Genomic DNA, 57,671 nt, shown 5'->3' on the forward strand with positions numbered 1-57,671 from the left:
CCTGACCCCATGCCGAACTCAGCAGTGAAACGCCGTAGCGCCGATGGTAGTGTGGGGTCTCCCCATGTGAGAGTAGGGAACTGCCAGGCATCAAACAAGTGGAAAGCCTCTGTCGTAAGACAGGGGCTTTTTGCTGTGTGCGCTTGGAGAAGATAAAGCCGTCAGGAAGACCAATTATGAATCTCTATATCCAAATCCGTAAGAATCAAATTACAGTACGCCATCTTGGCACGCAGCGTGAGGCTTCGACGCAGAGTGCATTCAGCAACAATAGGATCCTGGTTGCTGATTTTATCGCTGCTTCTAAGGTACTGCGAAGTGTTATCCGTCAGGTTACGCCCTTCGATTGGCGCAACTGGTTCAGTAGCACGACTCTACTGATTCACGCACTGGAAATGAATGAAGGGGGGCTTTCTCCTGTGGAGAAGCGCATACTTCAGGAGATCACAATGATGAGCTGTCGTAAACACAGAGTCATTGTTATTTCTGGTGCTGTTCCCCTGAGTGATTCTGACGCTCTTAAACGTATTCAGCAGAAGTAGTTCTTAAGGCGGATAATGAGCCTCGTGAAACATTTTCACCTTATACGCTGAATACTCGACATTTGTACTTAAACTCGCTATCTTCAGGCATCTGGATGTCTAAACGTTTAAACGTATGCTTTGAGGATAGAAGGTTATGCCAATTCGGGTTCCTGATGAGTTACCAGCCGTCAATTTTTTGCGTAATGAGAATGTCTTTGTAATGACGTCCTCGCGTGCGAAAACGCAGGAAATTCGCCCTCTGAAAGTGCTGGTTCTGAATCTGATGCCGAAAAAGATTGAGACTGAGAATCAGTTTCTGCGTCTGCTATCCAATTCCCCCTTACAGGTTGATATCCAGCTGTTACGCATCGATAGCCGTGAGTCAAAAAATACGCCAACCGAGCATTTGAATAATTTCTACTGTAATTTCGACGATATTCAGGATGAAAATTTTGATGGTTTAATCGTGACCGGTGCTCCACTGGGGTTAGTCGATTTTTGCGATGTGGTGTATTGGCCGCAGATTGCGCGCGTTATTGAGTGGGCAAAGGAGCATGTCACATCGACATTGTTTGTGTGTTGGGCGGTACAGGCTGCCCTCAACATCCTTTATGGTATCCCGAAGATGACCCGCAAGGAAAAGTTGTCCGGGGTCTATTCGCATCGGACGTTACAACCTTATGCTCTACTGACCCGCGGCTTTGACGAAACCTTTCTGGCGCCGCATTCACGCTATGCGGATTTTCCTGTTGATGCGATTCGACAATACACCGATCTGGATATCCTCTCGGAGTCGGATGAGGCAGGGGCGTATTTGTTTGCCAGCAAGGATAAGCGTTTGGCATTTGTGACTGGGCACCCTGAGTATGATGTACAGACATTAGCGGGAGAATACTTCCGTGATTGCGATGCCGGGTTGGAGCCTGCCCTGCCAGTTAATTACTTTCCAGATGACAATCCCGAAATGCGCCCGAAAGCGAGCTGGCGTAGTCATGGGCACCTGCTGTTTGCAAACTGGTTGAACTACTATGTCTACCAGATTACACCTTACGATTTGCGTCGAATGAATCCCACGTTGGACTAGTCGATTTCCACTGATTTCTCTCTCAGAGGCACCTTAACCGGTGCTTTTTTTGTGATACGCCTTCTCTTTCAATTTTCGATTGAAATGCATTTCCCTTATATATTGGTTTTAATCCCTAATATTATTAATGTGTTGCGTTGGTTTTATTTTTAAAATGGAAATTGTTTTTGATTTTTATTTTTGTTGTATTACGCTTAATTCTGTCGGCTAAGAAATAGACACGTGGGTTTGCCGGTTGGCGATTGTTGATGAATGAAGCGGTATCTGAAAAGGAACCATGAATAATGCAACAGACGATAAACAGAGAATTGTTGTTTAATCAATGTATTGGTGAATCTGAGAAGCAAATCCTTACGGAAGAGGCGATTGATTTCCTAACAGAGTTGGTCGCGCATTTTACGCCGGCACGTAATCAGCTGCTCGCCGAACGGCAAGCACAGCAGCGCGATATCGATCAGGGTAAGCTGCCGGACTTTCTTTCAGAAACTGCTTCCATTCGTGATAAATCGTGGACAATACGCGGTATTCCCGATGACCTTCAGGATCGCCGCGTTGAAATTACCGGCCCGGTCGAACGCAAGATGGTAATCAACGCGTTGAATGCCAATGTGAAGGTTTTCATGGCGGACTTTGAGGATTCGCTCGCGCCGAGTTGGGAAAAGGTGATCGATGGGCAAATCAACTTACGTGATGCCGTGCGCGGCACAATTTCCTACATCAATGAATCGGGAAAGATCTATCAGTTAAACCCCCATCCTGCCGTATTGGTTTGCCGTGTACGCGGTTTACATCTGCCCGAAAAGCACGTGTTCTGGCAGGGTGAAGCGATACCCGGCAGCCTGTTTGATTTCGCACTGTATTTTTTCCACAACTATCAGGCATTGCTGAAGAAAGGTAGCGGCCCGTATTTCTACCTGCCAAAGACACAGTCATGGCAGGAGGCGGCCTGGTGGAACGATGTCTTCTGTTATACGGAAGATCGTTTTGACCTGCCGCGCGGTACGATCAAAGCGACGGTGTTGATTGAAACGCTGCCCGCCGTTTTCCAGATGGATGAGATCCTCTATCACCTGCGCAATCATATCGTAGGACTGAACTGTGGCCGCTGGGACTATATCTTTAGCTATATCAAAACATTAAAGAACCATAGCGATCGCGTTCTGCCCGATCGCCAGTCGGTGACGATGGAAAAACCCTTTCTGAGCGCTTACTCGCGGCTGTTGATTAAAACCTGCCATCGTCGGGGGGCGTTCGCGATGGGCGGGATGGCGGCGTTTATCCCCAGTAAGGATGAGGAACGTAACAATTGGGTGTTGGATAAGGTCCGTAAAGACAAAGAGTTGGAAGCTCGCAACGGGCACGATGGCACCTGGGTGGCGCATCCGGGGCTGGCAGATGTTGTGATGGAGGTGTTCGATCGGGCGTTGGGTGAACGTAAAAATCAGCTTGATATCAGCCGTGAACACGATGCGCCGATTCGTGCCGAGGAATTGCTGGAACCTTGTCAAGGAGAACGCACGGAGGTAGGGATGCGCGCGAATATTCGTGTTGCGGTGCAGTACATCGAAGCATGGATATCCGGCAATGGCTGTGTCCCGATATATGGGTTGATGGAAGACGCGGCGACAGCAGAGATTTCCCGCACCTCAATTTGGCAATGGATTCGCCACGGCAAGACATTGAGCGACGGTCGGGTGATCACCAAGGCGCTGTTCCGCCAGATGCTGGCCGAGGAAATGTCGGTGATTCAGGAAGAGTTGGGTGATGCCCGCTTTAGCGGGGGACGCTTTGATGACGCCGCCCGACTGATGGAGAAAATCACCACGCAAGATGAGCTGATCGACTTCCTGACGTTACCTGGCTACGCACTGCTTGATTAATCCTGATCGATAATAAAAGGAACCTCTGCTATGACGACTTCTCGTACCCAACAAATCCAGCATATTGAAAAAGAGTGGAAAACCGCCCGTTGGGAAGGCATCACGCGCCCTTACCGTGCAGACGATGTGGTTGATCTGCGGGGCTCGGTGAACCCGGAATGCACGCTAGCGCAGTTAGGGGCAGCGAAGTTATGGAACCTGCTGCATGGCGACGCGCGCAAAGGCTATGTGAATTGTCTGGGGGCGCTGACGGGCGGACAGGCTTTGCAGCAGGCGAAAGCCGGTATTGAAGCCATTTATCTTTCAGGCTGGCAGGTGGCGGCGGATGCCAATTTGGCGTCCAGTATGTATCCCGATCAGTCGCTCTATCCGGCGAACTCAGTGCCTGCGGTGATCGAACGCATCAATAATACCTTTCGGCGTGCCGATCAGATTCAGTGGTCGAATCACATTGAACCGGAAGATAAACGCTATACCGACTACTTCCTGCCGATTGTGGCGGACGCGGAGGCGGGATTCGGCGGCGTGCTTAACGCATTTGAATTGATGAAATCGATGATTGAAGCGGGCGCGGCGGCCGTTCACTTTGAGGACCAACTGGCATCGGTAAAAAAATGCGGGCACATGGGCGGCAAGGTGCTGGTGCCCACGCAAGAGGCCATTCAAAAACTGGTCGCCGCACGTCTGGCGGCGGATGTCATGGGCGTACCGACCTTACTGGTTGCGCGTACCGATGCGGATGCGGCGGATCTGCTGACGTCCGACTGCGATGAGTATGACCGCGATTTCATTACCGGGGAGCGCACGGTGGAAGGTTTCTATCGCACGCGCGCGGGGATCGATCAGGCTATTAGCCGTGGTTTGGCCTACGCGCCTTATGCCGATCTGGTGTGGTGCGAAACCTCAACGCCGGATTTATCGTTGGCGCGTCGTTTTGCCGAGGCGATCCACGCGAAGTTTCCCGGTAAGCTGCTGGCGTACAACTGTTCACCTTCCTTTAACTGGAAGAAGAATCTGGATGACGGCACGATTGCGCGTTTTCAGGATGAGCTGTCGGCAATGGGTTACAAGTACCAATTCATTACGCTGGCTGGCATTCACAGCATGTGGTTCAACATGTTTGACCTGGCGCATGCTTATGCGCAGGGCGAAGGGATGAAGCACTATGTGGAAAAGGTGCAACAGCCTGAATTTGAAGCAATGAAAGACGGCTATACCTTCTCATCGCATCAGCAGGAAGTGGGTACCGGCTATTTCGATAAGGTGACGAATATCATTCAGGGAGGCGAGTCTTCCGTGACGGCGCTGACGGGCTCGACGGAAGAGCAGCAGTTCTGATCCTAATCCGGCCAGCGTCTCGCTGGCCGGGTTTCATCGGGAGAGCATGATGACGCGTGACCTGGAAAAGCTGGTGGCGCAGACGATCCTGCAAGGGTTTGATGCGCAGTATGGCCGTTTTCTCGAAGTGACCGCAGGCGCGCAGCAGCGGTTCGAACAGGCTGACTGGTCGGCTGTACAACAGGCGATGAAACAGCGTATTCACTTATACGATCATCATGTCGGTCTGGTGGTTGAGCAATTGCGCTGCATTACCGGTGCCCGCTGTGATGATGCGGATTTTCTGGCGCGGGTGAAACATATCTATACCCGTTTGCTGCCGGACTATCCGCGTTTTGAGATTGCCGAAAGCTTCTTTAATTCCGTTTACTGCCGGCTGTTCAACCATCGGGAACTGACGCCGGATAAACTGTTTGTGTTCAGCTCGCAGCCTGAGCAGCGCTTTCGTGAAATTCCCCGACCTATCGCCAGGACATTTTTGCCAACTGACGGCTGGCAGAACATGCTGGAGAAATTGCTGGGAGATGTGCCACTGCGTTTACCGTGGGAAGATTTACCGCGTGATATTGCCTATATCGTCACGTATTTGCAGCGAACCTTCTCTACAGAACAGCTTACGCAGGCAAGCTTACAGGTCGCCAATGAGCTGTTCTATCGCAACAAGGCGGCCTGGCTGGTGGGAAAGTTGTCTTTGCCTGAGGGCGTTTTTCCGTTTCTGCTGCCGATTCACCACAACGAACGCGGTGCGCTATTTATTGATACCTGCTTGACCCATCAGGAAGAGGCCAGCATTGTGTTCGGTTTTGCTCGGTCTTACTTCATGGTGTATGCACCTTTGCCGTCTGCACTGGTGGCCTGGCTGCGAGACATTCTGCCGGGGAAGACGACGGCGGAGCTTTATCTGGCTATTGGCTGCCAGAAGCACAGCAAAACGGAGTACTACCGCGAATATTTGCATTACATTGCTGAATCAACAGAGCAGTTTATTATCGCGCCCGGCGTGAAAGGGATGGTGATGCTGGTGTTTACGCTGCCTTCATTCGATCGCGTATTTAAGGTCATCAAAGATCGTTTTGCGCCGCAGAAAGAGGTGAGCGCGGAGCGGGTCATGGCGTGTTATCAACTGGTGAAAGAGCACGATCGCGTCGGGCGCATGGCGGATACGCAGGAGTATGAAAATTTCGTCATCGATAAGCATCGTATCAGTTCGGCGTTGCTTGAAGAGCTTTGGCGCGAGGTGCCGGAGAAGCTGGAAGATCTGGGTGATAAACTGCTGATAAAACATCTGTATATGGAACGCCGGATGACGCCGCTGAATCTCTATTTGGAACAGGCGAATCCCCTACAGCTGCGCGATGTAATTGAAGAGTATGGCAACGCGATTAAGCAACTGGCGGCAGCGAATATTTTCCCCGGCGATATGCTTTTCAAGAATTTCGGCGTTACGCGTCACGGACGGGTCGTATTTTATGACTACGACGAAATCTGTTACATGACTGAAGTTAACTTTCGTGATATTCCGCCGCCGCGCTACCCGGAAGATGAGCTGGCGGCAGAACCGTGGTACAGCGTCGCGCCAAACGATGTGTTTCCCGCAGAGTTTCCCCATTTCCTGTGTAGCGACCGCCACATTCGTATGCTATTTGAGGAGATGCACGGCGATCTGTTTTGCGCCGATTACTGGCGAGCGTTACAGCAGCGTATCAGGGAAGGGCACATTGAGGATGTGTATGCCTACCGACGCCGCAAGCGTTTTAGCCAGCGTGTTGAGCAGCTATACACTACTCCTGAGAATGATTCTGGCCTTTGCCGTTATCTGGCGTAAAAAATTATGCTGAGGAGATAGCAGGCTTAGGATGAGCCGCAGGACGCGGCGAAAGCTTGCGCCACGTATGGAACGCGTCACTGGCGGCTCGACTAGCGGTCAGGAACACCGATGGAACCGCGTCAGCGGCATAATTTAGCCGGAAAGCCTGGGTACACAGGGCGGCGGCGATTGAGCGCACTGTGTCGGGCGCGTGCTACGAGGTAGCATGAAAATAACGACATCATCGCGCACGAAACCTCCCAGAGTCTGCATAAACATGCACCTGAAAGGCCTGACGAGAAATACACTTTATTCATAGCCCGCTGTATTCCTGCATCACCTGTTTAGCGGCTTTGATCGCCAGCGCGCCGAGTTCTGTGACGCGATCGTCCGTGATGCGTGAAACAGGGCCGGAGATGGAAATGGCGGCGAAGGCTTCCTGATGTTCATCCAGAATGCAGGCCGCAATACAGCGTAGCCCCAGCGCGTGCTCTTCATCATCGAAGGAATAGCCTTGTTTACGAATCAGCGACAGGTTTTCCTTCAAGGCTTGCGGCGCGCTAAACGTGTGCGGCGTGTAGCCGTGCAGCCCTTTCTTGTGCAGCAGTTGCGTGACCTGCGCATCGGGCAAATGCGCCAGAAACGCTTTCCCTGCGCCGGAAGCATGCATCGGCAACTTGCCGCCGATGGGGGCGGACATCCGCATCAGCGCCGTACACTGCACCTGATCGATGATGATCGCCTGACTATCCGTCTGATCGAACACCGCCAGATTGACGGTTTCGCCTGAGTCTTCCATTAACTTACGGAGTATCGGATGCACAATCGCCAGCAGGTTGCGGCTTTGCAGAAAACTGCTGCCGACGATAAACGCGTGTGAACCAATCGTCCATAGTCCGAGATCGCCAACCTGACGGACAAAGCCCTGCTGTTGCATGGTGGTCAGCAGGCGGTGCGTGGTGGAATTCGGTAAACCGGCCTGCTGGGCGAGATCGGTCAGCGCCACGCTGCCATTTGCTTTGGCGATATATTCAAGCAACGTCAGGCCACGGGTCAGCGATTGAACCTGCCCGGTTGGCTGTGGGGCGGCGCTTGTGCCGGCTCTGGGTTTTTTCCCGCGTTTGGCTGGCTCTGGTGGCGTCATGGCGTCGGTTCCTTTTTAGAGTAATGGAATTGATTTTCGTTTTTTCACCACAGAATGCAACTCTTCTTTTTTGCCGATTTTTTCGTGCGTTGGGCTTAAAAAGTCTCACGCTACGGCGCATTAGCCTGCGCAAAACTTATGCTAGGATAGGCGTAATATCACTATTTATTAGCCGGAGATGGGGTTCGCGTGGGTAATCGGGTAGACGAATTGCGGCGTCAGTTGGCGCAACGCATTATGGTGCTGGATGGTGGCATGGGAACCATGATCCAGGGTTATCGCCTGCAGGAAGCAGATTATCGCGGTGAGCGCTTTGCTGACTGGCCGAGCGATGTGAAGGGAAATAACGACCTGCTGGTGCTCACCAGGCCGCAGGTGATTAGCGAAATCCATGACGCTTATCTGGAAGCGGGTGCCGACATTCTCGAAACCAATACCTTCAACGCCACCACTATTGCGATGGCGGACTATGGTATGGAAGCACTGTCGGCGGAAATCAATACCGTCGCCGCACAGCTGGCGCGAGCTAGCGCGGATAAGTGGACGGCGTTAACGCCGGATAAGCCGCGTTATGTTGCCGGTGTGCTCGGCCCGACCAACCGTACTGCCTCGATCTCTCCCGATGTTAACGATCCTGCGTTTCGCAACGTCAGTTTTGATCAGCTGGTGGAGGCGTATCGTGAATCGACGCGCGCGCTGATCGCAGGTGGGGTCGATCTGATCATGATCGAAACCATCTTCGATACATTGAATGCCAAAGCGGCGAGCTTCGCGGTCGAAAGTGAATTTGAGGCGTTAGGGATCGAACTGCCGGTGATGATTTCCGGCACGATCACGGATGCGTCGGGACGCACGCTGTCCGGCCAGACAACGGAAGCCTTTTATAACTCTCTGCGTCATTCGCGCCCGCTCTCGTTTGGTTTGAACTGCGCGCTGGGACCGGATGAGCTGCGCCAGTATGTCGCCGAGCTGTCGCGTATTGCTGAATGCTATGTGAGCGCGCACCCGAATGCGGGGCTGCCCAACGCCTTCGGCGAGTACGATCTGGATCCGGCCGATATGGCGAAACATATCGGCGAATGGGCGCGATCCGGTTTTCTGAATATCGTCGGCGGCTGCTGTGGATCGACTCCCGCACACATTGCCGCGATGGCGAAAGTGGTAGAAGGCGTGCCGCCGCGCAAGTTGCCGGAGATCCCGGTGGCCTGCCGCTTATCCGGCCTGGAACCGCTGAATATCGATGCCAAAACCCTGTTTGTTAACGTCGGGGAGCGGACAAATGTCACCGGCTCCGCGCGTTTTAAGCGGCTGATCAAAGAAGAGAAATACAGCGAAGCGCTGGATGTCGCCCGTCAGCAGGTGGAAAGCGGCGCGCAGATCATCGATATCAATATGGATGAAGGCATGCTGGATGCGGAAGCGGCGATGGTCCGTTTCCTGAATCTTATTGCCGGTGAGCCGGATATCGCCCGTGTGCCGATCATGATCGATTCCTCAAAATGGGCGGTGATCGAGAAAGGGCTGAAATGCATTCAGGGCAAAGGCATCGTTAATTCGATCTCCATGAAGGAAGGCGTGGAAGCCTTTGTCCACCATGCCAAACTGGTGCGGCGCTATGGTGCCGCCGTGGTGGTCATGGCCTTTGATGAAGTCGGTCAGGCAGATACTCGCGCACGTAAAATTGAAATTTGTCGCCGGGCTTACCGTATTCTGACGGAAGAGGTCGGTTTTCCACCGGAAGATATTATTTTCGATCCGAACATTTTTGCCGTGGCAACCGGGATTGACGAACACAACAACTACGCGGTGGATTTCATCGAGGCCTGTGCAGACATCAAGGCGCAGTTGCCGCATGCAATGATCTCCGGCGGCGTGTCTAACGTTTCCTTCTCATTCCGGGGCAACGATCTGGTGCGTGAGGCGATCCACGCCGTCTTCCTTTATCACGCCATCCGCAATGGCATGGACATGGGGATCGTAAATGCCGGGCAGTTGGCGATCTATGACGATCTCCCTGCGGAATTACGTGATGCGGTGGAGGACGTGATCCTCAACCGTCGCAGCGATGCTACCGAGCGGATGCTCGATCTGGCCGAAAAATATCGCGGCAGCAAAACGGAAGAGGAGGGCAGTAAAACGCAGGCGGAATGGCGCGGCTGGGATGTGGAGAAGCGTCTGGAGTATTCGTTGGTTAAAGGGATTACCGAGTTTATCGAACTGGATACCGAAGAAGCGCGTCAACAGGCCGCACGACCGATAGAGGTGATTGAAGGCCCGTTGATGGACGGCATGAATGTCGTCGGCGATCTGTTCGGCGCGGGGAAAATGTTTTTGCCGCAGGTCGTGAAATCCGCGCGCGTGATGAAGCAGGCGGTGGCCTACCTCGAACCTTATATTGAGGCCAGCAAAGCCAAAGGCACGTCTGCCGGGAAGATCCTGCTGGCGACGGTTAAAGGCGATGTGCATGATATCGGTAAGAATATCGTCGGCGTGGTGCTGCAATGTAACAACTACGAGATTATCGATCTGGGCGTGATGGTGCCGACGGACAAGATTCTGAAGACCGCGCGTGAAGAGAAGGTCGATATCATCGGGCTTTCCGGGTTGATTACGCCGTCGCTGGATGAAATGGTCAACGTCGCGAAAGAGATGGAGCGTCAGGGCTTTACGCTCCCGCTGCTGATTGGCGGCGCGACGACCTCCAAAGCGCACACCGCCGTGAAGATTGAACAGAACTATAGCGGCCCGACGGTCTATGTGCAGAACGCCTCGCGCTCCGTCGGCGTGGTGTCGGCGCTGCTGTCCAGTACGCAATATGACGATTTTGTCGCGCGTACCCGTAAAGAGTACGAAACCGTGCGTATTCAGCACGCGCGTAAAAAGCCGCGAACGCCGCCCGTGACGCTGGAAGCGGCTCGCGCTAACGCCTCAGAACTGGACTGGGAAAATTACACGCCGCCGGTGGCGCATCGTCTGGGCGTTCAGGCGGTGACGGCCAGCATCGATACGCTGCGCAGTTATATCGACTGGACGCCGTTCTTTATGACCTGGTCGCTGGCGGGGAAATACCCCCGTATTCTGGAAGATGAGGTGGTGGGTGAAGAAGCCAAACGCCTGTTCGCCGATGCCAACGCAATGTTGGACGATCTGTCCACACGCGGCGCGCTTAATCCCCGTGGCGTGGTGGGCTTATTCCCGGCGAACCGCGTTGGGGATGACGTGGTGATTTATACCGATGAACGGCGTGACACGGTGCTGTCCGTCAGCCACCATCTGCGCCAGCAGACGGAAAAAACCGATTTCCCGAATTACTGTCTCTCCGACTTTGTCGCGCCGAAGTCCAGCGGCAAGCCGGATTATCTCGGCGCCTTCGCGGTGACCGGCGGACTGGAAGAAGACGCGTTGGCCGATCGGTGGGAAGCCCAGCATGATGATTACAACAAGATCATGGTGAAGGCGATCTCCGACCGTCTGGCGGAAGCTTTCGCGGAATACCTGCACGAACGCGTGCGCAAGGTTTACTGGGGCTATGCGGCGAATGAAAATCTCAGCAATGAGCTGCTGATTCGGGAGAATTATCAGGGGATCCGCCCCGCGCCGGGCTATCCGGCCTGTCCCGACCACACGGAGAAAGCGCAAATTTGGCAACTGCTCGATGTGGAAAAATATACGGGTATGAAGCTCACTGAGTCTTATGCCATGTGGCCTGGCGCATCGGTATCCGGCTGGTATTTCAGCCACCCCGACAGCAAATACTTCGCCGTGGCGCAAATCCAACGCGATCAGGTCGAGGATTATGCGGTGCGCAAAGGTATGGAAGTAAGTGACGTTGAGCGCTGGTTAGCGCCGAATCTAGGTTATGATGCGGACTAGGATGTGAGTAAAGAAAATAACATCTGTGGGTTAACACGTTTTGGTTTTCAGTTGGCGTCAAAAATTCTGCTGAGGTGGGCGTGACCGCAGGGTGAGCCGCACGGACGCGGCGAAAGTCAGTGCCGCGTCTGGAACGCGTCACTGGCGGCCCTGACCGCGGGCACGAACGCCGAAGGCACCCGCGTAGCGGCAGAATTTCCGCCAAAAAAGCCTGGGTTCTCAGGGCGGCGGCGATTGAGCGCCCTGAGTCGGGCGTGGTGCTGATGGCACAGAGAAATACTCGGCTTACCACGCACGAAACGTCTGCTTTTTTGCATAGCTGTACTGGTTTCGTGATTGAGCCATGCAATATCTTCCCCCCGCTGATGATCCTGTGTTACGCGAACACCATTTCAATGAGAATAGTTATCAGTCTTATTGATGCAATTTCATGGGAATGGTAAGGTGAGCATCAATTAAGCAGAAAGCATTTTTCTGTTTTTATTCCACGCATTTCCGTTAACCGCTGGCCTGATTCCGGGCGTTCAACAGGATGAGGGTATCTCCCCGCTCATGTTAAAACGACTCTTTTCCATCGAGGATTTCTTCGACATTGGTGAACGTTACGGGATTGATTACCACTTCCCGCAGCTGTCATCTTGCCGTGAGCGTACGAAAGAAAAGCGTATTGTGGTGCAGGGTGACGTCGAAGAGATGACGCTGTCCTCTGGGATTTGCCTGACGAATTCCAATGTGCGCGTGTTGCAGCCTTACGAATCGACCTCTTTGCACTGCTGCCCGTTTTATACGCTGGTGGTGCTGGAAGGATGCGTCGCGCTGCGCCTGAATGGTAAGGCGTTTGTTGTGCGATCGGGCATGGCGTTCAGCACCCGGCTGGGTGACCCGCTCGTCATGAACGCCAGCCATCTTGCGGATTGTCATCTTCGTACCGTATCGCTGGGGATTTTCCCTGCCACTTTCGCGTTAGATCCGCTGCTGGGCTCGCTGCTGAACGAGTGGGAACAGGGGGGAACGCCGACATTTTTATGGCAGGTGCCCGGTTATTTATTATCCGGGTTACAGCATTCGCTGGATAACACCACGCCGGGATTATCGCGCCAGCTGATGCTGGAGGGCGTGATGCGACAACTGCTGGGATACGGCCTGTCATCCGGGCCTGGAGGCGAGGTGCATCGTGTATTGCCGCCGCCCGGCGAACAGGCGCGGCTGGAGAACGTTCGGCGGCGTTTGGAACAGCAGCCTGAAAAAGCATACACCCTGAATGAGTTGGCGCAACTGGCCGCGATGAGCAGCAGCAGCCTGCGCGCCAAGTTTCGTCAGGCGTATGGTCACTCGGTTTTTGACTATCTGCGCGATTGTCGGCTGGAACTGGCCAGACGCTATCTGGCGCAGGGATACAACGTTCAGCAGGCGGCCTGGATGTCGGGATACCAGCACGCGACCAACTTTGCCACGGCGTTTCGCCGGCGTTACGGTATTGCGCCGAGTGACGCACGCAGGCTCAGCTAGCCTTTCGTTCCTTATCATGTCTGAGTCTTATCGATGCCGGATACTGCTGCTGGATTGCTTACCCGACGTTTTCTCGCCGAGTTCCCGTTTTGTCATTACGCATACGCAAGTTGTCACTGCGCATAGCTATCGCAAGCCTAAAAACAGCAATAATTCTTATTTACAATAATAAGGTCTGTGGAGTTCCCCATGTTCAGAAAAACGCGGCTGGCGCTGGTGGTTGGCTGTTTTACCAGTGGATTGACGGCGTCGGTGCAGGCGCAGGATGCGCCATCCCCTTCTTCTCAGGGCGATACGCTGGTCGTGACGTCTCAAACGCAACGCGGCGCTACCAAGCTGGAAACGCCTGATATCGAGACGCCTCAGGCCGTTTCGATCATTACCCGCAACCAGATTCAGGAACAGGGCGCGACCAGCGTTCGGCAGGCGGTCGGCTATACGCCGGGCGTGTTCAACAACCAGATCGGGGCCTCCAACCGCTTTGACTATATGGTGCTGCGCGGGTTTTCCGACGGCAGTCTGGATAACGTCTATCTCGACGGGTTGAAGATGATGGGAGATACCAACTCCCACAGTTCGCTGGTTATCGATCCCTGGTTCCTCGACCGCATTGAAGTGGTCAGGGGGCCGGCATCGGTACTCTATGGTCGCTCTTCTCCGGGGGGCATTGTGGCGTTAACTTCCCGTCAGCCGTCGTTCGATCGCAGCGGACAGATCAAACTGTTTGCGGGCAATAATGCGCAGCGCGGCGCGGCGTTTGACCTTACCGGTCCGCTGGATGATGACGAGCGTTTTGCGTTCCGTCTGGGCGGGATTGTGCGTGAAGCCGATACGCAGTTCAAAAAGACGAAAGAAGAACGCTACGCGATTGCGCCCAGCCTACTGTGGCGCATTTCCGATAAGACGCGGCTGGAATTGATGGCCTACCTGCACCGCGATCCGGAGGGGGGGAGCCATTCGGGTTTACCGTATGACGGTACCGTGGTGGCGCATAACGGGCGGAAAATCTCGAACACCTTCTATGAAGGGGAAGAGAATGATGAGAAATACGACCGTAAGCAAAACATGGTGGGGTACCACTTTGAGCATGGTTTCGATAACGGCTGGGCGGTGCGCCAAAAGCTGCGTTATCTGCGCACCAAAGTGCATTTGGATCAGGTGTACGCCTACGGCTGGACGCAGCCGAGCGCCGATACGCTGACTCGTTATTACTCGGGTTCCCGTGAGTCGCTGTCCGCATTAACGTTAGATAACCAGCTTGATGGCAGCGTGGATACGGGCGCGGTGAATCATCGCCTGCTGGTGGGGATCGACTATCAGCAGCGTAATAATCATATGGACTGGCCTTCTGGCACTTTCCCGGCGATCGACGCGTTTAATCCCGTTTATGGTTCCGGGCCAACAGGCATGTCCAGCTCGCAGGAAAAACACAAGCTGCGACAGACTGGCATCTACGTACAGGATCAAATGAGCTGGGAGCGCTGGCGCTTAACGCTGGGGGGTCGCCACGATCAAGTAAAAGTGACCCACGTTAACCACACCAAAGGAACACACAGCGAGTTGGATAAAAACAACTTTAGCTCACGTGCTGCCTTGCTCTACCTGTTTGATAACGGCTTTGCGCCGTATGTCAGCTATTCCACGGCCTTTACGCCGACCAGCTTCGCCGATGATAACGGCAACGTGCTGGAACCGATGAAAGGTAAGCAGTGGGAAGCCGGGGTGAAGTATCAGCCTGAAGGTTCTCAGGATCAGTACAGCCTGTCGCTATTCCGTATTAACCAGAAGAATGTGGCGACGAAGGTTCAACCTAACGATCCTTACCGCTCCATTGGTGAAATCGAATCGGAAGGGGTGGAACTGGAAGCCGTGAGCCAGATTACCGAGAATCTGCGCTTGCAAGCGGCTTATACCTATACGGATATCCGCTATAAGAAAAGCAGTGTGGCGGAGCAAGGAAAACGTGCGGTATACGCACCGCGCAATCAGGCCAGCGCCTGGGCCAGTTATGATGTGAAAAGCGGTCTGCTGGACGGCCTGACTATCGGTTCCGGCGTGCGTTACGTGAACGGCGTGACGTCCGATCGCGCCAATACTCACACGCTGCCCTCTTATACGCTGGTGGATCTGGTGGTGGGATACGATCTCTCGAAGGTCGGCCTGAAAGGGCTGAGTGCGCAGATTAACGTCAATAACCTCACCGATAAACGCTATGTTTCCGCCTGTAACTCGCTGGAATTCTGCTACTTTGGCGCGGAGCGCAGCGTGGTCGGCAGTGTGTCTTATTCCTTCTGATTGATAATTCTACTGTAGTAAAAAGAAAGCCGGGGAAACCCGGCTTGAGTTTGCTGACAAAGTCCGATATGCGATGATAATGGATGGATCGTAAAGACGCTGCAAGTACATCCCTGTAAGCTCGAACCGCGCCATCCCTGGCGCGGACGCTTTACTCTTCCATTCCATTCTCACCGTTCGATAAAAGGTGATGGGGTTGTCAACGTTCTGAAGCCGGGGAAACCCGGCTTTTTCATATCATGTCTCGGCGAGAGATTAATACAGGCCGATGACTTTCCACCACAGCAGACCAGCGCCCATGAAGATGGCCTGATTCACCAGACTGACGACGAAGCCGGTGCGCCACCAGATGGCGGTGGGCACGTAGCCAGCGCCGAACAGGATCGGGCCGCGCGCGTGGGTATATTGCGTCAGTGAGCAGTACAGGCTGCTGGAAAATGCCAGCATGAATGCCATCGGCACCGCCGGAATGTTCAGGTTGATCCCGACGCCGAGGAACACCGCAAACAGCGCGGCGATCTGCGCGTTGCCGCTGGCGAAGAAATAGTGGGTATAGAAATAGGCCGCATTCAGCAGTAACAACACCAATACCCAACTGGTTCCCTGCATCAAGTGGCCGATATTGCTGCCGATGAAATCGCCAAACCAGTTGGTGAAGCCGAGCTTTTTCAACTGGTTCGCCATCATCAGCAGGGCGGCGAACCAGATCAGCGTATCCCAGGCGCCTTTCTCACTCTTCACGTCCTCCCAGCTCAGTACGCCAGTTAACAGCAGGAAAGACAGCCCGACGAAGGAGGCTGTTGTCGCATCCACACCTAGGCGGTCGCCGAAAATCCACAGCACCAACAGCAGGATCACGGTGAACGCCATCAGCCATTCACCGCGGCTCATGTTGCCCATCTTTGCCAGTTCGGCGACGGCCAGTTTCGGCGCATCCGGCGTGTGACGAATTTCCGGTCTGGTCAGCCAGTAGACGAGCAGAGGGACAATGGCCAGAGAAATCAAACAGGGCACCAGCGCCGCCAGAAACCAGCTTCCCCAGGTGATGGTGACGCCCGCGTTGGCCGCGAGTTTCACCGCCAGCAGGTTGCCGGTGTAGGCGGTCATAAACAGCGCTGCCGTCACGTCGTTAACATTACCGATACAGGTGATCAGGAAGGTGCCAATCTTACTGCGCGAGGCATCGTCCGGTTTGGACTCGAAGCTGCGCGACAGCGAATCGGCAATCGGATAAATAATCCCGCCGCAGCGTGCGGTGTTGCTCGGCATCGCAGGGGAAAGCACCAAATCGGCAAAGGCCAGACCGTAAGCCAGACCCAGCGTGCGTTTTCCCAGCAGGCGGATCATCTGCAAGGCGATGCGGCGCCCCAGCCCTGTTTTGATAAAGCCGCGAGCGATCATGAACGCCACAACAATCAGCCAGATCAGCGAGCTGTTCAGGTCGCTGAGCGCGGTCTGTATCGCGCCGCTGGCGGTTTTATCCCCCGCGGCGTATGTCAGCGCAAAGATCGTGATACTGATAATACCGATAGCTCCAATCGGGAGCACGTTAGCAACAATACACACGATCGTTGCGACGAAAAGGACGGCGGAATGCCAGGCCGCTGCGCTCAGGCCTGTCGGGGGCGTCATTTGCCAGAAGAATGTGGCGATGGTGAGAATAATGACCAGCGGGAGCCAGTTTAATCCATATGAGGTTTTGGTCTTCATCCATTTCCCTTACTAAAAGTCAGATGTATTGAGAGATAAACGCTCACGCATTCAATTCGCGGAGGTTAACCCGGTGCAAAGTATGGCACGGGCCTACCTCTTAAGAGGTAGGCAAAAGAAGGCATAGCCTGGGGGGAACGTATGGTGTGATAAAAATGATAGGCTTTTTACTTTGGATTCTGTTTTTTCAATCTGTCATTGGAGTTTTTACCGGCGCGTATGCGTCATTTTCCTGTGGCAAGCTGTGCGGCGCAGAACTCTTTGTCAATATCTGGTAAGATAGCGGTTGGTTACATAATTTCGTTGCATAATCAGCATCCTATTCTTTCGCTGGAGGCGCGATCTTTTTGTTAACACTGTTGAATCTCCTTTCTGCTATTGCCCTTCTGGTTTGGGGGACGCACATCGTCCGCACCGGGATCATGAGGGTGTACGGTTCCCGCTTACGGCAAGTGCTCAGCGACAGCGTTGAGAAGAAACCGTTGGCTTTTCTGGCGGGGATTGGGGTGACTGCTCTGGTGCAGAGCAGCAATGCCACCGCTTTGTTGACCACCTCTTTTGTCGCGCAAGGGCTGGTGTCGTTAACACCTGCGCTGGTGATTATTCTCGGGGCGGATGTCGGCACGGCGCTGATGGTGCGTGTTCTGACATTCGGCCTGTCCTGGCTTTCTCCCTTGCTGATCTTCCTGGGCGTGGTGCTATTCCTCAGTCGTAAACAGACGCGGGTCGGTCAAATTGGCCGGGTGGCGATTGGCCTCGGCCTGATTTTGCTGGCGCTGGAAATGATTGTCGTTGCCGCGGCGCCAATTACACAAGCATCGGGCGTTAAGGTTCTTTTCTCCTCATTGACGGGCGATGTCATGCTGGATGCGCTGGTTGGCGCGCTGTTTGCGGTGATTACCTACTCCAGTCTGGCCGCCGTGCTGTTGACCGCGACACTGACGGCAAGCGGCGTGATTTCGTTGGAAGTGGCGATGTGTCTGGTGGTGGGCGCCAACCTGGGCAGCGGGCTGCTGACGATGATGAGTACGTCAGCGCAAAATGCGGCAGGTCGGCGAGTGGCGCTCGGCAGTATGTTGTTCAAGTTGATGGGCTGTCTGGTGGTACTGCCGCTGGTTGAGCCGCTCTCACTCTGGTTGGCGCGGATTCCGTTAGGTGCCGAAGAACTGGTGATTTATTTTCATTTGTTTTACAACCTGACCCGTTGCCTGTTGTTGATTCCGTTGACCGGCGTGGTCGCGCGTTTGTCTTGCGCGATGATTGCCGATACGCCGCAGGTTGATACTCAGGTGAAGCCCCGTCATCTGGACCTCAGCGCACTAGATACGCCAGCGCTGGCGCTAACGAATGCCGCGCGGGAAACGCTGCGTATTGGCGATGTGCTGGAGCAAATGTTGCGCTTGTACCGCGATGTTTTGCGCGGCGACCATATGCAGCGGCGTGAAATTCGTCGGCTTGATGACGATGTTGATGTGTTGTATACCGCGATTAAGCTCTATCTGGCGCAGATCCAGAAAGACGGACTGGATGAGCGTGATTCCCGGCGCTGGGCCGAAGTCATTGAAGTTGCGCTGAATCTGGAGCAGGCCGGAGATATTATTGAGCGCATGGCTGATGATATCGCCAATCACTCATCCAACGTGCGGGTGGCGTTTTCTGCTCAGGGGATGGAAGAGTTGAATCACCTGTATGAGCAACTGCTGGGGAATCTTCGTCTGGGGCTGTCGGTTTTCCTGTCGGAAGATGTGACCAGCGCCAAGCGTCTGCGTCGCGCCAAGCATCGCTTCCGTATCCTGAACCGGCGTTACGCGCATGCGCATGTCGATCGGCTGCATCAGAATAACGTGCAGAGCATGGAAACCAGTTCGCTGCATTTGAGCCTGCTGGGAGACATGAATCGTCTGAATTCGCTGTTTTGCGCGGTGGCCTATAACGTATTGGTTGTGCCGCAAGACGGGGATGACGAGCGCGAAGAGTCGCCGCTGACATTGTGATCCCTTTGGTGGAGGACGATGGCCTCTTAATGATATCTTTATGCAGACTAAAAGACGGTTTCGTGCGCGATAATGTCGCCATTTTCATGCTACCTGTAGCACGCGACCAACACGGGACGGCTCATCCTAAGCTTGCTATCTCCCCAGCATAATTTTTTACGCCGGATAACGGCAAAATTCGCGATGCCTCTTTATGTGTATAAGAGACAGCGCGAAGATCGTGGATTTACTCGAACAGGCTGCGATGCAGTGTCTGCACCACGCGTTCGGCATCGGCGCTGGGCACCAGGAAACAGAGGTTGTTACTACTGGCTCCGTAGCAAATCAATCGGATGCTGAATGGATCCATCACGCCAAAGACTTCTTTCCCAACGCCGCAGGCCTGAGACAGCTTATTGCCGATCAGCGCGACCAGCGACAGATTCTCTTCGACCTCGACGCGGCAGAGCGATGACAGCTCAGTCAGCAGAGCGCTGGACAGCAGGTTGCCGCCGGTTGACGTGGAGCCTGTCGTATCAAGCGTCAGCGCGACGTTGACTTCCGATGTGGTGATCAAGTCGACGGAGATGTTATGGCGCGCCAGAATGCTGAAGACTTCGGCCAGAAAACCCCGCGCGTGCAGCATGTTGAGACTGTGCAGCGTAAGCAACGTTTGTTTGCGACGCAGCGCCAGCGCACGGAACAGCGGCGGATTTTCCGTTTTATTACACACCAGCGTCCCCCCGGCGGCCGGATCCTTACTGGAACCGACGAATACCGGAATGTCGCTGCGCACGGCCGGCAACAGCGTTGCCGGGTGCAGCACTTTCGCGCCAAATGTCGCCATTTCAGCCGCTTCTTCGAACAGAATCTGGTCGATGCGTTTTGCTGTCGGCACCACGCGCGGATCGGTCGTGTAGATACCGGGAACATCGGTCCAGATATCAATTCGGCTGGCGCCAAGCGCTTCGCCCAGCAACGCCGCGGTATAATCGCTGCCTCCGCGTCCCAGCGTCGTGGTACGGCCTTTGGCTTCGCTGCCGATAAAGCCTTGGGTAATCACCCGTCCCTGAGCCAGACGCGGCTGCAACTGGCTGCGCGTCAGCTCGCCCAGCGCGGCGCAATCCGGCTGTGCGCGGCCAAAATGGTCATCGGTGCGCATAATTTTGCGTACATCAAACCACTCCGCCACAACGTCGCGCTGGCGCAGAATCTCGACAAACAGCAGGGTAGACATCAGTTCACCGTGGCTGACGAGCTCATCCGTCAGGGCGTTGGACGTCGCGAGGGCCGCCGCTTCAGACAGCGTGGTGATGCTGTCCAGCATGCGGTCAATCTCATCACGGACGACACTTTGGGTCGTCAGCTTGTCGATGATGGCGTACTGAATCTGACGAATTTTCGCCAGATGCTCGGCGCGCACTTCCGCTGGCAGACCTTCAGCCAGTGCGACCAGCAAATTGGTGATACCCGCAGATGCCGACAGCACGACAACCCGTACATTGGGATTGGATAGCACAACATCGGCGCTGCGGTTCATCGCGTCAAAGTCCGCCACGCTGGTGCCGCCGAATTTGGCAATGACGATAGCGTTCGCGCTTGCGGATACTTCAGTTGCAGACATGTCAAAAACCTCGTGTCAGGGAATAGGCTGTTTTTCAGTAAACAGCGTTCATTAATCAGCCATGGCACAAGGGGGAGGGCGATCGGTAGGGGGCAGGCGTAGGACATCGCTACGATACACCCAGAAGCGCTCCACCTTGCTGAACATCCGTCAGGACGAACCAGGTGACAACCCAGAGGATTCAGCCTCTGTGGTCGATGGGAGGAAAACCGAATTTCACCCCATCTCGGCGTCGCTCCCCCTCGGATATCATCAACGGATTACGGTTCCTCCGATATCTACCTGGGCGACGCTCCTCTTCTGGCTTGCACGTTAAACGCACAAGTACGCCGTTACAAATAACGGGTTATGCGGTTTCTGTCAATAAACAAAAGGCGGCGATGGCCATTTAGCAAGAAAAGGGATCTCAATCGCGATGTTAAAGGATACAATCGATTCAGTCACTTTGAACTCATGCTTAGAGAGAAAGTCGCATTATGAAAAATATCAATCCAAGCCAAACTGCCGCCTGGCAGGCTCTGCAACACCATTTTGACGCGATGAAAGAGGTGAAAATCAGCGATCTGTTTGCGCAGGATCGCGATCGTTTCACGCATTTTTCCGCGACGTTCGACGATCAAATCCTGGTGGATTACTCCAAAAACCGCATTACGGCTGAAACGATGGAGAAATTGTTTGCGCTGGCGCGGGAGACTGAACTGTCTTCTGCGATCAACGCCATGTTCGCCGGTGAGAAAATCAACCGCACGGAAGGTCGCGCCGTCCTGCATGTCGCGTTGCGCAACCGCAGCAACACGCCGATTCTGGTGGACGGTAAGGATGTGATGCCGGATGTGAACGCGGTGCTGGCGAAAATGAAAGTTTTCAGCGAGCGCGTGATCGGCGGTGAATGGAAAGGCTATACCGGTAAAGCAATAACGGATGTCGTTAATATCGGTATCGGCGGTTCAGATTTGGGGCCGTATATGGTCACGGAAGCGCTGAAGCCTTATAAAAATCACCTCAAGATGCACTTTGTCTCCAACGTTGACGGCACGCATATCGCTGAAACGTTGAAGGGGCTGAATCCGGAAACCACGCTGTTCCTGGTCGCGTCGAAGACCTTTACCACGCAGGAAACCATGACCAACGCGCACAGCGCCCGCGATTGGTTTTTGCATTCGGCGCAGGACGAAAAACACGTCGCCAAGCACTTTGCCGCGCTGTCCACCAACGCGCAGGCCGTCAGCGCGTTCGGCATTGACACCAGCAACATGTTCGAATTCTGGGACTGGGTGGGGGGACGCTACTCCCTGTGGTCGGCGATTGGCCTGTCGATTATTCTCTCGTTAGGGTTTGAGAACTTCGAAAAACTGCTCAGCGGCGCGCATGCGATGGACAAGCACTTTGCTTCCACGCCTGCGGAGAAAAACCTGCCCGTGCTGCTGGCGCTGATCGGCATTTGGTACAACAATTTCTTCGGTGCCGAAACTGAAGCGATTCTGCCATATGACCAATATATGCATCGCTTCGCCGCCTATTTCCAACAGGGAAATATGGAATCCAACGGGAAATCAGTCGATCGTAACGGCAACCCGGTGGATTACCAGACCGGGCCGATTATCTGGGGTGAGCCGGGCACCAATGGCCAGCACGCGTTCTACCAGTTAATCCATCAGGGCACCAAGCTGGTTCCGTGTGATTTTATTGCCCCTGCCATCAGCCATAATCCTTTGAGCGATCACCACAGCAAGCTGTTGTCGAACTTCTTTGCGCAAACCGAAGCGCTGGCGTTCGGTAAACGCCGTGATGTCGTGGAAGCGGAATTTGCGGCGGCGGGGAAAAACGCGAAAGATGTGGAGCATGTGGTGCCGTTTAAGGTGTTTGAGGGCAACCGTCCGACCAACTCGATTCTGCTGCGTGAAATCACCCCGTACAGCCTGGGAGCGCTGATCGCGCTGTATGAGCACAAGATCTTTACGCAGGGCGCGATCCTGAACATCTTCACGTTCGATCAGTGGGGCGTGGAGTTAGGTAAACAGCTGGCGAACCGTATCCTGCCAGAGCTGGAAAACGATAACACGATTGAAAGCCATGACAGTTCCACTAACGGACTGATCAACCGTTTCAAAGCGTGGCGTCGATAAGGTGGAAAAGTAAACGATGGGGAAGAAAATTCCCCATGTTTGAATTTGCTAACCAAGTCCGACGCGCAGTGATAATGGATGGATCGTAAAGACGCTGCAAGTACGTCCCTGTAAGCTCGAACCGCGCCATCCCTGGCGCGGACGCTTTACTCTTCCATTCCATTCTCACCGTTCGATAAAAGATGATGGGGTTGTCAACGGCCTGAAACGATGGGGAAGAAAATTCCCCATCGTTTAGCCGGTGAGACGCGTTACAGGTTGATAGGAATTTCGATGCTGACGCCGGCACCAACATCATCACTGGTGCTGTGGTTGCTATCGGTGTACCACACATTGGTGTCGAGTTTGGCTTTTGAGTCGAAGTCATAGCCCCAGCCTAGCTCAATCCCTTTCAGGGTATCGGAACGTGGGAACGCTTTGTTGATGCTCTGGCTGTTAGGGTTCACCTTGGCATACATTACGCGGGTGCTCCAGCGTTGTCCGCCATCAAGTGCCAGCTCTACCCGGCCAGAAAGCACCTGAGCATCGCCACCCGCGGCATAACCCAGCGGGTATCCTTGCTGGTAATACCCATCCCGGTAGATATGGTGGCTGTAGGTGATGTTATTGGCATTACCATTGGAGCGCGTATCCGTTCCTTCAATATTCCAGTTGATGGTCGACGTACCCCATTCCGGATGCCCCTCGATACCCAACAGATAAAAGTTTTTGGAAGGTAACATTCCCGCTTCATCTTCACCCACTAACTGGCCGTAAAGGCTGACAGGCATGCCGACAAGCGGCGCCATTTTCAGTTTGAAGTCAAATCCTGCTAGCTGGTTACCCGGCTCATTGTCCGTGCCGGTATTATCGCGTCCTGCTGCGCCATCCCAAAACGAACTCCATGACCGAGGACGGCCTTCCCCTCCCCACTGCATGATGCGTGATGCGCCTAACTCCAGAAATGTCGTGGGCTGAATAGCCAGGCGACCACCGATGATTTTTGCATCCGGTACTGACGAATACTGATCCAACTGCCCGGCTGAGAGTTGGTATTGCCAACGGCCAATCCAAGACAGCCATGGCGTTTCAAACGGTGATTGATCGGCTCGTTGTAATATGAATCCTGTGACCGGACGGGCAGCGTCGGAGCGTATCAGGCTGCCCTCGTAGCCGGGTCCCCACCATTGTGAGATTTTCCCGAACGACAGCCATTGGTTAAAAATTTTCACCGCCCCGTAGGAGTCGTCCATATTCCAGCGGGACCGATCTTCAATGCGCTGATCGCCTTCAAACGTGCCTTTGATATTGATGTCCCAAAACTCATCGCTGGCGCCCACACCGATGGACAGAGCATGATCGCTGGCGTGTCGGCTACCGAAGCCTTGAGGCAGGCCGGGTCTGTCTGTCGAGGTATAGCCGCTAAGGCGAACGTTGGATTTGAGTTGACCGATCCGTTGCTCGACGCGGGTGATGACGGCTTTTTCTGTATTGGTGACGGGCTTGGCTTGAGAAAGTGCAGACTCGATTTCTTCCTGACTCAACGGCCAGGTCGTCAGGCTGGTTTGAATGACGCCACGATCGGATAACCAGGCAAGATCGTTGCGAAGTGTGTTATCCGGGGCGATCAGACCTGCGGCCTGACTTGTTGAGACACATAAAAACAAACCGATAAGCGTGACTAGGCGTTTTTTAGTAGGCATGCTGTCGTTTCCTCATTGCATTATATCCTTTGCTGATTCTGCTTTTTTAGCGTCTTTTGATGCTATTTACGTTAATGTTGCCGAGCCCGGCCAACATTCGTCGCCGTGATTAATCTCTCAGCCCGATAGCATACAGAGTATGGGATGATCGAAATAATCATAAATGGCGCTGAGGATGTTATTCAGATAATACTGAAAAATTTTTTATTTATTCCTCAGTGAAATATTTTTCCTCCGGGGATGATAGCGCATTAATGTCTCGTTTTTTCGATTCTTTTCGTGTAAATGCATGGGGACTGCGGGAGATCGCCAGGAAAACGTCGTATGATGTGCTCAGTGATGGCAGGTATTTCAATAGCAAGGAGAAAGAGATGCGGGCTCGTATTTTATTGGGACTGTCTGTGGCAGTCTTGCTGGCGGGGTGCAGCAGCACTAACCAACTTAGTGCCGCCGGGCAGGCAGTCACGTTTACGGACACCAAGCCAGGCAGCGAGTGCCAATTGCTGGGACAAGTCAGCGGTAGCCAGTCTAACTGGTTGGCTGGTCACCATAGTGATGGTAGCGCCATGCGCGGTGCGGCGAACGATCTACGTAATAAAGCAGCGGCGATGGGGGGGAATACCATCTACGGCGCGACCAGTCCAAGCGAAACGTTCTGGTCAGGCTTTGCGCCTCTGGATAGTAAGATGAACGGCAACGTGTATAAGTGCCCTTAAGTTAAAGAAAATCAGGTGAGAGCGCCGTTATGCTCTCACCCCATTCCCTGCCTCATTGTTCGACGCGATCCTGTTGTTGCTTCATGCCCAAATCCAGCGGCGTTTTGCTGGCTTCTCCACCAATCTCGCGTGCCAGACGCGGCACCAGATAGCCGGATACTTTCTTCATCAATTCTTTGACTAAGGCGCGGGCTTCATGATCTTCCACCAGAAAATGGGCGGCGCCCTGTACTTTATCCAGCACATGCAGGTAATAGGGGAGAATGCCAGCGTCAAACAGCGCATTGCTGAGCCGGGCGAGGGTGTCTGCATTGTCATTCACGCCGCGAAGCAGCACACTCTGGTTTAACAGCGTGACGCCCGCACGACGCAAATGCGCCATACTTTGTGTTAAATCACGATCGATCTCCTGCGGGTGGTTAATATGCGTCACCAGTAACACCTGAAGTGAACTGCGTGACAGGCGATCGCACAAGGTGTCAGTGATGCGCGCAGGGATGACAACGGGCAGACGGCTGTGAATGCGCAGACGTTTCAGATGCGGGATGTTTTCCAATTCGGTGAGCAGCCAGTCCAACTCGTGGTCTTTGGCCATCAGCGGGTCACCGCCGGAAAAAATGATTTCATCCAGTTCGGTGTGCTGGCGGATGTAATCCAGCGCCTGACGCCAGTTTGCTTTATTGCCCTGATTATCCTGATAGGGGAAGTGGCGACGGAAGCAGTAACGGCAGTTTACCGCGCAGCCGCCTTTGACCAGCAGCAGGGCGCGGTTGTGATATTTGTGCAATAACCCCGGAACAACGCTGTGCTGCTCTTCGAGTGGGTCGTGGCTAAACCCCGGCGTGAGGGTAAATTCGTCGAGTGAGGTCAATACCTGTAACAGCAACGGATCGTTGGCATTGCCGCGCTGCATTCGTGCAGCGAACGCGCGTGGTACGCGCAGGGCAAAAAGCCGACGTGCATCCTTGCCTTGCTGGAGTTTTTCGTGACCTCTGAGCGCTAAAAGTTGCAGCAATTCATCAGGATCGGTGATTACGTCCGCAAGTTGCTGCAACCAATCTTCTCTGGAAGGTATATTTAGGGTTACAATGTGTGCCATTTTTTTGGCTTCGTACCAGTATTTAATTGTAGAGGGCCTTCATGGCGACTTATTCTAGCAACGATTTCCGTTCCGGTCTTAAAATCATGTTCGAAGGTGAGCCGTATGCCATCGAATCCAGTGAATTTGTGAAACCGGGTAAAGGCCAGGCTTTTGCTCGTGTAAAAATGCGTCGTCTGTTGACGGGATCTCGCGTTGAAAAAACCTTCAAATCGACCGATTCGGCGGAAGGTGCAGACGTGATGGATACCAATATGAACTACCTGTATAACGACGGTGAGTTCTACCATTTCATGCACCCTGAAACCTTTGACCAGCATCAGGTTGAAGAAAAGACCGTCGGTGATTCTGCGAAATGGCTACAGGATAACGCGGAATGTATTATCACGTTGTGGGACGGTCGCCCGATTGCCGTTCAGCCGCCAAACTTTATTGAAGCTGAAATCGTCGATACCGATCCGGGTCTGAAAGGCGATACCGCAGGGACCGGCGGTAAGCCAGCGACCCTGAGCACGGGGGCCGTGGTTAAGGTGCCGCTGTTTGTACAGATTGGCGAAGTCATCAAAGTGGATACCCGCTCTGGTGAATATGTATCCCGCGTGAAGTAATGCATGTGAGAAAGGCCGCCTTCCGTGAGGGCGGTTTTTTTTGCTCTTTTTTTTTTCAGAGTCCCCTCCTTTGTTTTGCGTTTCATGCGAAAACCCCCCCATAAGAATCAAAATTGGCTACGCTTAAAAAGCAGGGACTTTCGTCCTGTTGACATCCTACTCTCATAAAGAAGGAATCAAGTATGTTGAAGAAAGCGTTTATTGCCATTTGTTCTCTGGTTATTCTCTCTGCGGTTGTTGGGTGTAATACAACGCGCGGCGTCGGGCAAGATGTTGAAGCGGGTGGAAAAGCCATACAGCGTAGCGTTCAGTAACCTCCAATCATACTTCAAGCTCTCTGTACGTTGGCTTTGTTACTCCGCCCATTTATGGGCATGGTGTTAACGGGCCAACGTGTTGTCCCGTTGCGCGAATTATTCAGGGGAACGCTTGGCAAATAAGACGTAATCCTTTTTAGCGGGGAAAGGAATGGCATAATTGTTTTTCCGTAGTGAATAAAGGCGGAGTGAGCAAAGAAGTTATCTATCCCCGATATTTTTATTCCTGACGGTAAGCTGACTCATGTATTTATGTCATTTTTTTGTTCGGGTTTTTAGGCTATTTCAGCGGACTGGCCGGGAACATTGTCTTTTTTAGACCGTGGGACGCGCATTATTTAAATGTTTATTGTCGACCCCGAAAATAAATGGCACTTTTTCGGTCGCTTGTACCAGTTAATTGAGGGGATTGACGGTAGTAGGCGATGTTTCCGTATTCATATTGTTCTTCACGATAATTTAAACATGTCTTTGCCAACCGAATCGATTGGGCATTAAGTCGCACGCCACTTTCTTTAATGAAAGACCGCAGGAAAGACAAATAGGTTATCTTGTGCGGTCATCAGGGATTCTGTTTACTGATTTACCCAGATAAGCGACTCCGTCGGGAAACCGTAGCGCTTGGCCGTGGCAACTAATTTATCGCGCGTAGCATCATCCAACGTGGGTGTCCGCGAGAGGATCCACAAATAGTTGCGATTCGGGCCACAGATCAAGGCATAACGGTAATCTTCATCCAGTTCGATAATATTGTACCCGCCATAGAACGGCCCGAAAAACGACACTTTTAACGCGCCGCGCTGAGGTGAGCCCGTAAAGTATGCCTTTCCTGTACTTTCTTTCCATTCCTGCTTGTCGGTATTAAACCCCCGGTTGACGACTTTTACGCCTCCGTCATCGCGCAGGCTATAGGTAGCGGTTACGCGTTCCATATTGCGTTCAAAACGGTGATCGAGACGGGCTATTTCATACCAGGTGCCGAGGTAGCGGTTTATATCAACCTTTTCCACCACCGTGACATTATCGGGTGGAGTCACGCTACAGGCGGTGGAAAACAACGCAACCAATGCAACGATGTGCGTTTTCCATTGCCGCATTAGCTTGAAGAAAAAGGTGTTAAAGCGAGTTATTGCGAAGTGCATTATTAACGTCCCATCGTTCTCATCCTTTTACCAGTGTAGACGACAACGACGTGATGAGGCAGAGAAAACGAGGATCGCTTCCATCAACGGTTGGTTTCGTGCTGACAAAAAAGGCCTGCAAGAGGATGCAGGCCGTTTTGCATATAGTTACCGCATCACTTTACAGTGTGACGATGCCAATAAAGGTGACGACAGTCAGGATCGCCGCCAGACCATAGAACACCCATTTCCCGGCCGGAATGTGGATTTTCAGGTCATGCATCGCGTGGTGGATTCGGTGCAGCCCATACCAGATTGGCAACGCAATCATCAGTAATAAAAAGACACGGCCAACGAAGCTCTGGCTGAATGCAACAATGCGTTCATAAGTTAACGCCTCCGGGAATAGTCCCAGGGGCAGAATGATACCAACCAGCAGAACAATCACCGGCGTGAAGAAGGCGCTCCACATCCCTCCTGCACCAAACAGGCCCCAGAAAGGGGGTTCGTCAGAACGTTTTGGCGTTGGGTTAATCACATTATTTCTCCTGTTCAGAATAGTAAGGCGATCGCCAGAACGGCTATCGTTACTACCACGGTGACAGCCCACAGTCCTTTAATGACTGGCTCTGGCCCTATTTTTTCATCTTTAACGATGATGATGCTGGCCTTTGGCGCCAGTTCAAACCAGGTTTTGGTATGTAGCAGCGCTGCCAACAACGTAATGATATTAATCAGCAGTACCAACGGGTTTTGCAGGAAGCTGACAAAGTTAGCCCAGCCCTCCGGCCCGTTTTTCAGCGCAAAAACGCCGAACATCAGCACGATGCTGAACCAGACGGCAGGAACTGCCGTCGCTTCACGCAACATATAAAAACGGTAAAAACCCAGCTTTTGCCACCAGGTTGGCGACATGCCGCGAACATACGCTTTACGTTTGGATGTCATCATTGTCCCTCCCTTATTGTGGTTTCAGCATGGCGATCATAAAGTCTTTGGCGCTTTCGACTTTACCTTGCTGGATAGCAGCGGCAGGATCGACGTGCTTCGGACACACCTCTGAGCAGTAGCCTACAAACGTACAGGACCAAACACCGTTTTTGCCGTTTAACTGCGGCATACGCGCTTTCTTGCCGTGGTCGCGGTTGTCCAGGTTATAACGGTGGGCCAGCGTAATTGCCGCAGGGCCGATGAACTCAGGGTTCAGGCCGAATTGCGGACAGGCCGCATAGCACAAACCGCAGTTAATACAGCCGGAGAACTGGTGGTATTTCGCCATTTGCGCCGGCGTTTGGGTGTTCGGGCCGTCAGCCGGTTTACGATCGTTGCCGATGATATACGGCTTGATGGCTTCCAGACTCTCAATGAAGTGAGTCATGTCGACCACCAGATCGCGCTCAATAGGGAAGTTGCCCAGCGCTTCAACCTTCATACCGTTCGTGTAATCGCGCAGAAAGGTTTTACAGGCCAGTTTGGGCACCTTATTCACCATCATGCCGCAGGAACCACAGATTGCCATACGGCACGACCAGCGATAGGAGAGGTCCGGCGCCAGATTATCTTTGATATAACCCAGAGCATCCAACAGGGATGTCTGTCTGTTGTACGGGACGTCGAATGTTTCGAAATAGGGTTCGCTGTCCTTTTCCGGGTTATAGCGCATGACGTCTATTTTCAGGGTTTGCATATCAGCCATTCGCCTGCTCCTTCTTGCTTGCATCCTGCGCGTCGCCTTCTGCGCCATACACACGTTTGGCCGGCGGAAGTTTGGTGATCTTCACGTCGCTATACTCCAGACGGGGTGCGCCTTCCGGGTTATAGAACGCCAGTGTGTGCTTCAGGAAGTTAACATCATCACGTTCGGTGCAGCCGTCATCCAGACGCTGGTGCGCACCGCGGGATTCTTTACGGTTAATCGCCGAGTGCGCCATACATTCCGCGACGTCCAGACTGTGGCCGAGTTCAACGGCATACAGCAGATCGGTATTGAACACGCTGGAACGGTCGGTAATTTTTACGCGTTTAAAGCGTTCTTTCAGCTCAGTCAGTTTATCAACGGTTTTTTGCATCAAGTCGGTGGTGCGATAGATACCGCAGCCTTCTTCCATCGACATGCCCATTTCATCGCGGATTTTCGCCCAGCTTTCCGTGCCATCCTGATTCATCAGGTCGTGCAGACGCTGTTCGATATCACGTGTTTGTGCGTCCAGCGCGCTGCCGTTGGCCGGCGCTGCCGCTTGCGCGCGCTGTACCGCGTGCTCACCCGCGACCCGACCGAATACCACCAGTTCAGCCAGCGAATTCGAGCCCAGACGATTCGCGCCGTGCAGGCCAACAGACGAACATTCACCGACAGCAAACAGCCCTTTGATACGGGTTTCGCAGTTCTGATCGGTTTCTATCCCACCCATCGTATAGTGAGCCGTCGGGCGGATTGGAATCGGCTCTTTCACCGGATCGACACCGACATAGGCTTTCGCCAACTCGCAGATGAACGGCAGGCGCTCTTTGAGTTTTTTCTCGCCGAGGTGGCGCAGATCGAGGTAAACCACGTCGCCCAATGGCGTAGAGACCGTGCGGCCTGCGCGCCATTCATGCCAAAACGCCTGCGACACTTTATCGCGCGGCCCCAGTTCCATGTATTTGTTCTTCGGCTGACCCAACGGCGTTTCCGGCCCCATGCCGTAATCCTGGAGGTAACGGTAGCCGTCTTTGTTAACCATGATGCCGCCTTCGCCGCGGCAGCCTTCGGTCATCAGTATGCCGGAACCGGGCAAACCGGTTGGGTGATATTGCACGAATTCCATATCGCGTAGCGGGACACCGTGGCGAAAGGCCATGCCCATGCCATCGCCCGTCACGATACCGCCGTTGGTGTTGTAGCGGTAAACGCGGCCTGCGCCGCCTGTCGCGAGCACGACGGCGTTAGCGCGGATTTGAATCAGTGTGCCTTCCATCATATTAATGGCGACGACACCGCGAGCCTGACCGTCATCAACCAGTATATCCAGGACAAAATGCTCATCAAAACGCTGGATTTGAGGATATTTGAGGGAGGTTTGAAACAGCGTATGCAGCATGTGGAAGCCGGTTTTGTCCGCAGCAAACCAGGTACGTTCGATCTTCATTCCACCAAAACGGCGGACGTTGACAGACCCATCTGGTTTACGGCTCCACGGGCAGCCCCACTGTTCTAATTGGATCATCTCTTCAGGACAGTGCTTGACGAAGTGCTCAACGACGTCTTGTTCACACAGCCAGTCGCCACCGGATACCGTGTCATTGAAGTGATAATCGAAGCTATCATGTTCCTGCGTCACTGCTGCTGATCCGCCTTCTGCCGCCACGGTATGGCTACGCATAGGGTAGACTTTTGAGATCAGCGCAATTTTCAGTTGGGGATTGGCTTCGGCGGCAGCAATTGCCGCCCTTAAACCCGCTCCCCCGGCCCCGATAATGGCCAAGTCGACATTAAAGGTTTGCACCGCATTCCTCCAGTTACTTAAGTTAAGTAAGTTAAATTAAAAAAATAATATCAATTCATTTCTGTCGTTATATCTGAAATTAATATCGAATCTGCTTAAAACACGGTGATAGACATATAAAGAATAAGTCGATCTCTATTTTTTGTATGAGAATGATCATACCAAATTATGGGTAGATGAAATTTGATGTGATCACACATTTTTCGGTTTTTTCAGTAAGTCCTGTATTCACTGATAAAACGTGATCGAAAGGTTTATTTACAGGGAAATAATGCTTTTATTTCTTTAATAACTCTTTTGGATACGAGATAAAAAAATGATTCACTGGATATAATTTTTCGCCGTGAATCCGATGGCCCTCGCGAAAACGTAAGGGATACGCGTTAAAAAAACATAACCGACGTTTTTTCCGCTGGAAATTTGGGCTAGGGCGGGTAGACTGCACCCCCTGTTTGACTTTGGAGTAAGAACCATGAGCGAGACGACAAGTTGGCAACCAACGGCTTCTGTCGCTAATTTGTTGAAACGAGCGTCGATCATTGCGGCTATCCGGCGCTTCTTCACCGATCGTGGGGTACTGGAAGTAGAAACGCCAGCGATGAGCCAGGCGACGGTCACGGATGTTTTTTTATGTCCGTTCCAGACGCGCTTTGTTGGCCCCGGCGCAGCGGATGGGGTGACGCTGTATTTGATGACCAGCCCGGAATACCACATGAAACGCCTGCTGGCAGCCGGCAGCGGACCGATTTTTCAGCTGTGCCGCAGTTTCCGCAATGAAGAATCCGGGCGACACCATAACCCTGAGTTCACCATGCTGGAATGGTATCGTCCTCACTATGACATGTATCGCCTGATGAATGAGGTGGATGACCTGTTGCAGCAGGTGCTGGATTGCGAGAGTGCCGAGATGCTCTCTTATCAGCAGGCTTTTCTACGCCATCTGGACATTGACCCGCTGTCTGTTGATAAAGCGCAATTGCGTGAAACCGCAGAGAAGCTTGGGCTGGGAGATATCGCCTGCCGTGAAGACGATCGCGATTCGCTGGTGCAAATGTTGTTTACCTTTGGCGTTGAGCCGAACATCGGGCGTGACAAACCGGCGTTTGTCTACCATTTCCCGGCGACACAGGCCTCGCTGGCCGAGATCAGCTCGGAAGACCATCGCGTTGCCGAACGTTTTGAAGTGTATTTCAAAGGGATTGAGCTGGCGAACGGCTTCCGAGAGTTGACCGATGCAGACGAACAACGCCTGCGTTTCGAGCAGGATAACCGCAAGCGCGCCGCGCGTGGCCTGCCGCAACAGCCGATCGATGAAAATCTTCTGGCGGCATTGCAACACGGTTTGCCGGAGTGCGCGGGGGTGGCGTTAGGCGTAGATCGCTTGATCATGCTGGCGCTGAATGCCGAGAAGCTGAGTGACGTGATTGCGTTCTCTGTCGAAAGCGCGTAAACAACGCAGTGCAGGGCGATGGCATGGCCGCCATCGCCCCCTTCTTTATAAACTACCCGGTGTCTTCTGCCGTGGCGTCAGCGTTCTCCCGCTGCGCGACAGGTTATCTATTTTCATCTGGAACGGAGGGAAAGGCAGTTCCAGATCGTGTTTATGGTAGTTTTCCAAAATCAACTGATGCAGTTCGTGACGCAATGGCATGCGGTGTCCCATTTCGGCGGCGAAGACACGCAGTTCGAAAATTTGCAGCCCCTGTTGCAGGTCGACCAGAAACACTTCAGGCTCGGGCGTATCCAGAATCAGTGAACAGCGCTTCACCGCATCCTTGAGCAGTTCTGTCACTTGCTGACTATTCGCGTTCGCGGGCGCCGGTACGGTCATGACGACGCGCGTCACGGAGTCCGACAGCGACCAGTTGATGAACTGCTCGGTAATGAAGGCTTTATTCGGCACAATGATCTCTTTGCGATCCCAGTCGGAAATCGTTGTGGCGCGCGTATTAATGCGCATGACGCTGCCGGTGAGATCGCGGATTGTGACGGTATCGCCGATACGCATGGGCCGTTCAAACAGAATGATCAGGCCGGAGATAAAGTTGGCAAAGATTTCCTGCATGCCGAATCCCAACCCCAGACCGAGGGCGGCGACCAGCCACTGTAGCTTCGACCATTCGATCCCAATGAGCGAAAAGCCCATCATGCAGCCTATGAGCATCAGAATGTACTTGCTGATGGTGGTGATGGCGTAGCCGCTGCCCGGAGACAGATCCAGATGTTGCAGGATCGCCAGCTCCAGTAGCGCAGGCAGATTGCGTACCAACTGCGCGGTGATGATGAAGATCAGAATCGCGATAAGGACGGAGCCCAGCGTAATCGACTGCACGCTCTCAACGCCTTTCTCCGTGCTGGAGACATCCCACAGGCTGATATTTTCCATGAACGCAAAGGCCGAATGAATTTCCGACCACAGCACAATTACGGAGACCAGCGCAATCAGCGTCAGAATAGAGCGCACTAACTGCAAGGACTTCGCACTGATGGCGTCCAGATCGACGACCGGCTCTTCTACCGTTTCCGAATTACTTTCATAGGATACAGACGCAGCGTCTTCCTCGCCTTTGGCGCGCTGCGCCAGAATCTCCGACCGTCGTTGCTTGGCGCGATCGAAGGCGATGCGTCGACGCTGGATCAACATCCAACGGCGAATGATGTGATAAATCACGAGCAGGAAGAACCAGATCGAAACCGAGGTTTCCAACCGAGCCAACAGCGCCTGCGCGGTGGCCAGATAACCGATGGCGGAGGCCAGCGCCGCGATAAGCGGTACGCCGATGAGAATGTTCCACATCGCGCGATTAACGGAATTTTCCCCGGAACCTTCTTTATCCAGATACAGCGGGATGCCGGCGCGCTTCAACCCGGTAGTGACCAGGCTCAACGCCATACAGAGGAGAATGAAGCACAGCCGCCCCAGCGTACTGGAAAACTCGCGATCGTTGAGCTTATCAAAGGTAATCAACGCCATAATCAATGGGACGATAAAGGCGATCGAAAGGCGATAATAACGCATTGCTCTGGCTACGCGCTCCGGCGACCAGCGGAAGTGGACAATGAACAGCCCCTGCGGATGGGCGAATGAAGCACTGATCATCACCAGCCACATTAAGGGGACGGTCGCCGTTACACTGTCGCCGATCGCGACGGCCATTGGGTATGGCCAGGCGTTTTGCAATCCGTAGCCCAGCGCGGCCCAAAGCACCGGAAGCGGCAGGGCGGTGAGAATCGACCAGAATACGGTGCGCAGCGTCAGCATAAAGTGGTCAAGCGTCACTTTGCCGACGCGGCTGCTGGCGCGCTCCATAAACGCATGATAATGACGACGGGAACTGATACTGAAGCCAACCAGCAGCAGCGCCCCCAGCAGCGGCAGCACAGTTTCCCGGCTGGTCACCATCATCACCAACGCGCTACCCAGTTGCGTTAGCGTGTCTAACGAAAGCAGGCGCGTCAGGTCCTGCACCAGATTTAACGGATAGGCGAAGGTTATGGGGTCGACATCGGCCACCCAAAACAGGTAACGATGGGCTGCCTCACGCGTTTCGGTCAAGGCGTCCGCCAGTTGATTATTGGCGACTTTGAGTTTGGTCAGTTCCAGTATCTGTGAATCGCAGCCGGAGATCAGCGAAGTCAGCAGGTCGCGCTGGGTACGCATCTGATCGGCCAGAATCCGCTGCTGCGTACTGCTCAGCGGCGTTCCGTCGTCCTGCTCGGCTTTATCGAGCTCCTGAGGCTTATTGATCAGATCCTCGAAGTGCAGGCGCTGCACGCGTAGCTGCGCCATGTCGCTATCCAGCATCTGAGGTTTAGGCATTTCCGGCAGGCGGGCTATCTGCGCCCGAAGGGTTTCGCCCAGTACGGGAGAGACGCCAAGCCACTGCGCCTGTTCGCGAATCGTGCTCAGTGCCTGACGCACCTGAATCGTGTGCGTAGTGGCCTGGCGTTGCTGAGAGGCAATGAGATCCATCCGCTGTGCTTGCTGGTTCAACGCGACGGACAGTTCGCGGTTAACCTGTAACTGCTTACTGATGACAGCGGGTAAATCGCCGCTTTGCTCGGCCAGCAGTTCCGTGCGCTCAAGCGCTTGCTCCGCTTCACGCTGGCGTAGGTTGTTAAGCCGACTGCGCAAATCCTGCTGTAGCACGTCCAGCCTGTCGTGGCGTTTTTTATACAGCTCGACGCGTAAGCGTGACAACTCCTGGCGGTTGCTGGCTGAAAGCTGTGCCAGCTCCAGTTCATCTACCCGGCTTTTCCGTAGTGCGGATTCCGCCTGAAGCGCGATTAGCTGGGCTTGTCCCAACGGCGTGGCGGGCGTACCGAGAGACTGAATACGGCGATCCGTATCGCTTAGTGAACGGCTGGCTTCGGTTTGCTGCTGCGGAAGCTGGCTCAGCGAATCGCTGATTTCACGCAGTCGATCCTGTTCCTGTTGAAGCTGTCGGCCCTGTTCCAGGAGTTGGCTACTGGTTTGCAGGAGCAACTGTTCGAGATCGTTACTGGAGAGGCTCGCTGAAATCGGCGACGGTTTGCCGTCTTCGGCGTTAATCTGGCTGCGTAATTCCTGTACCAGCTTGGGGAAATCATCAATGACGCGTTGGTACTGCGTGGCGCGCTCCTGCGCCTCTTTGCGATCCTGCAAGGCATTCAGAGCCGCCTGATACTCTTCAACGATTTTCGCCTGATCGGGCGCGCCTTTGTTGGCTTCAGCCTGTTGCAACTGCTGGCGTAACTGCGCCTCATTAGGCTCGGCGGCAGCCAGCGTCGCGGTTGATAATAAAAATCCCAGCAGAAAAATCAGAATCGGACGCACGTTAGCTACCTTTCACAAACGACAATCTACCACGACAAAGTCAGGCGTTACTTACGGCGCATCGGGCTTATGGCCCGTCTGACCGGAAGTCTCCGCCGCCGTTTTGGGTTCATTAGCCGGAACAGATTCAGAGGCGGCGATCGCAGGCGATTGTGCTGCGCCGCTTTCCTCAAGCTCGGTCCCTTCCGGGAAGACAACTGGCGCTTGCTCTTCCTGGCGTACCTCGGCAAAGGGTTCGCCCACGCGGGTCACACTCATGGTGTTAAGGTGGGCGGAGAACTGGAGATCGCCGGCACTAAACAGGTTAATCACGGTTGAACCCAGATTAAAGCGGCCCATTTCCTCGCCTTTCGCCAATACAACCGCGCCTTCTTCACCCGCTTGCGGGTAGGTCCAGCGCTTAATGATACCTTCACGCGGCGGCGTGACCACGCCTGACCACACGGTTTCGATGCTGCCGACGATCGTCGCGCCGACCAGAATCTGTGCTAAGGGGCCAAATTCCGTATCGAACAGGCAAATGACGCGTTCATTACGAGCAAACAGGTTTGGCACATGATCCGCCGTCAGCAAGTTGACGGAGAACAACTCACCCGGTACGTAAATCATTTCACGCAGCACGCCGTCGCACGGCATGTGGAGACGGTGATAATCACGCGGCGACAGGTAAATGGTGGCAAACAGGCCATCGCGAAATTTCTCGGCCATGACATAGTTGCCCGCCAGCAGCGCTTCCAGCGTGTAGTTGTGATTCTTTGCCTGAATCAGTTTGCCTTCAGTAATGGGGCCAAACTGCGAGAGCACGCCATCTGCGGGTTGCACCAGTCGGTGTGCATGGGGATCGATAGGACGAACGCCGGGGCGCAAAGGGCGAGCGAAGAATTCATTAAAGGTGCGATAGGAGGCCGTGTCGGGTTGCTGCGCTTCCTGCATGTTGACACCGTATTGGCGAACGAAAAGGTCGATCACCAGTTTGGTGAGTTTTCCCGCACGCTGATTCGCTCCCCATCCGGCTAAGCGAGTCAGCCAGATTTTGGGAAGCCAATACTGTAATTTGATTTTGATATTATCCAGCACAGTGAACCTCTTGGATTAGTTGTGCGCCAATGAAACAACCTTTCCGGGAAATGAAGGTTAGCGTGCCTGTTTCCCGGAGAGCATGAGCGGATTCACTCACCCGTAAAGGGGGCGCATTGTAACGACGGCAATGATAAATGTCAGTTATCTGTATCAGAAAAGCCTTTACGCATTTTTACCTGCGCCATGCTTTCCAGAATCCGGTGATAGTTATCAAAACGTTCTGCGGCGATCTCGCCACGCTCTAGTGCGGCGTGGATAGCGCAACCGGGATCGGTGTCGTGCTTGCAATCACGAAATTTACAGGCGCCGATGTATTCACGGAACTCGATGAAACCACGAGTAATTTGTTCTGGCTCCAGATGCCACAGGCCAAATTCGCGCACGCCGGGGGAATCGATCACATCGCCGCCGTGTGGGAAGTGATAAAGACGGGCTGCGGTCGTGGTGTGTTGTCCCAGCCCTGAGTTATCGGAGACGTCATTCACCAGAATACGCTCTTCATCCAGTGCGAGCAGCGCGTTAAGCAAGCTGGATTTTCCGACGCCCGATTGTCCGGCAAAAATGCTGATGCGGTCGGTCAGCGCCTGCTCCAACTCGGACATGCCCTGCTGAGTGTGGCTGGAAACCATCAGTACGCGATAGTGGAGTGCGCGGTAGATATCCATCAATTCATCAACAAACTGGCGGGACGCGTCATCCAGCAGATCAATTTTATTCAGCACGATCAGTGGTTCGATCTCCAGCGTTTCGCAGGCGACCAGATAACGATCGATAATATTCAGCGACAGCTCCGGCAAGATCGCCGAGACGATCACGATCTGATCGATATTGGCAGCGATCGGTTTAACGCCATCATAATAGTCAGGGCGCGTCAGCACTGATTGACGGGGGTGAACGGCTTCTACTATCCCGCTGATGCCTGCCAGCGTTTCATGGCCGGGCCGCCAGACGACGCGGTCGCCGGTGACCAGCGATGAAACGGTTCGGCGAATGTTGCAGCGATGCACCGCGCCATCGGCGGCTTCCACATCGGCATGCATACCGAACCGGCTGATGATAATGCCTTCCTGCGCATCGCCCAACTGGCTATCTTCCCATTCAACTTTGCTTTCCGTTTTCTTCAGGCGGCGCTGGTGGTTCGCGCTGACCCTACGCTGCTGACCTTTCGACAGTTTCTTTTTGCTCACTGAGCCTCACTTAATACGATTCATCGTTCGTCGCGGATCGCGATCGCCCACCGCGTTGGAAGCGGTTATACCCAGCCATACGTGCTGAACGGGATACTTTCTCTCTCAGCACGCCCTCCGGGTTACGCCAAAGACAAGGCGAATGCCATTCCGGCAAATTCGTCGCTATGTCGACGTCTTCCTGCAATTGACGCTATTTAGGGTGTATAATACACGCTATTTGATTTTAATTAACTGATGCCAGTTTTGTCGGTATCAGCATTGAAATCGTCATTCGTCCCCCTGTGTCTGCGAGTCGGCACAGTGCAACAGGAACGCCCTCGATGGTAGATGAAAATAACCTGATCTGGATCGATCTTGAGATGACGGGTCTGAATCCGGAGCGGGATCGCATTATTGAGATCGCCACGCTGGTCACGGATGCAAACCTGAATGTACTGGCGGAAGGGCCGGTATTGGCGGTGCATCAACCGGATAGCCAATTGGCGCTGATGGATGACTGGAATGTGAGTACGCACGGCGCCAGCGGGCTGATCGATCGGGTTAAAGCCAGCACGACGGACGAACGTGCCGCCGAGTTGGAAACGCTGGCGTTTTTGCAGCAATGGGTGCCTGCGGGGAAATCGCCGATCTGTGGCAATAGCATCGGTCAGGATCGTCGTTTCCTGTTTCGTTACATGCCAGAGCTGGAAGCTTATTTCCACTACCGCTATCTGGATGTCAGTACGCTCAAAGAGCTGGCGCGTCGCTGGAAGCCGGAAATTCTGACGGGGTTTAAAAAGCAGGGGACGCATCAGGCGATGGATGACATTCGCGAATCACTGGCCGAACTGGCCTATTACCGCGAGCATTTTTTGCAGTTGTAGACCTTAATCCTGTGGTGTGAAGCGATGAAAGGCGATTATTTGTCTATCCTTACGTCGAATCGCCTGTTTTACCAGCGCATTGTTTTTTTTATCAGCAGTCAGACAAATTTTCATTTTTGGGGGCTTGCGGTTAAACGGATTTCTCGTATAATGCGCACCCCGTACCGGTGAAGAATTTCAATTAAAGAACTTCAACATTGTGTGCGGTTTTCCCGAGCGGGAATAGCTCAGTTGGTAGAGCACGACCTTGCCAAGGTCGGGGTCGCGAGTTCGAGTCTCGTTTCCCGCTCCAATTTTTATCACTGTTTGTCTCTGCAAGCGGTGTGCAGTAATAAGACGTAACGCTTGTTACCGTCTTTCTGATACGCGGGAATAGCTCAGTTGGTAGAGCACGACCTTGCCAAGGTCGGGGTCGCGAGTTCGAGTCTCGTTTCCCGCTCCAATTCTTGTTCTATAGATGTCCATTAACGTCTGTAGTTCTCTGATTAAACAGGGTAATCGCTCTGTTGCGCCTCCAGCGAAATCCGCTGAAAACCACCGCCAACCACGCCGAAGTAGTACACAAATTAGTACACGAAAATCGGGTGAACGGTGGGTGCGGATTGTTTGCTGAGTCGCTTCCCTGTGCGCGGTACACCCCTCTTCAACCTTGAAGGAGGCATACCCTATGGCGTTAACCGATGCCGTCACCCGGCAGGCCCGCACCACCGGCAAAGCCTATACCCTGAACGACACCGACGGGCTATCGCTGTTCGTGACCGCCAACGGCGCGACGAATTGCGCGCGCCGTTGGCCGGGGGCGTCGATCCGCGCGGCTACCGCCCGCAGTCCAACGCCGCGTCACAGAAAACCTTTGATGCGGTATTCCGCCAGTAGCGCGACTTCAAGGCGCTGAGTCTGGAGCGCGGACGGCAAAGAGCGCGGGCGGAAACACCCGCCTCGGCTTCGCGAAGAATGTTGATGGTCTGTTCGTCGGAAAAACGCTTCTTCATGGGGTTGTCCTCATGTTGCTGATGAAGACATTACTAACATCGCTGTATGTTAATCAATGGGGAGCAGGTCAAATGCACTCCATTGATATCAGGAAAGAAAAGCATGAGCTATTTTGGTTTGGTACCTTAAGATATTTTCAACGTCCGCTCGGCACTGAGCCGACAGTCAGATCTGATAGACCCAGAGTAGCAAGATGTCAGATTGAGTACGAATCAACGCACCTTAGCTCATTTAAGAATAACCATGCTGAGCCGCTATCAAATGCTAAAATCTTCTCGAAACCGATCAATCTGATGCATTCGATCGTGCAGAACTGTCGTGATACCGATGTCGCCGTTTGATAGTCTGCGCCAGTAGACAACATGTCGCTCGTAGCGAAAGAAGAAACCTTCTACCCCAAATTCAGCGGGTACTGAACGCGATGCGACTCCATGGGTTTCTATTTTGGAAAATTCCTGAAACAGGCCGGTAATGTAACGATCTGCTTGCTCTATACCCCATCGATCGCGCGTGTATCGGTAGATCTCGTCAAGACGATAAGAGGCGGCTTCCTGTATGCGAACATTGGCCATACGATCAGACCTTGTTGCGTGCGATGATATCAGCGGCGGTCAAGGACACGTATGAAGACTCTGGCGCAGCAAAGGCATTGGTCAGTTCGGCCTTAAGTCGTTCGAATGCTTCCGTCTCTACCCGCTCCTTGTCCCGGCGGATCAGGTCTCGGACATACTCGCTGACGTTGTCGTAAGCGCCGTTTTCGCCGACGTTGGCGGCCACGAAGTCGCTCAGCGGCCCTTTGAGGCGAACGGTCATTGTCGTGGTTCGGCACATGGTGTGTTCCTCATTGATGAATCTCGTATTGAATATAAGCAAAAAATAATACAAAAACAACGTAAGGTCATATGCTACAAGGTATAGGTTAGACAAATAAAGAAGCCTATTATCATAAAGTTATGCAACTTTGGCTCATTATGTTTGGCGAGGAGATAAAGATAATATTAATCGGGAAGAGCGATTGAGTTTTAATTGCTGTTTAAAGGCGCTGTGAATGCGTTTGTTTGACGAGCCCCAAAAAAAGCTAATTTTAAGTCTCGACTGAAACTGACAGTATCAAATTAGCGTTAATAAACTAAGACTTGTCACTCAGCGCTTATCTCGTTTCCCGCTCCAATTATTGTTCTATAGATGTCCATTAACGTCTGTATCCTATTGATTCAACAGGGTAATCGCGCTGTTGAGCATCCAGCGAAATCCGCTGAAAACCACCGTCAACCACGCCGAAGTCATACACAAATTAGTACACGAAATCGGGTGCGTTATGGGTGCGGATTGTTTGCTGAGTCGCTTCCTGTGCGCGGTACACCTCTCTTCAAACCCACGTCGATTTTAATTATATCCATTCGGCCTATAACCATTCGCCTTACGTTGAGCAGCGGATGAAGATGTAGGAATGGCCCGGCCGGCGGGAGCGATGGAACTGGTGACGAATAAGAAAGCAGGGAACAACGATGGCGGCAATTTCCAGAGAGGCAGGGCTGGTGTCGTCCACGTTAGCAAACGCGCTGACGCGACACTGGCCGAAGGGCGAGCGTCTGATCGCCGAAGCGTTGAATAAACGCCCCGAAGAGATCTGGCCTTCACGTTATCAAAACACCGGGCGCGGACAGAGTGGGGCAGGGGAGTCAGAGTGAAGGCCCTCCCGGCGTAAATTCACAAAACTTTACATTTTGCACTAATAGATTTCGGCGCTCCCTAACGGATTTCTATGGAATGGAAATGGGAGCCAACAAGCGGAGCGCGTTCGATGTGGACCCTGATTGCGGCATGAGTGAATACGGCACTGCACCCGGGGGAATATCATGGTGTCTCACGTTGGTAGGATGTCCTACGCGATCGACTAGAAATCGTTTAATGCCGTCCAATTTAGATGCGAACTGGCCGATTCTTGTAGAAATATAAGCGCGCCGATGTTATTTCTTAACAAAGCGCGTGCTGCGGTGCTGCGGGTTACCCCGAAATCCACGGAGACTTCGATCAACCTCTCATAAGGAGTGTTAACCCATGTCTTCTACAATCTCCAGGGGCCGCATTCAGTCCACCCTCCGCCAATTTCTCGACAATGAAGCATCCGGCGGCATCATTCTGATGTTCGTCGCCGCGCTGGCAATCGTGACGGCAAATTCACCTTTGGCAGAAACGTATTTCCATGTTCTGCATGTCTATATCGGGCCTCTCAGCATTCAACACTGGATCAATGACGCCCTGATGGCGGCTTTTTTCCTTTTGGTCGGTCTGGAAATAAAGCGAGAGATGCTTGATGGACAGCTGTCGAGCTGGAGCAGGCGCATCCTGCCCGGTGCGGCGGCAGCAGGCGGAATGGTCTTTCCAGCGTTATTCTATATCTATTTCAACTGGAACGACCCGACAACGATCGGGGGATGGGCTATTCCGACGGCGACCGACATTGCTTTTGCGCTTGGCGTTCTATCTCTGTTTGGAAACCGCGTTCCTGCTTCGCTGAAAATTTTTCTCGCCGCATTAGCGATTATCGACGATCTCGGCGCAGTTATCGTAATCGCACTGTTCTACACGGCCGACCTCAACCTACTCGCACTTTTTGGCGCGGCATTAGTGATCGGCAATCTCGTCATCTTCAACCGGATGGGCGTGAAGAGATTGTGGCCTTACCTGGTTCTCGGCTCGGTACTCTGGGTGCTGGTGTTTTTATCCGGCGTCCATGCGACGCTGGCTGGTGTTATTCTGGCACTCACCATTCCGTTGAAACTCACCCCTGGCACTCCTGAGGCCACACATTCAGAATCCCCGCTTCATAAGTTGGAGCACTTTCTGCACAAACCCGTTGCGTTTGTCATCGTCCCGATTTTCGGGTTTGCCAATGCGGGCGTATCCTTCGCCGACGTGTCCATGTCGATCTTCGTGGAGCCGCTCACCATGGGCGTCGCCACTGGGCTGTTACTCGGTAAACTCATTGGCGTTCTCGGAACCGTGGCAGTTCTCGTAAAACTGAATCTTGCTGAATTACCCATGAAAGCGAGCTGGGGGCAGATGGCGGGTATTGCCCTGCTATGCGGTATCGGCTTTACGATGTCTCTGTTTATAGGTTTGCTGGCATTCAGCGATCCGGGCGTACAGGACCGTGTCAAGATCGGTATCCTGATGGGATCAATCTCATCCGGCGTGCTTGGTGCGATCTTACTCATGGTATTTGGTCGCCGAACTGTGGCGTAGATGCGCATAAATATGGTAGTTGATGCGTCGTCATTTTATTTCTGTTTATTTAAAATAAACTATAATTTCATACTGGGTCACAATGAGGCTAATAGTATGAAATACAATGTGTTTTTTGTGGTTCTTTTTCTCAGTGGGTGCGTCTCTCAATGGGAGAGAGAATCAACGTCGGCAGTTGATTTCAATAACGCTTATAGCGTGTGTTCTGCTGACGCTGAAGCAAAGTTCCCGGTAAAAAATGAAGTGGCCACTCAAGTAAAAACAGTTCAGAAATATGATAGATGCACAAAAGCGGATAGGTGTGGTGATAAAAAGTATGACATGGTTAACCGAGTCGTTAGCGAAAACTACAGCCTTGATGTGAATAAAAACGATAGGAATGCATTAATAAACACATGTATGAAATCAAAAGGTTGGGGATCGAAACGTGTATTCGGTAATCCTTTCGCTTCTGCCTTCTGATTTTTTCAAGACGCTCCCTGTCTAGTTGGGCCGGGCCTTTACGATGAACCGCACTCTTTATTCTCTGGCCGCGTATTTTTAATGCCAAGTTAGGTATTACTTATTGATTCGATAAACACAACGGATTGGTGATGGCGATCACGTTTCTGTACTTTATCCGCATGCCAAAACCTATGAGGATACAGTGATGTCAGTAATCAATACCCAAGTTAAACCGTTCAAAAATATGGCTTTTAAAGACGGCCAATTCATTGAAGTCACAGAGAAGGATATCGAAGGCAAATGGAGCGTATTCTTCTTCTATCCTGCTGACTTTACCTTCGTTTGCCCGACTGAACTGGGTGATGTTGCTGATCATTACGACGAGTTCCAACAGCGCGGCGTGGAAATCTATTCTGTGTCCACGGATACCCACTTTACGCACAAAGCGTGGCACAGCAGTTCAGAAACGATTGGCAAAATCAAATACACCATGATCGGCGACCCGACAGGGCAACTGACGCGTAACTTTGAAAATATGCGCGAGGCAGAAGGTCTGGCCGATCGCGGTACGTTTATCGTCGATCCGCAGGGCATTATTCAGGCAGTAGAAATTACGGCTGAAGGTATTGGCCGCGATGCTTCTGACCTGCTGCGTAAAGTAAAAGCGGCTCAATACGTCGCATCCCACCCTGGTGAAGTCTGCCCGGCCAAGTGGAAAGAGGGCGAGGCTACGCTAGCGCCGTCTCTGGATCTGGTTGGCAAAATTTAAGCCGACACCACCAGAAATAGGATTGTTTATCGGGTGCGTCGCACCCGTTTTTTCTGGCGCGATCCTCTGACGGAACAGCACTATTCGCGCTCTTGCTCCTGTTTTACCTTTGTACCACTTGCCTAATTAAGGATGACCGATGCTCGACAATACGATGAAAGTCCAGTTGAAAGCTTATCTGGAAAAATTAACCAAACCTGTTGAGTTGATTGCGACTCTGGATGACTCCGCTAAATCCACGGAAGTCAGAACCCTGCTGAGCGAGATCGCTACGTTGTCCCATCAGGTTAATTTCATTGAAAACAATAGCCTGTCTGTGCGTAAGCCATCGTTCCTGATTACGAACCCAGGTTCACAAAGCGGCCCGCGTTTTGCCGGCGCGCCGATGGGCCACGAATTTACCTCGCTGATTCTGGCGTTATTGCAGGTCGGTGGCCATCCGTCAAAAGAAGCGAAAGAATTACTCGACCAAATCCGCGATCTTGAGGGGACGTTCCACTTCGAAACCTACTACTCTCTGTCCTGCCACAACTGCCCGGATGTCGTTCAGGCACTCAATTTAATGGCGGTTTTGAATCCGAATATCACGCATACCGCGATTGACGGCGGCGTGTTTCAGGATGAGATACAAAATCGTAATGTTATGGGCGTTCCCACGGTTTTCCTGAACGGCGAACATTTCAGTCAGGGGCGGACAAGCCTTGCGGAGATTGTGTCTAAAATCGATACCGGCGCGGGCGCTAAACAGGTTGAGCAACTGAACCAGCGTGGCGTCTATGATGTGTTAATCATCGGTAGCGGCCCGGCAGGAGCGGCGGCGGCGGTCTACTCGGCGCGTAAAGGGATCCGTACCGGACTGCTGGGCGAGCGTTTCGGCGGGCAGGTACTGGATACTGTCGATATCGAAAACTATATTTCCGTGCCGAAAACGGAAGGTGCCAAGCTCGCGACCGCGCTGAAGAGCCACGTTGATGACTACGATGTCGATGTTATCGACGCGCAAAGTGCGGAAGCCTTAATTCCTGCAAATGAGCCGGGTAAAGCGCATCAGATCATCACGGTGTCTGGCGCGACCTTGCACGCGCGTAGTGTCATCATCGCCACTGGCGCACGCTGGAGAAACATGAATGTGCCCGGTGAAGATCAGTACCGTACGCGCGGCGTAACTTATTGCCCTCATTGCGACGGTCCGTTGTTCAAAGGTAAGCACGTTGCGGTGATTGGCGGCGGGAATTCCGGCGTGGAAGCGGCCATCGATCTGGCTGGCGTGGTGAAACATGTCACGCTGCTTGAATTTGCGCCAGAGCTGAAAGCAGACTCTGTATTGCAGGATAAAGTGCGTAGCCTGCCGAACGTCGATATCATTTTGAATGCGCAAACCACGGAAGTGAAGGGCGACGGACAGAAAGTAACCGGGTTAAGTTACAAAGATCGCGTGACTGACGTCGTGCATGATTTACCGCTGGAAGGGATTTTCGTGCAGATTGGCCTACTGCCAAACACGCACTGGCTGGAAGGGACAGTCGCGCGAAACCGTATCGGTGAGATTGAAATCGATGCGAAATGTGAAACCAGCGTGAAAGGGGTTTTTGCCGCGGGTGACTGTACGACGGTGCCCTATAAGCAGATCATCATTGCTACCGGCGAAGGGGCAAAGGCCTCGTTGAGCGCCTTTGATTATCTGATTCGAACCCGAGCATAGCCTTTGATTGAGAGACGCGGACGCTGCCGCTCAGGCTTTTCAAGGTAGTCACTTTCCACGCGGCGACGTTTCTCACTGTGAAGCGTCGCCGCGTTTTTTCTTTTCATCAGAAAATTAGATCTCGACTCTTGCCAAAGACGGGCAACAAATTCATAATGCTGACCGTCTTATGCTGTTGAATGCTTTTCTGTTGTTACGCCGCGAGCGTTGCAGGTTGGCGTGATCGCAACTCACATCGTTTTATCAACAAATACAAAAGATCATCTTTTTCTTAACAGACTTATCCACAGGCTGTAGGCCGTTTATTTATTAATCATGTTTCGTCGCTTATAAAACGGCGATAGTTATTTTATTGATTTTTATTATAAAATTTTACTTAAAAAATGTTATGTCGATCGCTTGTACTTTTTGTGACGGTTGATTGACAACGGTTTTTTATAGTTATTCACAGCGCGCGCGACAAACAGATGACAATCGTAAGTCGGGTTATGCATCGCGCGGCAATCCTTTTTCCACCGCTCGAGTCAGCCGTTTTTTCTGGGCGGGCTGGATATCAATTTCCTGTGACGCGCGACGTTCCAACTGCTGGTGAAGCGCCCAGTGGATATGTTCGTCCAGGAGCTCGTTTTCCCCCAGACGAGCTTGTAGCGCCAGTACGATATTATCCTGATAAGGCGCGTTTCCCAGTGCGACGGCGATATTACGTAACCAGCGAAGATGGCCGATGCGGCGAATCGCCGATCCTTCCGTAATACGAAGAAACTTCTCTTCGCTCCAGCTAAATAATGTTAGCAGTTCCGGCGTATGCAGCGCAGCCCGCGGACTGAAATCGGCTTCGTCGGTGAGTTGTGAAAACCGATTCCACGGGCAGATAAGCTGACAGTCATCGCAGCCATAGATACGGTTGCCCATCAACGGGCGGAATTCTTCAGGAATCGGGCCTTCCAGTTCTATTGTCAGGTAGGAAATGCAACGTCGTGCGTCAACGGTATAAGGGGCGACAATCGCGCCGGTCGGACAGGTCGTCAGGCAGGCGACACATCGACCACACTGCTCTTCCTGAGGCTGGTCGATGGGCAGGGGTAGGTCGATCAGTAGTTCGCCGAGAAAGAACCATGAACCTGATTCTCTGTTAAGAATTAGTGAGTGTTTACCAACCCACCCAAGCCCAGCTTTAGCGGCTAAAGGACGTTCTATTATGGGGGCAGAGTCGACGAACGGGCGAAAATTCAAGTCACCGCAGTATGCCTGAATCTGGTCACCGAGCTTCTTCAGGCGTTGACGTAAGAGCTTGTGATAATCACGACCCAGAGCGTAACGGCTGACGTAGCCAAGCTGTGGATTTTTTAAGGTGCTGGCGAACGCCGCTTTAGCGGGGAGGTAATTCATGCGCACGCTGATGACGCGAAGCGTGCCGGGCAACAGCTCATGCGGGCGGGCCCGGAGCATACCGTGGCGTGCCATCCACTCCATTTCTCCGTGGTACTGCTTATCCAGCCAGGCTTGAAGCCTCGGTTCTTCGGCGGACAGGTCGGTGTCACAGATGCCGACCTGCTGAAATCCTAATGCTTTTCCCCATTGCTTGATGTGTTGTGCTAATTCATTGAGATCGTAGGGATATGACATGGTCGGCCACAGAGATAAACAGGACGCACGGATGATATCATATCCACATCGCGGAACCGATGGCCGCAGAGAGTGAGGAAGGCTGGCGGACGTTTAGGTTGCTTGCTAATTTTAAGTCATGGTGATGAAAAATAAGCGCAAATTATGATGAGTGACGATGGGAAGCGAAAAGACAATTTGCCTCATGCGGTGTTCTATGGCGAGTGGGTTCGCCGTGAAGAGGCCAGCGCTGCCGCTGAGTCAGGGCTTTCGCTGTGGGAACTGATGCAGCGTGCGGGAGAGGCTGCATTTCAGGTCGCTCGTCAGCGCTATCCTTCGGCCCGGCGCTGGCGGGTGCTTGCCGGACACGGTAATAATGGCGGCGATGGGTATGTGGTCGCCAGTCTGGCGCTGAGGGCAGGTCTTGAGGTGGAGGTTATCGCCTGTACCCGCGATAAGCCGCTACCTGATGATGCGCATCTCGCCCGGCAGCATTGGCTGGCGCAGGGGGGACGCGTTGTTGAGATTGTTGATGGGGTGGAAGCCGCGATACCCTGGCCGGATGATATCGATCTTATCGTGGATGGGCTGCTCGGCACCGGCCTTTCCGGTGCCCCACGGGCGAGTTATGCCGCGTTAATTACGCAGGCTAATGCCGCTTCTGCGCCGATTGTGTCACTGGATATCCCCTCTGGCTTGAATGCGGAAACCGGCGCCTGTGCCGGCGTCGCGATCCGTGCGGCGCATACGGTAACGTTTATCGCGCTGAAGCCGGGGCTATTGACCGGTCAGGCGCGTGAGCAGGTCGGGCAATTGCATTATTGTGCGCTAGGGTTGCAGGATTGGTTGAAGCGTCAAACCGCACCGATACAGCGGCTAACGGCAGAACGGCTGACTGAGTGGCTATTGCCTCGCCCGGCCGGGCAGCATAAAGGGAATAATGGCCGACTGCTGGTGGTGGGGGGCAGTGCCGGACTGGGTGGGGCGGCGCTGATGGCCTCGGATGCCGCCTTACACAGTGGCGCAGGATTGGTGCGAGTACTTACTCACAAACAATATCTCTCGGCGTTTCTGACGTCCCGCCCCGAGCTGATGGTGCAAGAACTCACGGCGGATACGCTCCGACAGGGGCTGGAATGGGCCGATGTGGTGGTGATTGGGCCCGGTCTGGGACAGGATGAATGGGGGAAAAATGCCCTGCGCATGACAGAAAATTGTAACAAACCCATGCTATGGGATGCTGATGCATTGAACCTGCTGGCAATCAACCCGCATAAACGGCAAAATCGCGTGTTGACGCCCCATCCCGGTGAGGCGGCGCGTTTACTGAATTGCCGTGTATCTGATATTGAAAGTAATCGCTTACTTGCGGCTCGAAAGCTGGTAAAACGCTATGGTGGCGTTGTCGTCCTAAAAGGCGCGGGAACGGTGATTGCCGACGATCAGGAAAACATCGCTATTGCTGATGTCGGCAACCCCGGTATGGCGACGGGGGGAATGGGCGATGTGCTGTCAGGCATTGTGGGTGGTTTGCTGGCGCAAAAGCTCTCGCTGTATAACGCGGCTTGTGCGGGGTGTGTCGTACACGGCGCATCCGCCGACTGGCTGGCGCTGCGGCGTGGCACCCGGGGGATGCTGGCCACCGATTTGCTGCCCGTGTTGTTCCGATATGTTAATCCCGAGCGGATGTTTTTAGAAAAATAGAATGAAAAAGAAAGTATTACTTCTGCCGGATGAGGCAGCAACCATCGCGCTAGGCGCTGCGCTGGCAAATGCCTGCGACAGCGCTTGTGTTATTCACCTTTATGGCGATCTCGGCGCAGGGAAAACCACCTTTAGCCGTGGGTTCCTTCAGGCGCGCGGTCATCAGGGTAATGTTAAAAGCCCCACTTATACTCTGGTCGAGCCTTATGCGTTATCGCCGCTGGCGGTTTATCATTTTGATCTTTATCGATTGGCTGATCCGGAAGAGCTGGAATTTATGGGGATCCGTGATTACCTGACGCAGGATGCCATTTGCCTGATTGAATGGCCGCAACAGGGGGCCGGTGTGTTGCCCGATGCGGATATCGAACTGCATTTGCGCTATCAGGATCAGGGCAGACAGGCTGAGTTATCCGCTGTTTCTGCGACTGGCGACGCCGTGCTAGCGCGCTTTTCCCTCCAGTCAGGAACCATAACATCATGATCAATCGTCTGGTTAGGCTGTTCATCGGCGTAGGGTTGTTGCTTGCGGGAGCGGCCTGGGCCGCTAATTTATCGGATATCAAGGTGGATAACGCCTCTGCTCAGGCCACGGTTCGGCTGAGCTTCAGCGGCCAGCCGGTTTATGCGTTTTTCCCGCTCAGCAACCCGGCCAGAGTGGTTATCGATATTCGTCAGACCGGCGTCATACAAGGGTTGCCGCTGGAATTCAGCGGAAAAAACCTGATTAAGCGTATTCGTACCAGCAACGCGCAGGATGCACAAAGCCTGCGTCTGGTGCTGGATTTAACGCAGGCCGCCAGAACACGGGCGGTAACGCAAAAAGAAGGTTCAGGGTACGTTGTCGTCTTCACCATTAACGGCGACAAAGCCAAAACGACGCAAGCTTCAGCGCCTCCTGCCTCGCGACAGCAAAAGAGTGCTCCGGCCGAGCCAACCAGAAATCCCTTTACCAATAAACCGACGGCTGTGGTGAGCGGCAACGCGTCGGCCACCAGAACGCCGATCAGACAAGGTAATGAACGGATAGTGGTGGCGATCGATGCCGGTCATGGCGGTCAGGATCCCGGCGCCATTGGTCCGAATGGGCTGAGGGAGAAGAATGTCACGATTTCTATTGCGCGTAAGTTGCAGGTCCTTCTGAATCGCGATCCGGCTTTTAAAGGCGTGCTGACGCGCGACGGCGATTACTTTATCTCGGTCATGGGGCGTTCCGATGTGGCACGTAAGCAGGGCGCGAATCTGCTCGTGTCCATTCATGCGGACGCCGCGCCAAACCGCAATGCTAAAGGGGCGTCGGTTTGGGTGCTTTCGAACCGCCGCGCGAATAGTGAAATGGCAAACTGGCTGGAACAGCATGAGAAACAGTCTGAACTGCTAGGTGGGGCGGGCGATCTACTGGCGAACAGCAATGCCGATCCTTATCTGAGTCAGGCGGTGTTGGATCTGCAATTTGGCCATTCCCAGCGGGTGGGATATGACGTGGCGACCAAGGTGCTGCGCGAACTTCAGCGCGTGGGCGGGCTGCATAAACGGCGGCCAGAGCATGCCAGTCTGGGCGTATTACGCTCCCCCGATATTCCCTCGCTACTGGTGGAAACCGGGTTTATTAGTAACGTGGCGGAAGAGCGGCTGCTGGGAAGTAATGACTATCAGGAAAAAATCGCCAATGCGATTTATCTGGGCCTGAGGGGGTACTTCCAGACGCACCCGATGCAATCTCTCCCAAAGCAGGAAAGCCGTCCGCTACGGCAGGCGGCAAATAATAAGACGACATCGGGTCGTAAGGTAACGGCGTCGACGGCAGGGAGTGTACGTCATACCGTCGCACGCGGCGAAACGCTCTCTTCCATCGCGCGGCAGTACGGCGTCAGTCTCGCGGCCATGCGCGCGGTCAATAAGCTGAACAAGGATATCGTCTGGGTTGGACAGCGCCTGAATGTCCCGGCTAACGGGGTAACGCGGCAGACGGCCTCTGCCCCTGTGTCGAAAAAGGCCGTCCCGGTGAAGCATAAGGTCGTAAAGGGTGATAGCCTGAGTGCGATTGCCGCTCGTTATGGCGTCAGCATGAAGGAGATCCAGCAGGCGAATAATATGCGTTCCGGTACGGTGCAACTGGGCCAGACGCTGATTATACCGTCCGCCTGATTCTGCATGCCGACGATGTTGATAGATTAAGGATAGTAAGAGGGATACGCCATGCCGATTCAGGTGTTGCCGCCGCAGTTGGCTAACCAGATTGCTGCCGGCGAGGTGGTTGAACGTCCGGCTTCGGTGGTGAAGGAGCTGGTGGAAAACAGTCTGGATGCCGGGGCGACCCGAATTGATATCGACATCGAACGCGGTGGCGCGAAGCTGATTCGTATTCGTGACAATGGCGCGGGGATTGGCAAAGATGATCTCACGCTGGCGTTGGCGCGTCATGCGACCAGTAAAATCGCCACGCTTGACGATTTGGAAGCCATTGTCAGTATGGGGTTTCGCGGTGAAGCACTGGCGAGTATCAGTTCCGTTTCGCGTTTGACGTTGACGTCACGGACCGCCGAACAGGCTGAAGCCTGGCAAGCCTACGCTGAAGGGCGTGACATGGCGGTGACGGTCAAGCCTGCGGCCCATCCTGTGGGCACCACGCTGGAAGTGCTGGATCTGTTTTATAACACCCCCGCTCGCCGTAAGTTTCTGCGCACGGAAAAGACCGAGTTTACCCATATTGATGAAGTTGTGCGTCGTATCGCGCTGGCGCGTTTTGATGTCGCCATTACGCTGCATCACAACGGGAAACTGATGCGGCAGTATCGTGCAGCACCCGACAAGAGTAAGTATGAACGTCGTTTAGGCAGCATCTGCGGGGCGGCGTTTTTACAGCATGCTCTGGCGGTGTCGTGGCAGCACGACGATCTCTCCATTCATGGTTGGGTTGCCGATCCCGCCTACGCTAAACAACTGCCAGATATGCAGTATTGCTACGTGAATCAGCGCATGATGCGCGATCGGCTCATTAACCATGCCATCCGACAGGCGTATCAGGATCAACTTAGCGACGATCAACTGCCCGCGTATGTTTTATATCTGGAGATCGATCCACATCAGGTGGATGTGAACGTGCATCCTGCCAAACACGAAGTGCGGTTCCATCAGGCGCGACTGGTGCATGACTTTATCTATCAGGCGGTGATGTCCGTTCTGCAACAGGCATCCGCGCCGGGGCTAGGCATGACAGAGCCCGATAGCGGAAAACCCGTGCAATGGCAGCAGGAAAACCGCCCCGCCGCAGGCGAGAATCATTTCGCCCAGTCGTCTGCAACCGATCATCCTCCCGCGTATGGCGGGAAAACGCCGCGCGCGGGCCATGCGGGTCAGTCAAAATCGCCCGGTTATGTCGGCTATCAGCCTGAGAATCCCTACCAGAAAAAGCAGGGTGAACTGTATAAGGCGCTGTTAAGCGCAGAGCGGGGCGCGCCAAGTGCAGCACAGTCGGCAGGCGAGGGCGCGTCTGTGCCGCTGAACGTTGTTATACCGCCAGAGACGACCAGGCCATCCACACGATCGCATGATAAGCCGTCGAGCCAAGCGACGGCTGACGCGCCCGCCGCTCTGACTAAGCCATGTCCGGGGGGCGAATCGCCGTTGGAAAGCCAGTCGAGCGGTTTTGGACGGGTACTGACCGTGTATCCACCACACTATGCGCTGCTGGAATACCGTAAGGGGTTGGCAATCTTGTCGCTGCCGGTTGCCGAACGCTACCTGAAAGCGATGCAGCTGACGCCGTCGGAGGAAGGGTTACGGGCGCAGCCGCTTTTGATTCCGCAGCGTTTGATGTTGAGTAAAAGCGAACTGGACGTACTGGCTGCGCATCACGATTTACTGATGCGGTTTGGTATTGATATTCAGGTGGAATCCCAGCGGGCGACGTTGCGCGGCGTACCTTTACCATTGCGCCAACAAAATTTACAAAACTTGATCTCTGAACTGATAGGCTATCTGGCCAACGAACAGACGGCATCGACACACCCGGTGGACACCGCGGCGTTCGCGTCGTGGATTGCGTCGCGTTTGCAAAGCGATCGGGAGAGCTGGAGCCATGCTCAGGCCATCCAATTATTGGCGGACGTTGAGCGACTTTGTCCGCAATGGGTAAAAACGCCGCCGTCTGAACTTCTATCAGTGATGGATATCCACGGAGCCATCAAGGCGTTGCAGCATGAGTGATGTAGGAAAAAGGTCGTTACCCCCCGCCATTTTTATTATGGGGCCGACGGCGTCAGGAAAAACGGCGCTGGCGATGGCGCTGCGAGAATCTCTGCCGGTTGAGTTGATTAGCGTTGATTCCGCCCTCATTTATACGGGAATGGACATTGGGACGGCCAAGCCGAGTGTGGAAGAGCTGGCGCAGGCGCCGCACCGGTTGATTGATATCCGCGACCCGGCTGAGTCTTATTCCGCGGCGGAGTTTCGTCGCGATGCGCTACGGGAAATGGCGGAGATCACCGCCGCCGGGCGTATCCCCCTGTTAGTCGGGGGGACGATGTTGTATTTCAAGGCGCTGTTGGAGGGGCTTTCTCCCTTGCCGCCGGCCGATGCTGAAGTGCGTCAACGCATTGAAATGCAGGCAAAAGAAGTGGGTTGGGACGCGATGCACCGGCAGTTGAGTGACATTGATCCGGTCGCGGCGACTCGGATTCATCCAAATGATCCGCAGCGGCTTTCGCGAGCACTGGAAGTTTTTTTCGTTTCAGGCAACACTTTAACTGAACTGACAAAAACGGTCGGTGACGGGTTGCCTTATCGGGTTCATCAGTTTGCCATCGCCCCGGCGACGCGTGAATTGTTGCATCAGCGGATTGAGCAACGTTTTCACCAGATGTTGGCGGCAGGTTTTGAGGCGGAAGCGCGGGCGTTATTTGCCCGAAAGGATCTGCACACGGATATGCCGGCGATTCGCTGTGTGGGGTACCGCCAGATGTGGTCATATTTATCCGGTGAAATTGGTTACGATGAGATGGTTTACCGAGGCATTTGTGCCACGCGTCAGCTCGCGAAGCGGCAAATGACCTGGCTGCGTGGTTGGGATGATGTCTGTTGGCTGGACAGCGAAAAACCTCTTGAGGCGCTGGACAAAGTGATACAGGTTGTTAGTGCATAGGTTGAGTGATTGTGTACAATTGATGAGTCTCAGCGCACGAATTTTTACACCGTTATTTTAGAGCCGCAGGGCTCTTTGTTACAAACAACATACAAATAAGGAAAATATAGAATGGCTAAGGGGCAATCTTTACAAGATCCGTTCTTGAACGCTCTGCGTCGTGAACGAGTTCCGGTTTCGATTTATTTGGTTAACGGTATTAAGTTGCAAGGTCAGATCGAGTCGTTCGATCAATTTGTGATTTTGTTGAAAAACACGGTCAGTCAGATGGTCTATAAGCACGCCATCTCCACGGTTGTTCCTTCTCGCCCGGTGTCTCACCATAGCAACAATCCAGGCGGCGGTAGTAACTATCATGGTAATAATCCGGCTGTTCAGCAACAGTCGCAGGACACTGATGACGCCGAATAAGTCGTATTGTCAATTCACCACGGCGTGGGAGTCGGGCGTATCGCTCGTCTCCTTCGCTGTGGTGTTTTTTGCTCGTTTGAGAGGTTACTCGTTTGTTTGACCGTTATGAATCGGGTGAACGGGCCATATTAGTTCATGTTTACTTCTCGCAAGATAAAGATACGGAAGATTTGCTGGAATTTGAGTCTCTGGTTTCCTCTGCCGGCATTGAGTCCTTGCAGGTGGTAACCGGGAGTCGTAAGGCACCGCATCCCAAGTATTTTGTAGGGGAAGGCAAAGCCGAAGAGATTGCTCAGGTCGTGAAAGCGACGGGCGCGTTTGTCGTGTTATTCGATCATGCGCTGACGCCGGCTCAGGAACGTAATCTGGAGCGTTTGTGTGAGTGCCGGGTGATCGACCGTACCGGGTTGATTTTAGATATTTTCGCCCAGCGTGCGCGAACGCACGAGGGGAAGCTTCAGGTAGAACTGGCGCAACTGCGTCACCTTGCGACCCGACTGGTTCGCGGTTGGACGCACCTTGAACGCCAGAAGGGCGGGATCGGTTTGCGTGGCCCGGGTGAAACCCAGCTTGAAACTGACCGTCGTTTATTGCGTAACCGCATCAGTCAGATACTGTCTCGCCTTGAACGGGTGGAAAAACAGCGCGAGCAGGGGCGGCGGTCGCGGGTTCGCGCCGATGTGCCGACGGTTTCGCTGGTGGGCTACACCAACGCGGGTAAATCCACGTTGTTCAACAGAATTACATCGGCCGGGGTTTATGCCGCCGATCAGTTATTTGCCACATTGGATCCCACATTACGCCGCATTGAAGTGGACGATGTCGGTGATACGGTGCTGGCGGATACCGTAGGTTTTATCCGGCAGTTACCCCATGATCTGGTGGCTGCGTTTAAGGCTACATTACAGGAAACGCGTCAGGCTTCACTGCTGTTGCACGTTGTTGACGCTGCCGATCCTCGTCTTGACGAGAATATCGATGCGGTCAATGACGTACTCGCGGAAATTGAGGCGGATGAAATACCCGCGCTCCTGGTGATGAACAAGATTGATATGCTGGATGACTTTGTGCCGCGTATCGATCGCAACGAAGAGAATTTGCCGGTACGGGTCTGGCTTTCGGCACAGACCGGCGACGGTATTCCGTTGCTATTTCAGGCACTGACTGAGCGGCTTTCCGGGGAAATTGCGCAATATACGTTGCGACTTCCCCCGCAGGCAGGACGCTTACGTAGTCGCTTCTACCAGCTTCAGGCAATAGAAAAAGAATGGATTGAAGAGGACGGGAAAATAGGTCTGGTTATTCGCATGCCGATTGCCGACTGGCGCCGCCTTTGCAAAAAAGAGCAGGAACTGATGGACTATATTGCCTGACTGGCGGAGCAGTCTGGATCGCGAAATAGTCCGACGGACTCTGGGATATTGAACCTGAAGAACATCTATCATAAAGAATGGAGCTAAAACATGGCGTGGAATCAGCCCGGTAATAACGGACAAGACCGCGACCCGTGGGGGAGCAGCAGCAATAATGGCGGCAACTCTGGCGGAAATAACAACAATAAGGGTGGCCGGGATCAAGGGCCGCCGGATCTGGACGATATCTTCCGCAAGCTGAGTAAAAAACTCAGCGAACTGGGCGGCGGAAAAGGTTCAGGCTCCAGCAACAGCGGAAACGCTGGCGGCCCGGCGTTGGGCGGTCGGATCGTCGGTATCGCTGCCGTCGCTGCGGTTGTTATCTGGGCGGCAACAGGCTTCTACACCATTAAAGAAGCGGAGCGCGGTGTGGTC

45 protein-coding genes, 2 tRNA genes, 1 rRNA gene and 1 riboswitch (1 of these 49 running past the window's edge) are annotated in these 57,671 nt (G+C 53.5%); of the genes, 32 read left to right on the forward strand and 16 right to left on the reverse strand.

Annotation, left to right across the window (positions count from 1 at the left end; all coding sequences use genetic code 11):
* The 6 genes from rrf to aceK form a co-directional block, all read left to right on the forward strand.
* Positions 1-89 (forward strand): 5S ribosomal RNA (gene rrf, locus EDC54_RS15545); the annotation flags it as partial.
* 87 nt (positions 90-176) lie between these two features.
* Positions 177-542 carry a YjaA family stress response protein gene (locus EDC54_RS15550; protein WP_132458367.1) on the forward strand — a complete coding sequence of 122 codons (366 nt, stop codon included), beginning with the start codon at positions 177-179 and terminating at the stop codon, positions 540-542.
* 136 nt (positions 543-678) lie between these two features.
* The gene (gene metA / locus EDC54_RS15555) at positions 679-1,608 is read left to right on the forward strand and encodes a homoserine O-acetyltransferase MetA (RefSeq protein ID WP_132458370.1); all 930 of its coding nucleotides are present in this window, start codon (positions 679-681) and stop codon (positions 1,606-1,608) included.
* Positions 1,609-1,892: 284 nt separating this feature from the next.
* Positions 1,893-3,488 carry a malate synthase A gene (gene aceB, locus EDC54_RS15560; RefSeq protein ID WP_165904329.1) on the forward strand — a complete coding sequence of 532 codons (1,596 nt, stop codon included), beginning with the start codon at positions 1,893-1,895 and terminating at the stop codon, positions 3,486-3,488.
* 30 nt (positions 3,489-3,518) lie between these two features.
* Positions 3,519-4,826: an isocitrate lyase gene (gene aceA / locus EDC54_RS15565; protein WP_132458376.1), complete on the forward strand. Its 1,308-nt coding sequence runs from the start codon at positions 3,519-3,521 to the stop codon at positions 4,824-4,826.
* A 49-nt stretch (positions 4,827-4,875) separates the two neighbouring features.
* Complete coding sequence (gene aceK, locus EDC54_RS15570; protein ID WP_132458528.1) at positions 4,876-6,651, forward strand: bifunctional isocitrate dehydrogenase kinase/phosphatase; 1,776 nt, start codon at positions 4,876-4,878, stop codon at positions 6,649-6,651.
* A 295-nt stretch (positions 6,652-6,946) separates the two neighbouring features.
* Here aceK and iclR read toward each other — a convergent pair whose 3' ends face one another.
* Positions 6,947-7,777 carry a glyoxylate bypass operon transcriptional repressor IclR gene (gene iclR / locus EDC54_RS15575; protein ID WP_132458380.1) on the reverse strand — a complete coding sequence of 277 codons (831 nt, stop codon included), beginning with the start codon at positions 7,775-7,777 and terminating at the stop codon, positions 6,947-6,949.
* 189 nt (positions 7,778-7,966) lie between these two features.
* On the opposite strand from iclR, the gene metH reads away from it, so the two are divergent.
* From metH to foxA, 3 genes are all read left to right on the forward strand, one after another.
* Positions 7,967-11,650 (forward strand): methionine synthase, encoded by a 3,684-nt coding sequence (metH, locus tag EDC54_RS15580; protein ID WP_132458382.1) that lies wholly within the window; start codon positions 7,967-7,969, stop codon positions 11,648-11,650.
* A 552-nt stretch (positions 11,651-12,202) separates the two neighbouring features.
* Entirely contained in the window at positions 12,203-13,159 is a 957-nt protein-coding gene (locus EDC54_RS15590) for a helix-turn-helix transcriptional regulator (RefSeq protein WP_132458385.1), read from the forward strand.
* Between the two features lie 189 nt (positions 13,160-13,348).
* Positions 13,349-15,454 (forward strand): ferrioxamine B receptor FoxA, encoded by a 2,106-nt coding sequence (gene foxA, locus EDC54_RS15595; protein WP_132458388.1) that lies wholly within the window; start codon positions 13,349-13,351, stop codon positions 15,452-15,454.
* A 255-nt stretch (positions 15,455-15,709) separates the two neighbouring features.
* Here the strand turns inward: foxA and EDC54_RS15600 are convergent, their stop codons facing one another.
* On the reverse strand, positions 15,710-17,164 hold the full coding sequence (locus tag EDC54_RS15600; protein ID WP_132458391.1) for a DASS family sodium-coupled anion symporter: 1,455 nt from the start codon (positions 17,162-17,164) through the stop codon (positions 15,710-15,712).
* A gap of 347 nt (positions 17,165-17,511) precedes the next feature.
* On the opposite strand from EDC54_RS15600, the gene EDC54_RS15605 reads away from it, so the two are divergent.
* Positions 17,512-19,158 (forward strand): Na/Pi cotransporter family protein, encoded by a 1,647-nt coding sequence (locus EDC54_RS15605; protein ID WP_132458394.1) that lies wholly within the window; start codon positions 17,512-17,514, stop codon positions 19,156-19,158.
* 226 nt (positions 19,159-19,384) lie between these two features.
* Here the strand turns inward: EDC54_RS15605 and lysC are convergent, their stop codons facing one another.
* The gene (gene lysC, locus EDC54_RS15610) at positions 19,385-20,761 is read right to left on the reverse strand and encodes a lysine-sensitive aspartokinase 3 (RefSeq protein ID WP_132458397.1); all 1,377 of its coding nucleotides are present in this window, start codon (positions 20,759-20,761) and stop codon (positions 19,385-19,387) included.
* Between the two features lie 116 nt (positions 20,762-20,877).
* Positions 20,878-21,069: riboswitch (Lysine riboswitch) on the reverse strand.
* Between the two features lie 168 nt (positions 21,070-21,237).
* On the opposite strand from lysC, the gene pgi reads away from it, so the two are divergent.
* Positions 21,238-22,887, forward strand: a complete 1,650-nt coding sequence (gene pgi, locus EDC54_RS15615; protein ID WP_132458400.1) for a glucose-6-phosphate isomerase — start codon at positions 21,238-21,240, stop codon at positions 22,885-22,887.
* A 251-nt stretch (positions 22,888-23,138) separates the two neighbouring features.
* On the opposite strand, the gene EDC54_RS15620 is transcribed toward pgi, so the two are convergent.
* Positions 23,139-24,569, reverse strand: coding sequence for a capsule assembly Wzi family protein (locus tag EDC54_RS15620; protein ID WP_132458403.1), 1,431 nt, complete (start codon positions 24,567-24,569; stop codon positions 23,139-23,141).
* Positions 24,570-24,940: 371 nt separating this feature from the next.
* Between EDC54_RS15620 and EDC54_RS15625 the strand changes: the two genes are divergently transcribed.
* A complete protein-coding gene (locus tag EDC54_RS15625) occupies positions 24,941-25,285 on the forward strand; it encodes a DUF4156 domain-containing protein (protein WP_132458406.1) in 345 nt (114 codons plus the stop codon).
* 52 nt (positions 25,286-25,337) lie between these two features.
* On the opposite strand, the gene epmB is transcribed toward EDC54_RS15625, so the two are convergent.
* Positions 25,338-26,384: an EF-P beta-lysylation protein EpmB gene (gene epmB / locus EDC54_RS15630; protein WP_132458409.1), complete on the reverse strand. Its 1,047-nt coding sequence runs from the start codon at positions 26,382-26,384 to the stop codon at positions 25,338-25,340.
* Positions 26,385-26,425: 41 nt separating this feature from the next.
* On the opposite strand from epmB, the gene efp reads away from it, so the two are divergent.
* Both efp and EDC54_RS15640 read left to right on the forward strand, forming a co-directional pair.
* Positions 26,426-26,992 carry an elongation factor P gene (gene efp / locus EDC54_RS15635; RefSeq protein ID WP_132458411.1) on the forward strand — a complete coding sequence of 189 codons (567 nt, stop codon included), beginning with the start codon at positions 26,426-26,428 and terminating at the stop codon, positions 26,990-26,992.
* Between the two features lie 182 nt (positions 26,993-27,174).
* Positions 27,175-27,306 (forward strand): entericidin A/B family lipoprotein, encoded by a 132-nt coding sequence (locus EDC54_RS15640; protein WP_132458414.1) that lies wholly within the window; start codon positions 27,175-27,177, stop codon positions 27,304-27,306.
* A 578-nt stretch (positions 27,307-27,884) separates the two neighbouring features.
* On the opposite strand, the gene blc is transcribed toward EDC54_RS15640, so the two are convergent.
* The 5 genes from blc to frdA form a co-directional block, all read right to left on the reverse strand.
* A complete protein-coding gene (gene blc / locus EDC54_RS15645) occupies positions 27,885-28,406 on the reverse strand; it encodes an outer membrane lipoprotein Blc (RefSeq protein ID WP_132458531.1) in 522 nt (173 codons plus the stop codon).
* A 205-nt stretch (positions 28,407-28,611) separates the two neighbouring features.
* Positions 28,612-28,968: a fumarate reductase subunit FrdD gene (gene frdD, locus EDC54_RS15650; RefSeq protein ID WP_132458417.1), complete on the reverse strand. Its 357-nt coding sequence runs from the start codon at positions 28,966-28,968 to the stop codon at positions 28,612-28,614.
* A gap of 14 nt (positions 28,969-28,982) precedes the next feature.
* Complete coding sequence (gene frdC, locus EDC54_RS15655) at positions 28,983-29,378, reverse strand: fumarate reductase subunit FrdC (RefSeq protein ID WP_132458534.1); 396 nt, start codon at positions 29,376-29,378, stop codon at positions 28,983-28,985.
* 13 nt (positions 29,379-29,391) lie between these two features.
* Positions 29,392-30,126, reverse strand: coding sequence for a succinate dehydrogenase/fumarate reductase iron-sulfur subunit (locus EDC54_RS15660; protein WP_132458420.1), 735 nt, complete (start codon positions 30,124-30,126; stop codon positions 29,392-29,394).
* Entirely contained in the window at positions 30,119-31,915 is a 1,797-nt protein-coding gene (gene frdA / locus EDC54_RS15665; RefSeq protein ID WP_132458423.1) for a fumarate reductase (quinol) flavoprotein subunit, read from the reverse strand. The genes EDC54_RS15660 and frdA overlap by 8 nt, the downstream gene beginning before the upstream one ends.
* A gap of 472 nt (positions 31,916-32,387) precedes the next feature.
* Between frdA and epmA the strand changes: the two genes are divergently transcribed.
* Positions 32,388-33,365 (forward strand): elongation factor P--(R)-beta-lysine ligase, encoded by a 978-nt coding sequence (gene epmA, locus EDC54_RS15670; RefSeq protein WP_132458426.1) that lies wholly within the window; start codon positions 32,388-32,390, stop codon positions 33,363-33,365.
* A gap of 45 nt (positions 33,366-33,410) precedes the next feature.
* On the opposite strand, the gene mscM is transcribed toward epmA, so the two are convergent.
* The 3 genes from mscM to rsgA form a co-directional block, all read right to left on the reverse strand.
* Positions 33,411-36,731, reverse strand: a complete 3,321-nt coding sequence (gene mscM, locus EDC54_RS15675) for a miniconductance mechanosensitive channel MscM (RefSeq protein ID WP_132458429.1) — start codon at positions 36,729-36,731, stop codon at positions 33,411-33,413.
* A gap of 51 nt (positions 36,732-36,782) precedes the next feature.
* Positions 36,783-37,808 carry an archaetidylserine decarboxylase gene (gene asd, locus EDC54_RS15680; protein ID WP_132458432.1) on the reverse strand — a complete coding sequence of 342 codons (1,026 nt, stop codon included), beginning with the start codon at positions 37,806-37,808 and terminating at the stop codon, positions 36,783-36,785.
* A gap of 140 nt (positions 37,809-37,948) precedes the next feature.
* On the reverse strand, positions 37,949-38,998 hold the full coding sequence (rsgA, locus tag EDC54_RS15685; RefSeq protein ID WP_132458435.1) for a small ribosomal subunit biogenesis GTPase RsgA: 1,050 nt from the start codon (positions 38,996-38,998) through the stop codon (positions 37,949-37,951).
* 323 nt (positions 38,999-39,321) lie between these two features.
* Here rsgA and orn point away from each other — a divergent pair, with 323 nt between their 5' ends.
* The 4 genes from orn to EDC54_RS15705 all read left to right on the forward strand — a co-directional run bounded on the left by orn (position 39,322) and on the right by EDC54_RS15705 (position 40,759).
* Positions 39,322-39,864 (forward strand): oligoribonuclease, encoded by a 543-nt coding sequence (orn, locus tag EDC54_RS15690; RefSeq protein WP_132458438.1) that lies wholly within the window; start codon positions 39,322-39,324, stop codon positions 39,862-39,864.
* A 216-nt stretch (positions 39,865-40,080) separates the two neighbouring features.
* Positions 40,081-40,156: transfer RNA gene (locus EDC54_RS15695), tRNA-Gly, on the forward strand.
* A 74-nt stretch (positions 40,157-40,230) separates the two neighbouring features.
* Positions 40,231-40,306, forward strand: a tRNA-Gly gene (locus tag EDC54_RS15700).
* 225 nt (positions 40,307-40,531) lie between these two features.
* Positions 40,532-40,759 carry a DUF4102 domain-containing protein gene (locus EDC54_RS15705; protein WP_230514543.1) on the forward strand — a complete coding sequence of 76 codons (228 nt, stop codon included), beginning with the start codon at positions 40,532-40,534 and terminating at the stop codon, positions 40,757-40,759.
* Positions 40,760-41,114: 355 nt separating this feature from the next.
* On the opposite strand, the gene EDC54_RS15710 is transcribed toward EDC54_RS15705, so the two are convergent.
* The gene (locus EDC54_RS15710) at positions 41,115-41,429 is read right to left on the reverse strand and encodes a type II toxin-antitoxin system RelE/ParE family toxin (protein ID WP_132458441.1); all 315 of its coding nucleotides are present in this window, start codon (positions 41,427-41,429) and stop codon (positions 41,115-41,117) included.
* A 4-nt stretch (positions 41,430-41,433) separates the two neighbouring features.
* Positions 41,434-41,688 (reverse strand): ribbon-helix-helix domain-containing protein, encoded by a 255-nt coding sequence (locus tag EDC54_RS15715; RefSeq protein WP_132458444.1) that lies wholly within the window; start codon positions 41,686-41,688, stop codon positions 41,434-41,436.
* 656 nt (positions 41,689-42,344) lie between these two features.
* Between EDC54_RS15715 and EDC54_RS15720 the strand changes: the two genes are divergently transcribed.
* The 5 genes from EDC54_RS15720 (at position 42,345) to ahpF (ending at position 47,021) form a co-directional block, all read left to right on the forward strand.
* Positions 42,345-42,548, forward strand: a complete 204-nt coding sequence (locus EDC54_RS15720) for a helix-turn-helix domain-containing protein (RefSeq protein WP_132458447.1) — start codon at positions 42,345-42,347, stop codon at positions 42,546-42,548.
* Positions 42,549-42,918: 370 nt separating this feature from the next.
* Positions 42,919-44,106 carry a Na+/H+ antiporter NhaA gene (nhaA, locus tag EDC54_RS15725; RefSeq protein WP_132458450.1) on the forward strand — a complete coding sequence of 396 codons (1,188 nt, stop codon included), beginning with the start codon at positions 42,919-42,921 and terminating at the stop codon, positions 44,104-44,106.
* Positions 44,107-44,202: 96 nt separating this feature from the next.
* Positions 44,203-44,568, forward strand: a complete 366-nt coding sequence (locus EDC54_RS15730; protein ID WP_132458453.1) for a hypothetical protein — start codon at positions 44,203-44,205, stop codon at positions 44,566-44,568.
* Positions 44,569-44,755: 187 nt separating this feature from the next.
* A complete protein-coding gene (ahpC, locus tag EDC54_RS15735; RefSeq protein ID WP_132458456.1) occupies positions 44,756-45,319 on the forward strand; it encodes an alkyl hydroperoxide reductase subunit C in 564 nt (187 codons plus the stop codon).
* A gap of 139 nt (positions 45,320-45,458) precedes the next feature.
* Complete coding sequence (gene ahpF, locus EDC54_RS15740; RefSeq protein ID WP_132458459.1) at positions 45,459-47,021, forward strand: alkyl hydroperoxide reductase subunit F; 1,563 nt, start codon at positions 45,459-45,461, stop codon at positions 47,019-47,021.
* Between the two features lie 486 nt (positions 47,022-47,507).
* On the opposite strand, the gene queG is transcribed toward ahpF, so the two are convergent.
* Complete coding sequence (gene queG, locus EDC54_RS15745) at positions 47,508-48,647, reverse strand: tRNA epoxyqueuosine(34) reductase QueG (protein ID WP_132458462.1); 1,140 nt, start codon at positions 48,645-48,647, stop codon at positions 47,508-47,510.
* 144 nt (positions 48,648-48,791) lie between these two features.
* On the opposite strand from queG, the gene nnr reads away from it, so the two are divergent.
* The 8 genes from nnr to hflK all read left to right on the forward strand — a co-directional run.
* Entirely contained in the window at positions 48,792-50,330 is a 1,539-nt protein-coding gene (nnr, locus tag EDC54_RS15750; RefSeq protein ID WP_132458465.1) for a bifunctional ADP-dependent NAD(P)H-hydrate dehydratase/NAD(P)H-hydrate epimerase, read from the forward strand.
* 1 nt (position 50,331) lies between these two features.
* Positions 50,332-50,814, forward strand: coding sequence for a tRNA (adenosine(37)-N6)-threonylcarbamoyltransferase complex ATPase subunit type 1 TsaE (gene tsaE / locus EDC54_RS15755; RefSeq protein WP_132458468.1), 483 nt, complete (start codon positions 50,332-50,334; stop codon positions 50,812-50,814).
* Positions 50,811-52,478 (forward strand): N-acetylmuramoyl-L-alanine amidase AmiB, encoded by a 1,668-nt coding sequence (amiB, locus tag EDC54_RS15760; RefSeq protein ID WP_132458471.1) that lies wholly within the window; start codon positions 50,811-50,813, stop codon positions 52,476-52,478. Before tsaE ends, amiB begins: the two co-directional genes overlap by 4 nt.
* A 51-nt stretch (positions 52,479-52,529) precedes the next feature.
* On the forward strand, positions 52,530-54,539 hold the full coding sequence (mutL, locus tag EDC54_RS15765) for a DNA mismatch repair endonuclease MutL (RefSeq protein WP_132458474.1): 2,010 nt from the start codon (positions 52,530-52,532) through the stop codon (positions 54,537-54,539).
* Entirely contained in the window at positions 54,532-55,473 is a 942-nt protein-coding gene (gene miaA, locus EDC54_RS15770) for a tRNA (adenosine(37)-N6)-dimethylallyltransferase MiaA (RefSeq protein WP_132458477.1), read from the forward strand. The genes mutL and miaA overlap by 8 nt, the downstream gene beginning before the upstream one ends.
* A 111-nt stretch (positions 55,474-55,584) precedes the next feature.
* Positions 55,585-55,884 carry an RNA chaperone Hfq gene (gene hfq, locus EDC54_RS15775; protein ID WP_132458480.1) on the forward strand — a complete coding sequence of 100 codons (300 nt, stop codon included), beginning with the start codon at positions 55,585-55,587 and terminating at the stop codon, positions 55,882-55,884.
* Positions 55,885-55,976: 92 nt separating this feature from the next.
* Entirely contained in the window at positions 55,977-57,257 is a 1,281-nt protein-coding gene (gene hflX, locus EDC54_RS15780) for a ribosome rescue GTPase HflX (protein WP_132458483.1), read from the forward strand.
* 90 nt (positions 57,258-57,347) lie between these two features.
* Positions 57,348-57,671 carry the 5' portion of an FtsH protease activity modulator HflK gene (gene hflK, locus EDC54_RS15785; RefSeq protein WP_132458486.1) on the forward strand. It continues 942 nt past the right edge of the window, so only the first 324 of its 1,266 coding nucleotides appear in the window; the start codon lies at positions 57,348-57,350; its stop codon lies beyond the right edge, outside the window.

Origin of the sequence: Samsonia erythrinae, assembly GCF_004342665.1 — a bacterium.
Lineage (GTDB): Bacteria > Pseudomonadota > Gammaproteobacteria > Enterobacterales > Enterobacteriaceae > Samsonia > Samsonia erythrinae.

Excerpts from the sequence above, each read along its gene's own strand:
- EDC54_RS15550 (WP_132458367.1), top strand. The coding sequence starts at position 177 with ATGAATCTCTATATCCAAATCCGTAAGAATCAAATTACAGTACGCCAT.
- metA (WP_132458370.1), top strand. The coding sequence starts at position 679 with ATGCCAATTCGGGTTCCTGATGAGTTACCAGCCGTCAATTTTTTGCGT.
- aceB (WP_165904329.1), top strand. The coding sequence starts at position 1,893 with ATGCAACAGACGATAAACAGAGAATTGTTGTTTAATCAATGTATTGGT.
- aceA (WP_132458376.1), top strand. The coding sequence starts at position 3,519 with ATGACGACTTCTCGTACCCAACAAATCCAGCATATTGAAAAAGAGTGG.
- aceK (WP_132458528.1), top strand. The coding sequence starts at position 4,876 with ATGACGCGTGACCTGGAAAAGCTGGTGGCGCAGACGATCCTGCAAGGG.
- iclR (WP_132458380.1), bottom strand. The coding sequence starts at position 7,777 with ATGACGCCACCAGAGCCAGCCAAACGCGGGAAAAAACCCAGAGCCGGC.
- EDC54_RS15590 (WP_132458385.1), top strand. The coding sequence starts at position 12,203 with ATGTTAAAACGACTCTTTTCCATCGAGGATTTCTTCGACATTGGTGAA.
- foxA (WP_132458388.1), top strand. The coding sequence starts at position 13,349 with ATGTTCAGAAAAACGCGGCTGGCGCTGGTGGTTGGCTGTTTTACCAGT.
- EDC54_RS15600 (WP_132458391.1), bottom strand. The coding sequence starts at position 17,164 with ATGAAGACCAAAACCTCATATGGATTAAACTGGCTCCCGCTGGTCATT.
- lysC (WP_132458397.1), bottom strand. The coding sequence starts at position 20,761 with ATGTCTGCAACTGAAGTATCCGCAAGCGCGAACGCTATCGTCATTGCC.
- pgi (WP_132458400.1), top strand. The coding sequence starts at position 21,238 with ATGAAAAATATCAATCCAAGCCAAACTGCCGCCTGGCAGGCTCTGCAA.
- EDC54_RS15620 (WP_132458403.1), bottom strand. The coding sequence starts at position 24,569 with ATGCCTACTAAAAAACGCCTAGTCACGCTTATCGGTTTGTTTTTATGT.
- EDC54_RS15625 (WP_132458406.1), top strand. The coding sequence starts at position 24,941 with ATGCGGGCTCGTATTTTATTGGGACTGTCTGTGGCAGTCTTGCTGGCG.
- epmB (WP_132458409.1), bottom strand. The coding sequence starts at position 26,384 with ATGGCACACATTGTAACCCTAAATATACCTTCCAGAGAAGATTGGTTG.
- efp (WP_132458411.1), top strand. The coding sequence starts at position 26,426 with ATGGCGACTTATTCTAGCAACGATTTCCGTTCCGGTCTTAAAATCATG.
- EDC54_RS15640 (WP_132458414.1), top strand. The coding sequence starts at position 27,175 with ATGTTGAAGAAAGCGTTTATTGCCATTTGTTCTCTGGTTATTCTCTCT.
- blc (WP_132458531.1), bottom strand. The coding sequence starts at position 28,406 with ATGCGGCAATGGAAAACGCACATCGTTGCATTGGTTGCGTTGTTTTCC.
- frdC (WP_132458534.1), bottom strand. The coding sequence starts at position 29,378 with ATGACATCCAAACGTAAAGCGTATGTTCGCGGCATGTCGCCAACCTGG.
- EDC54_RS15660 (WP_132458420.1), bottom strand. The coding sequence starts at position 30,126 with ATGGCTGATATGCAAACCCTGAAAATAGACGTCATGCGCTATAACCCG.
- epmA (WP_132458426.1), top strand. The coding sequence starts at position 32,388 with ATGAGCGAGACGACAAGTTGGCAACCAACGGCTTCTGTCGCTAATTTG.
- orn (WP_132458438.1), top strand. The coding sequence starts at position 39,322 with ATGGTAGATGAAAATAACCTGATCTGGATCGATCTTGAGATGACGGGT.
- EDC54_RS15705 (WP_230514543.1), top strand. The coding sequence starts at position 40,532 with ATGGCGTTAACCGATGCCGTCACCCGGCAGGCCCGCACCACCGGCAAA.
- EDC54_RS15710 (WP_132458441.1), bottom strand. The coding sequence starts at position 41,429 with ATGGCCAATGTTCGCATACAGGAAGCCGCCTCTTATCGTCTTGACGAG.
- EDC54_RS15715 (WP_132458444.1), bottom strand. The coding sequence starts at position 41,688 with ATGTGCCGAACCACGACAATGACCGTTCGCCTCAAAGGGCCGCTGAGC.
- nhaA (WP_132458450.1), top strand. The coding sequence starts at position 42,919 with ATGTCTTCTACAATCTCCAGGGGCCGCATTCAGTCCACCCTCCGCCAA.
- EDC54_RS15730 (WP_132458453.1), top strand. The coding sequence starts at position 44,203 with ATGAAATACAATGTGTTTTTTGTGGTTCTTTTTCTCAGTGGGTGCGTC.
- ahpC (WP_132458456.1), top strand. The coding sequence starts at position 44,756 with ATGTCAGTAATCAATACCCAAGTTAAACCGTTCAAAAATATGGCTTTT.
- ahpF (WP_132458459.1), top strand. The coding sequence starts at position 45,459 with ATGCTCGACAATACGATGAAAGTCCAGTTGAAAGCTTATCTGGAAAAA.
- queG (WP_132458462.1), bottom strand. The coding sequence starts at position 48,647 with ATGTCATATCCCTACGATCTCAATGAATTAGCACAACACATCAAGCAA.
- nnr (WP_132458465.1), top strand. The coding sequence starts at position 48,792 with ATGATGAGTGACGATGGGAAGCGAAAAGACAATTTGCCTCATGCGGTG.
- tsaE (WP_132458468.1), top strand. The coding sequence starts at position 50,332 with ATGAAAAAGAAAGTATTACTTCTGCCGGATGAGGCAGCAACCATCGCG.
- amiB (WP_132458471.1), top strand. The coding sequence starts at position 50,811 with ATGATCAATCGTCTGGTTAGGCTGTTCATCGGCGTAGGGTTGTTGCTT.
- mutL (WP_132458474.1), top strand. The coding sequence starts at position 52,530 with ATGCCGATTCAGGTGTTGCCGCCGCAGTTGGCTAACCAGATTGCTGCC.
- miaA (WP_132458477.1), top strand. The coding sequence starts at position 54,532 with ATGAGTGATGTAGGAAAAAGGTCGTTACCCCCCGCCATTTTTATTATG.
- hfq (WP_132458480.1), top strand. The coding sequence starts at position 55,585 with ATGGCTAAGGGGCAATCTTTACAAGATCCGTTCTTGAACGCTCTGCGT.